51 protein-coding genes, 1 tRNA gene and 1 other RNA gene (1 of these 53 running past the window's edge) are annotated in these 57,671 nt (G+C 43.9%); 9 read left to right on the top strand and 44 right to left on the bottom strand.

Going from position 1 to position 57,671, the window contains the following annotated elements:
* Positions 1-1,051 carry the 3' portion of a carbamoylphosphate synthase large subunit gene (locus ABE547_RS04900; RefSeq protein WP_347377707.1) on the top strand. It extends 146 nt beyond the left edge of the window, so 1,051 of the gene's 1,197 nt are visible here — the last part of the coding sequence; the start codon falls outside the window, past its left edge; it ends in the stop codon at positions 1,049-1,051.
* Between the two features lie 543 nt (positions 1,052-1,594).
* Here the strand turns inward: ABE547_RS04900 and ABE547_RS04895 are convergent.
* The 8 genes from ABE547_RS04895 to ABE547_RS04860 form a co-directional block, all read right to left on the bottom strand.
* A complete protein-coding gene (locus ABE547_RS04895; protein ID WP_235249172.1) occupies positions 1,595-2,605 on the bottom strand; it encodes a GGGtGRT protein in 1,011 nt (336 codons plus the stop codon).
* A 94-nt stretch (positions 2,606-2,699) separates the two neighbouring features.
* On the bottom strand, positions 2,700-3,392 hold the full coding sequence (locus tag ABE547_RS04890) for a hypothetical protein (protein ID WP_235249171.1): 693 nt from the start codon (positions 3,390-3,392) through the stop codon (positions 2,700-2,702).
* Positions 3,393-3,554: 162 nt separating this feature from the next.
* A complete protein-coding gene (locus ABE547_RS04885; protein WP_347377706.1) occupies positions 3,555-4,793 on the bottom strand; it encodes a competence/damage-inducible protein A in 1,239 nt (412 codons plus the stop codon).
* A 3-nt stretch (positions 4,794-4,796) separates the two neighbouring features.
* Positions 4,797-5,339, bottom strand: coding sequence for a CDP-diacylglycerol--glycerol-3-phosphate 3-phosphatidyltransferase (gene pgsA / locus ABE547_RS04880; RefSeq protein WP_347377705.1), 543 nt, complete (start codon positions 5,337-5,339; stop codon positions 4,797-4,799).
* Complete coding sequence (gene rimO, locus ABE547_RS04875; RefSeq protein ID WP_347377704.1) at positions 5,339-6,661, bottom strand: 30S ribosomal protein S12 methylthiotransferase RimO; 1,323 nt, start codon at positions 6,659-6,661, stop codon at positions 5,339-5,341. Before rimO ends, pgsA begins: the two co-directional genes overlap by 1 nt.
* Positions 6,662-6,742: 81 nt before the next feature.
* Positions 6,743-6,982, bottom strand: coding sequence for a DNA-directed RNA polymerase subunit omega (gene rpoZ, locus ABE547_RS04870; RefSeq protein ID WP_347377703.1), 240 nt, complete (start codon positions 6,980-6,982; stop codon positions 6,743-6,745).
* Between the two features lie 3 nt (positions 6,983-6,985).
* Complete coding sequence (gmk, locus tag ABE547_RS04865; protein WP_347377702.1) at positions 6,986-7,606, bottom strand: guanylate kinase; 621 nt, start codon at positions 7,604-7,606, stop codon at positions 6,986-6,988.
* A 37-nt stretch (positions 7,607-7,643) separates the two neighbouring features.
* The gene (locus ABE547_RS04860) at positions 7,644-8,525 is read right to left on the bottom strand and encodes a YicC/YloC family endoribonuclease (RefSeq protein ID WP_347377701.1); all 882 of its coding nucleotides are present in this window, start codon (positions 8,523-8,525) and stop codon (positions 7,644-7,646) included.
* A 187-nt stretch (positions 8,526-8,712) separates the two neighbouring features.
* On the opposite strand from ABE547_RS04860, the gene ABE547_RS04855 reads away from it, so the two are divergent.
* Positions 8,713-10,452 (top strand): NFACT RNA binding domain-containing protein, encoded by a 1,740-nt coding sequence (locus tag ABE547_RS04855; protein ID WP_347377700.1) that lies wholly within the window; start codon positions 8,713-8,715, stop codon positions 10,450-10,452.
* Positions 10,453-10,517: 65 nt separating this feature from the next.
* On the opposite strand, the gene ABE547_RS04850 is transcribed toward ABE547_RS04855, so the two are convergent.
* From ABE547_RS04850 to pheA, 3 genes are read right to left on the bottom strand one after another with little or no spacing between them, the layout of a single operon-like run.
* The gene (locus ABE547_RS04850; RefSeq protein ID WP_347377699.1) at positions 10,518-11,849 is read right to left on the bottom strand and encodes an MATE family efflux transporter; all 1,332 of its coding nucleotides are present in this window, start codon (positions 11,847-11,849) and stop codon (positions 10,518-10,520) included.
* Between the two features lie 17 nt (positions 11,850-11,866).
* Positions 11,867-13,165, bottom strand: a complete 1,299-nt coding sequence (locus ABE547_RS04845) for an ATP-binding protein (RefSeq protein WP_347377698.1) — start codon at positions 13,163-13,165, stop codon at positions 11,867-11,869.
* A gap of 18 nt (positions 13,166-13,183) precedes the next feature.
* Complete coding sequence (gene pheA, locus ABE547_RS04840; protein ID WP_347377697.1) at positions 13,184-14,314, bottom strand: prephenate dehydratase; 1,131 nt, start codon at positions 14,312-14,314, stop codon at positions 13,184-13,186.
* Positions 14,315-14,526: 212 nt separating this feature from the next.
* Here pheA and ABE547_RS04835 point away from each other — a divergent pair, with 212 nt between their 5' ends.
* From ABE547_RS04835 to ABE547_RS04825, 3 genes are read left to right on the top strand one after another with little or no spacing between them, the layout of a single operon-like run.
* Positions 14,527-15,063: a nitroreductase family protein gene (locus tag ABE547_RS04835; protein WP_347377696.1), complete on the top strand. Its 537-nt coding sequence runs from the start codon at positions 14,527-14,529 to the stop codon at positions 15,061-15,063.
* Between the two features lie 14 nt (positions 15,064-15,077).
* A complete protein-coding gene (gene pyrB, locus ABE547_RS04830) occupies positions 15,078-15,995 on the top strand; it encodes an aspartate carbamoyltransferase (RefSeq protein ID WP_347377695.1) in 918 nt (305 codons plus the stop codon).
* Positions 15,996-16,008: 13 nt separating this feature from the next.
* A complete protein-coding gene (locus tag ABE547_RS04825) occupies positions 16,009-16,455 on the top strand; it encodes an aspartate carbamoyltransferase regulatory subunit (RefSeq protein ID WP_347377694.1) in 447 nt (148 codons plus the stop codon).
* A gap of 175 nt (positions 16,456-16,630) precedes the next feature.
* Here ABE547_RS04825 and rnpB read toward each other — a convergent pair.
* The 8 genes from rnpB to spoIVA all read right to left on the bottom strand — a co-directional run bounded on the left by rnpB (position 16,631) and on the right by spoIVA (position 22,761).
* An RNA gene (gene rnpB, locus ABE547_RS04820) (RNase P RNA component class A) lies at positions 16,631-16,982 on the bottom strand.
* A 61-nt stretch (positions 16,983-17,043) separates the two neighbouring features.
* The gene (rnhA, locus tag ABE547_RS04815) at positions 17,044-17,523 is read right to left on the bottom strand and encodes a ribonuclease HI (RefSeq protein WP_347377847.1); all 480 of its coding nucleotides are present in this window, start codon (positions 17,521-17,523) and stop codon (positions 17,044-17,046) included.
* Positions 17,523-18,218, bottom strand: a complete 696-nt coding sequence (locus ABE547_RS04810) for an MBL fold metallo-hydrolase (protein WP_347377693.1) — start codon at positions 18,216-18,218, stop codon at positions 17,523-17,525. Before ABE547_RS04810 ends, rnhA begins: the two co-directional genes overlap by 1 nt.
* 3 nt (positions 18,219-18,221) lie before the next feature.
* Entirely contained in the window at positions 18,222-18,692 is a 471-nt protein-coding gene (locus ABE547_RS04805) for a MogA/MoaB family molybdenum cofactor biosynthesis protein (protein ID WP_347377692.1), read from the bottom strand.
* 55 nt (positions 18,693-18,747) lie between these two features.
* Positions 18,748-19,425, bottom strand: a complete 678-nt coding sequence (locus ABE547_RS04800) for an LrgB family protein (protein ID WP_347377691.1) — start codon at positions 19,423-19,425, stop codon at positions 18,748-18,750.
* Entirely contained in the window at positions 19,418-19,804 is a 387-nt protein-coding gene (locus tag ABE547_RS04795) for a CidA/LrgA family protein (RefSeq protein WP_347377690.1), read from the bottom strand. Before ABE547_RS04795 ends, ABE547_RS04800 begins: the two co-directional genes overlap by 8 nt.
* 181 nt (positions 19,805-19,985) lie before the next feature.
* Entirely contained in the window at positions 19,986-21,134 is a 1,149-nt protein-coding gene (locus ABE547_RS04790) for an iron-containing alcohol dehydrogenase (RefSeq protein ID WP_347377689.1), read from the bottom strand.
* 154 nt (positions 21,135-21,288) lie between these two features.
* The gene (spoIVA, locus tag ABE547_RS04785; RefSeq protein WP_347377688.1) at positions 21,289-22,761 is read right to left on the bottom strand and encodes a stage IV sporulation protein A; all 1,473 of its coding nucleotides are present in this window, start codon (positions 22,759-22,761) and stop codon (positions 21,289-21,291) included.
* A gap of 168 nt (positions 22,762-22,929) precedes the next feature.
* Here spoIVA and ABE547_RS04780 point away from each other — a divergent pair, with 168 nt between their 5' ends.
* Positions 22,930-23,817 (top strand): LysR family transcriptional regulator, encoded by an 888-nt coding sequence (locus ABE547_RS04780; protein ID WP_347377687.1) that lies wholly within the window; start codon positions 22,930-22,932, stop codon positions 23,815-23,817.
* 47 nt (positions 23,818-23,864) lie between these two features.
* Here ABE547_RS04780 and ABE547_RS04775 read toward each other — a convergent pair whose 3' ends face one another.
* From ABE547_RS04775 to der, 3 genes are read right to left on the bottom strand one after another with little or no spacing between them, the layout of a single operon-like run.
* Positions 23,865-24,878: an NAD(P)H-dependent glycerol-3-phosphate dehydrogenase gene (locus ABE547_RS04775; protein ID WP_347377686.1), complete on the bottom strand. Its 1,014-nt coding sequence runs from the start codon at positions 24,876-24,878 to the stop codon at positions 23,865-23,867.
* 18 nt (positions 24,879-24,896) lie between these two features.
* Positions 24,897-25,544, bottom strand: a complete 648-nt coding sequence (gene plsY, locus ABE547_RS04770; RefSeq protein WP_347377685.1) for a glycerol-3-phosphate 1-O-acyltransferase PlsY — start codon at positions 25,542-25,544, stop codon at positions 24,897-24,899.
* A gap of 2 nt (positions 25,545-25,546) precedes the next feature.
* Complete coding sequence (gene der / locus ABE547_RS04765) at positions 25,547-26,875, bottom strand: ribosome biogenesis GTPase Der (RefSeq protein WP_347377684.1); 1,329 nt, start codon at positions 26,873-26,875, stop codon at positions 25,547-25,549.
* Between the two features lie 158 nt (positions 26,876-27,033).
* Here der and ABE547_RS04760 point away from each other — a divergent pair, with 158 nt between their 5' ends.
* Positions 27,034-28,203 carry a ribose-phosphate pyrophosphokinase gene (locus ABE547_RS04760; protein WP_347377683.1) on the top strand — a complete coding sequence of 390 codons (1,170 nt, stop codon included), beginning with the start codon at positions 27,034-27,036 and terminating at the stop codon, positions 28,201-28,203.
* Positions 28,204-28,350: 147 nt separating this feature from the next.
* On the opposite strand, the gene ABE547_RS04755 is transcribed toward ABE547_RS04760, so the two are convergent.
* The 6 genes from ABE547_RS04755 to leuB all read right to left on the bottom strand — a co-directional run bounded on the left by ABE547_RS04755 (position 28,351) and on the right by leuB (position 36,713).
* Entirely contained in the window at positions 28,351-29,805 is a 1,455-nt protein-coding gene (locus ABE547_RS04755) for a polysaccharide deacetylase family protein (RefSeq protein WP_347377682.1), read from the bottom strand.
* A gap of 116 nt (positions 29,806-29,921) precedes the next feature.
* Complete coding sequence (locus ABE547_RS04750; RefSeq protein ID WP_347377681.1) at positions 29,922-31,085, bottom strand: phosphoglycerate dehydrogenase; 1,164 nt, start codon at positions 31,083-31,085, stop codon at positions 29,922-29,924.
* A gap of 2 nt (positions 31,086-31,087) precedes the next feature.
* Entirely contained in the window at positions 31,088-32,170 is a 1,083-nt protein-coding gene (gene serC, locus ABE547_RS04745) for a 3-phosphoserine/phosphohydroxythreonine transaminase (RefSeq protein ID WP_347377680.1), read from the bottom strand.
* A 29-nt stretch (positions 32,171-32,199) separates the two neighbouring features.
* Positions 32,200-33,879, bottom strand: a complete 1,680-nt coding sequence (gene ilvB, locus ABE547_RS04740; RefSeq protein WP_347377679.1) for a biosynthetic-type acetolactate synthase large subunit — start codon at positions 33,877-33,879, stop codon at positions 32,200-32,202.
* 30 nt (positions 33,880-33,909) lie between these two features.
* A complete protein-coding gene (ilvD, locus tag ABE547_RS04735; RefSeq protein ID WP_347377678.1) occupies positions 33,910-35,583 on the bottom strand; it encodes a dihydroxy-acid dehydratase in 1,674 nt (557 codons plus the stop codon).
* A 47-nt stretch (positions 35,584-35,630) separates the two neighbouring features.
* Positions 35,631-36,713, bottom strand: coding sequence for a 3-isopropylmalate dehydrogenase (gene leuB, locus ABE547_RS04730; RefSeq protein WP_347377677.1), 1,083 nt, complete (start codon positions 36,711-36,713; stop codon positions 35,631-35,633).
* Positions 36,714-36,898: 185 nt separating this feature from the next.
* Here leuB and ABE547_RS04725 point away from each other — a divergent pair, with 185 nt between their 5' ends.
* A complete protein-coding gene (locus ABE547_RS04725) occupies positions 36,899-37,096 on the top strand; it encodes a hypothetical protein (RefSeq protein ID WP_347377676.1) in 198 nt (65 codons plus the stop codon).
* A 67-nt stretch (positions 37,097-37,163) separates the two neighbouring features.
* Here ABE547_RS04725 and pflA read toward each other — a convergent pair whose 3' ends face one another.
* The 5 genes from pflA to ABE547_RS04700 form a co-directional block, all read right to left on the bottom strand.
* Entirely contained in the window at positions 37,164-37,913 is a 750-nt protein-coding gene (gene pflA / locus ABE547_RS04720) for a pyruvate formate-lyase-activating protein (RefSeq protein ID WP_347377675.1), read from the bottom strand.
* Between the two features lie 45 nt (positions 37,914-37,958).
* Positions 37,959-40,211: a formate C-acetyltransferase gene (gene pflB, locus ABE547_RS04715; protein WP_347377674.1), complete on the bottom strand. Its 2,253-nt coding sequence runs from the start codon at positions 40,209-40,211 to the stop codon at positions 37,959-37,961.
* A 203-nt stretch (positions 40,212-40,414) separates the two neighbouring features.
* Positions 40,415-40,720 (bottom strand): preprotein translocase subunit YajC, encoded by a 306-nt coding sequence (gene yajC / locus ABE547_RS04710; RefSeq protein WP_347377673.1) that lies wholly within the window; start codon positions 40,718-40,720, stop codon positions 40,415-40,417.
* Positions 40,721-40,826: 106 nt separating this feature from the next.
* On the bottom strand, positions 40,827-41,960 hold the full coding sequence (tgt, locus tag ABE547_RS04705) for a tRNA guanosine(34) transglycosylase Tgt (RefSeq protein ID WP_347377672.1): 1,134 nt from the start codon (positions 41,958-41,960) through the stop codon (positions 40,827-40,829).
* Between the two features lie 26 nt (positions 41,961-41,986).
* Entirely contained in the window at positions 41,987-43,654 is a 1,668-nt protein-coding gene (locus tag ABE547_RS04700; protein ID WP_347377671.1) for a L,D-transpeptidase family protein, read from the bottom strand.
* A 193-nt stretch (positions 43,655-43,847) separates the two neighbouring features.
* On the opposite strand from ABE547_RS04700, the gene aroC reads away from it, so the two are divergent.
* A complete protein-coding gene (aroC, locus tag ABE547_RS04695; protein ID WP_347377670.1) occupies positions 43,848-44,945 on the top strand; it encodes a chorismate synthase in 1,098 nt (365 codons plus the stop codon).
* 57 nt (positions 44,946-45,002) lie between these two features.
* Here the strand turns inward: aroC and ABE547_RS04690 are convergent, their stop codons facing one another.
* From ABE547_RS04690 to ABE547_RS04640, 11 genes are all read right to left on the bottom strand, one after another.
* Positions 45,003-46,670, bottom strand: coding sequence for a nucleoside kinase (locus ABE547_RS04690; protein WP_347377669.1), 1,668 nt, complete (start codon positions 46,668-46,670; stop codon positions 45,003-45,005).
* Between the two features lie 25 nt (positions 46,671-46,695).
* Entirely contained in the window at positions 46,696-47,490 is a 795-nt protein-coding gene (locus tag ABE547_RS04685; RefSeq protein WP_347377668.1) for a Nif3-like dinuclear metal center hexameric protein, read from the bottom strand.
* Between the two features lie 26 nt (positions 47,491-47,516).
* Positions 47,517-48,212 (bottom strand): class I SAM-dependent methyltransferase, encoded by a 696-nt coding sequence (locus ABE547_RS04680; protein ID WP_347377667.1) that lies wholly within the window; start codon positions 48,210-48,212, stop codon positions 47,517-47,519.
* 13 nt (positions 48,213-48,225) lie between these two features.
* Entirely contained in the window at positions 48,226-49,338 is a 1,113-nt protein-coding gene (gene rpoD / locus ABE547_RS04675; protein ID WP_347377666.1) for an RNA polymerase sigma factor RpoD, read from the bottom strand.
* A 39-nt stretch (positions 49,339-49,377) separates the two neighbouring features.
* A complete protein-coding gene (dnaG, locus tag ABE547_RS04670) occupies positions 49,378-51,153 on the bottom strand; it encodes a DNA primase (protein ID WP_347377665.1) in 1,776 nt (591 codons plus the stop codon).
* 47 nt (positions 51,154-51,200) lie between these two features.
* Positions 51,201-52,208, bottom strand: coding sequence for a deoxyguanosinetriphosphate triphosphohydrolase (locus ABE547_RS04665; RefSeq protein ID WP_347377664.1), 1,008 nt, complete (start codon positions 52,206-52,208; stop codon positions 51,201-51,203).
* A complete protein-coding gene (locus ABE547_RS04660; RefSeq protein WP_347377846.1) occupies positions 52,205-53,761 on the bottom strand; it encodes a phosphate--AMP phosphotransferase in 1,557 nt (518 codons plus the stop codon). Before ABE547_RS04660 ends, ABE547_RS04665 begins: the two co-directional genes overlap by 4 nt.
* 142 nt (positions 53,762-53,903) lie before the next feature.
* A tRNA-Leu gene (locus ABE547_RS04655) sits at positions 53,904-53,988 on the bottom strand.
* Between the two features lie 69 nt (positions 53,989-54,057).
* On the bottom strand, positions 54,058-54,606 hold the full coding sequence (locus ABE547_RS04650; RefSeq protein WP_347377663.1) for a DUF5662 family protein: 549 nt from the start codon (positions 54,604-54,606) through the stop codon (positions 54,058-54,060).
* A 27-nt stretch (positions 54,607-54,633) separates the two neighbouring features.
* Positions 54,634-56,325 carry an alpha-amylase family glycosyl hydrolase gene (locus ABE547_RS04645; protein ID WP_347377662.1) on the bottom strand — a complete coding sequence of 564 codons (1,692 nt, stop codon included), beginning with the start codon at positions 56,323-56,325 and terminating at the stop codon, positions 54,634-54,636.
* A gap of 67 nt (positions 56,326-56,392) precedes the next feature.
* Positions 56,393-57,400 (bottom strand): sugar ABC transporter substrate-binding protein, encoded by a 1,008-nt coding sequence (locus ABE547_RS04640; protein ID WP_347377661.1) that lies wholly within the window; start codon positions 57,398-57,400, stop codon positions 56,393-56,395.
* Between the last annotated feature and the right edge of the window lie 271 nt (positions 57,401-57,671).

Here is a 57,671-nt window from a genome sequence, read left to right as displayed (position 1 = left end):
GAACGAATACTACAAAGTAGGCAGCCTTGAAAACTATGATGAGGTATATCGCGCTGTTGCATTTTTCACTTACAAATACGGCCGTATTGACTGGCTCGAATCCAACAATGAATACTGGCTGGAGCGCGACGCCATGCTGCGTACAGACTTCAATATTAACACCGGCTTCCATACCGAAGATATGACCCGTATCAAATACAAGTCCAAAATGAAAGAATATTATACCAAAGCCGGCATCCCGGTAGCCCGCTATCATCTGGTGGATGATGTCGAAAACTGTAAGAAATTCATTAAAACTGTCGGATACCCTGTGATCGTAAAACCGGATAATGGCGTTGGTGCATCTCACACCTTCAAGTTATCCAAAGATGAAGATCTGATTCAGTTCTTTGGAGAAAAAGATGGCGATACTCTGTATATTATGGAAGAATTTATCAATGCAGAAGTGAACTCATATGACGCCATTATCGATTCTCACGGAGAGCCGATGTTCGAGACCGGTAATGTAACTCCGGACTCTATTATGGATATCGTAAACAACTCTGATAATTCCATCTACCACATTGTAAAAAATCTCTCCAAGGATGTACAGGCTGCCGGACGTGCAACAGTAAAGAGCTTCGGTGTAAAGAGCCGCTTTGTTCACTTTGAATTCTTCCGCCTGCTGAGCGACCACGAAGGAATGGGCAAAAAAGGAGATGTTGTGGCTCTTGAAGTAAATATGCGTCCTTGCGGCGGCTTTTCACCTGATATGATGAATTACGCCAACAGCACCAATGTATATAAAATCTGGGCTGATATGATCGCATTTGACCGTTCTACACTTCCGGAAGGAAAGCATGGCTACTGTGCATACGCCGGACGCCGCGACGGCAAGGATTTTGTTCTCAGCCATGAAGAAATACTCGAAAAATATCAGGACAACCTGAAAATGGTAGACCGTATCCCGGATGTACTCTCCGGAGCAATGGGCAACCAGATGTACGTTGCATTGTTTGATACAAAGAAGGAAATGGACAGCTTCTATAAGAATGTTCTGAAATGCAACTAGTTCGAAACTAATCATTGTTTGAATAATGGAATCTTGAATAAACTTAAGCCTGCCATGCAATTCACTCATGGCGGGCTTTTTTATTGTTTGCCTTTTTTATTATCTTCCTTTCCGGCAAATCCTGATGACAAAATATAACATTTCATGTAGATACTCAAACAACTAAATTATGATGGTAATAATTTGAAGATTTTTCATGCATATTTTAAAATTTCTAATTTTGATGGTATTTGCACGCGCATTTTTACATGTATAATTCTTGATTTGAAATTTATGATGGATTTTACCTCAGATTTTTGCATGTAATATTTTTGAAAAAGCATTAATGATGGAATCGTAAAATTTCTTTACGACAAATACACCAACCAATTGTATCAGGCAATAAAAGATATTAATGAATTCCAATATGTCAATAAAAGATATTAATGAATTCCAATGTAGCAATAAAAGAAGTGGGGTTGAGATTACTCTTCCCCACTTTTGTTGTACTAACAAATTTACACTATAAATAGCCAACAAAGAAAACTTCTTCTAAGCCATTTCTTAGAACTTGCCAGCCTTAGCAGCTTCCTCTACGCTTACTGCAACTGCAACAGTCATACCAACCATCGGGTTATTACCTGCTCCGATTAAGCCCATCATCTCAACGTGAGCCGGTACAGAAGAAGATCCTGCAAACTGTGCATCAGAATGCATACGTCCCAATGTATCTGTCATACCGTAAGAAGCCGGTCCTGCAGCCATGTTATCCGGATGAAGTGTACGTCCTGTACCACCGCCTGATGCTACTGAGAAGTACTTCTTACCCTGTTCGATACATTCTTTCTTATAAGTACCTGCAACCGGGTGCTGGAAACGTGTCGGGTTTGTAGAGTTACCTGTGATGGATACGTCTACGCCCTCTTTGTGCATGATAGCAACACCTTCACGTACGTCATTTGCTCCATAGCAGTTTACTTTGGAACGAAGTCCGTCAGAGTATGCGATTCTCTGAACTTCTTTTAATTCGCCTGTATAATAGTCATATTCTGTCTGAACATATGTAAATCCGTTAATTCTGGAAATGATCTTTGCAGCGTCTTTTCCAAGACCATTCAAGATAACACGAAGAGGTTTCTTACGAACCTTGTTTGCCTTCTCTGCGATGCCGATTGCACCTTCAGCTGCTGCGAATGATTCGTGACCAGCCAGGAATGCGAAGCAGTCTGTATCTTCTTCCAGAAGCATCTTTCCTAAGTTACCATGTCCAAGACCTACTTTACGCTGATCAGCTACAGATCCCGGAATACAGAAAGCCTGAAGACCTTCTCCGATTGCTGCTGCTGCGTCAGCTGCTGTCTTACATCCCTTCTTGATTGCAATTGCTGCACCTACTGTATAAGCCCAACATGCATTTTCAAAACAGATCGGCTGAATGCCCTTGATCTGATTGTATACATCAAGTCCGGCATCCTTTGTGATCTTCTCAGCTTCCTCGATAGAAGCGATGCCATAGCTTGCTAACACTTCATTGATTTTATCAATTCTTCTTTCATATGATTCAAATAAAGCCATTTACTTATCCTCCTGATTTCCTTACCTTTATGTATCCTATCTGCGCGTACACACCCTGCACATTCTTCCATGCGGTGCGCTGCGCCAAACGCGACTACTCTTTACGTGGATCAATAATCTTCACTGCGTCTGCAACACGTCCATACTGTCCTTTTGCTTTCTCCCAAGCATCGTTTGGTGTGTCACCTGCTTTGATGAAATCAGTGAATTTTCCAAGGCTTACGAACTGGTATCCGATGATCTCATCGTTTGCATCCAATGCAATACCTGTTACATAACCTTCTGCCATCTCAAGGTAACGAGGTCCTTTTGCAAGTGTTCCGTACATAGTACCTACCTGAGAACGAAGTCCCTTTCCAAGATCTTCCAGTCCTGCACCAACTGCAAGTCCGTCTTCTGAGAATGCACTCTGAGTTCTTCCGTATACGATCTGTAAGAACAACTCTCTCATAGCTGTATTAATTGCATCACATACAAGGTCTGTATTCAATGCCTCTAAAATAGTTTTTCCTGGAAGAATCTCAGAAGCCATAGCTGCAGAATGTGTCATTCCTGAACATCCGATTGTCTCAACCAGTGCTTCCTGAATAATACCATCCTTTACGTTCAAAGTCAGCTTGCAGGCACCCTGCTGAGGAGCACACCAGCCAATACCATGTGTAAAGCCGGAAATATCCTTTACTTCTTTAGCCTGCACCCATTTTGCTTCTTCCGGAATCGGAGCCGGTCCGTGATTTGCACCCTGAGCTACCGGACACATCATTTCTACTTCCTTTGAATAAATCATTTTAAAACTCCTTTCAACTATATGCGTATTTACTACTGTAAGGCTTGTTATAACTTTAACACCATACTCGGCTATTATTTTCTCATATATTCCACCATTCGTCAATATTTTTTGTTATCTAAAATCTGCCGAATATTACAGTCTTTTTCCCTGTAAATAATATTATTTTAACAGTTCCTCTCTTAAAAGTGTCAGTGCTCTTGCAACTGCAGATTCCCTGTTTTTACTTCGGTTCCCGGTAAAATGACATTCTTCCACTCTCACATGTCCTTTTACATAGCATCCGATATAGACAAGACCCACCGGTTTTTCCGGTGTTCCTCCCCCGGGACCGGCAATTCCCGTCACACCAAGAGCTGCATCCGCCCCTGCCGCGCGTGCCGCTCCTTTTGCCATCTCAGCCGCCGTCTGTTCACTGACAGCTCCGTAAGTTTCAAGCGTCTCATGTCTTACATCAAGAAGATGTTCCTTTGATTCATTTGCATACGTCACATATCCTTCTTTATATACATCAGATGCACCGGATACATTGAGAAGTCTGCCTGCAAGCAGACCTCCGGTACAGGATTCGGCCGTTGTCACTGTCATCTTCTGATCAGCCAACATATGAACCACGACATCTTCCAGAGAAACATCCTCACACATTGTATAGATCTTATCTCCAAACCTTCGGGACAATTCTTCCAGCATTGGTTGCATCAGCTTCTCGGCCGCCTTTTCATCTGCCGCTCTGGCTGTCACGCGAAAATGTACTTCTCCCGTCTTGGCATATGGTGCGAGCGTCGGATTCGTCTGCGCGTCCATCAGATCTGATACCATCGTCTCTGCACTGCTTTCTCCGATGGAACAGATCTTGACCATCCTTGAGTAGATTCCCTCCGGCTGCATACGGGTCAGATAAGGTACAATATCCCTCTCAAACATCGGCTTTATCTCATTCGGAGGACCCGGCAGAAGAATTACTATTTTCCCATGGTCTTCAAGAATCAGACCGGGTGCAGTACCATTGTGATTGTCAATCACGACTGCACCTTCCGGAACCAGTGCCTGCTTCCAGTTATTCTCCGTAATCTGTCTGCGATGATTTCTCAGAAAATATTCCTGAATCCGTTCTTTCGTATGGGCATCCTCATAAAGCGGTTTTCGAAAAACTCTTGCTGCAACTTCTTTCGTAATATCATCTTTCGTAGGTCCGAGACCTCCGCTGAGGATTACGATATCTGATCGGGACAGTGCGGTCTTCAATGTATCCTGCAGGCGCTCCTCATTGTCTCCTACCACACTCTGGTGATAGCAGGACAATCCCAGCATCGCACATTTTTCAGAAAGATATGCCGCATTGGTATTTACAATATTCCCAAGTAAGATCTCCGTACCGACTGAAATCAGTTCTACTGTCATGGATTACATGCCTCCCTGAGTCAACACCTGAACATTCTTGGCTACATAATCGATCAGGGACACAACCGTCAGAACCAGAGATACCCAGATCAGTATCGTTCCGATCAGGTCAAAAGCGCCTCCGAGATCTGCAATCAGTACAATGATCATAGCCATCTGAGAAACTGTTTTAAACTTCCCCCAGTAGCTTGCCGCAATCACGATTCCATTATCGGATGCCACCAGACGGAACCCGCTGATGATAAATTCTCTGGCAATAATAACGATCACAAACCATGCTTCCAGCTTTCCCATCGGAATCATACAGATCATTGCAGAACATACCAGAAGCTTGTCTGCCAGGGGATCCATAAATTTTCCGAAATTCGTTACCAGATTTCTTGCTCTGGCAATCTTGCCATCCAGCATATCCGTAAGACTTGCCACACAGAAGATTATCAGCGCAATCCATTTATTGGCAGCTCCTCCCACATCAGTCAGCATGAAAAACACAAAAAACGGTACCATAATTACTCTTAAAACGGTTAATTTGTTTGGTAAATTCATTACATCAACTCTCCTATCAAATCATATTCCAATGCTCCGGTTACCTTTACTTTTGCAAAATCTCCGGTCATCAGTTCCTCATCTGTGTTTATGAAAATAAGACCGTCTACATTCGGAGCATCCTTGTATGTACGCCCCACATATGCATTTTCATCGGCCACTTTTCCTTCAATCATAACCAATACTTCCCGTCCGATCATATCTTCCGCCTGATCAAATACGATATCCTGCTGCAGTTCCATGATCTCTGCCTGGCGATCCACTTTTACTTCCTCCGGTATCTGATCCGGCATGGATGCTGCCGGTGTATCTTCCTCCGGAGAATAGGTGAATACTCCGAGACGGTCAAACTCCATCTCATCCACAAATTCCATGACTTCCTCGTGCTGTTCTTTCGTCTCTCCCGGAAATCCCGTAATCAGCGTGGTACGAAGTGTAATATCCGGGATTTCCTGACGCAGCTTTTCGATAATATCGATCAATTGCTTTTTGGATGTTCTTCTTCCCATTCTTTTCAGGATCTCATCATTGGCATGCTGTATCGGTAGATCCAGATAATGGCAGATCTTCGGTTCTTCTTTCATAACCCGGATCAGATTTTCATCAATCTCTTCCGGGTAGCAATAAAGGATCCGGATCCAGCGGATTCCTTTCACCTCACAGAGTCTTCTGAGAAGTACATGCAAGCTTTTTTCTCCGTACAGATCCCTTCCGTACAGAGTTGTCTCCTGCGCAACCAGAATCAGTTCTTTCACCCCTTGCTCTGCGAGTTCTTCCGCTTCTTTCACCAGACGATCCATCGGAACACTCCGGTAATTACCTCGGATTTTTGGAATAATACAGTATGTGCAATGCTTGTCACATCCTTCTGCAATCTTCAGGTACGCATAATGCCCGCCTGTCGTCACCATTCTGTGACTGTCCGGAAGCGGAAGTGCATTGACATCTGCAAGCTCCATATGCCCGTTTCCGACAAGCGCACCTTCCACCGCATCGACAATCTTATCGTAAGATGTGGTACCGAGAACTGCATCTACTTCCGGTATCTCTTTTTGAATCTCTTCCTGATATCTCTGTGCAAGACATCCGGTGACGATCAGTGCTTTCAGTCGTCCTTCCGTCTTGTACCGGGCCATATCCAGAATTGTCTGAATGCTTTCTTCTTTTGCATCATGGATAAAACAGCAGGTATTGACCACGATCACATCTGCCATCGTCTCATCGTCTACGATCTGATAGCCCTTTGCATCCAGAAGCCCCAACATGACTTCCGAATCCACCAGATTTTTATCACATCCAAGTGATATAAATAATATATTCATCATTTCCTCCTTTTCGTCGGTCACATTGTGAAGAAAGGCAGATACCTTACGGCACCTGCCTGTTACCTGTCACTTTTCGGATTATTCCTCTTCTTCACCGATCACTTTAATCTTCCCCTGATTCAGTTCATCGATTGCAACGGACAACGGTTTTTCTCCTCCTCTGGTATCTACAAGAGGCATGGATCCGTCAATGATCTCTCTTGCTCTTTTTGCAGTAGCCATAACGATAGAATAACGGCTGTTTACGACTTTTGTCTCACCTTCTTCTACGTCCTTGTTTACTACGCACATTAAATCTGTGTAAGATGGGTGTAACATACACTATTCTCCTTTCAATTCTTGTTTCATCTGCTCTATAAATGCGTAATTACGAAAACTTCTTCTGTGCTCTCCCTGAATGATCCGATGCACTTCTTCTACACATTCCTGAAGGTCATCGTTGATAATCAGATAATCATACTGATCCATTCCAAGAGCCTCTTCTTTTGCACGGTTCATACGGAATTCAATCACATCCATAGTCTCCGTACCACGGTTCACCAGACGCTTCTTCAGCTCCTGTGCACTCGGCGGCGTTACAAACAAAAGCAGTGCATCCGGGAACTTCTCCCTGACCTTGAGCGCACCCTGTATTTCAATCTCCAGGATCACATCTTTGCCTGCTTTCATCTGCTCTTCCACGTATTCACGCGGCGTTCCGTAGTAATTATCCACGTACTTAGCATACTCTATCAATTCATCTTTCGCAATCATTTTTTCAAATTCTTCTACCGATTTGAAAAAGTATTCCCGTCCGTTTTCTTCTCCGACACGGGGATTTCTCGTTGTTGCAGAAATCGACAATGCATAATTCTCATACTTTTTCAACAGTTCTTTCATGATCGTTCCTTTTCCGGAACCGGAAAAACCAGATACTACGATCAGTATACCTTTTTCTTCCATGAACTTACCCTCTCATTCTGTTATCATTCTTCTGTATCTATTCAATGTTCTGAATCTGCTCTCTGACTTTTTCAATCTCGGTCTTAAGTTCAATTCCGATATTGGAGACTTCAAGATCATTCGCCTTGGAAAGAATCGTATTCGCCTCACGGTTCATCTCCTGTGCGATAAAGTCCAGCTTACGTCCGATTCCACTCTCATCTGACAGAAGTGTTTCTTTCATGTGATTCACATGGCTTCTGAGTCTCACTACTTCTTCATCTGTACAGATCTTATCCGCAAATATAACAACTTCGGCTGCGATCCGTCCTTCATCCATCTGTGTATCTTCCAGAAGTTCTTTTACCTTCTCTTCAAGCTTCGCACGATACTCTGCCAGGATCTTCGGAGAACGCTCTTCAATCTCACCTACAAGATTCAGCATACCGTCCAGTTTACTGATCAGATCTTCCTTCAGGTGTTCTCCTTCCAGTGTACGAGTCTCCACAAACTGGCTGATAGCACCATCCAGCGCTTTCTTCAGTCCATTCCACAGTTCATCCTCATCTACCGGCTGTTCCTCCATTGTAAGAACTTCCGGATAACGGGATAATGTAGAAACCCGAATATCATTTTCCAGAGAGAATGTTTCTCCCATCTTTTTCAGATAAGACAAATACTCTGCGGCAAGTGTCTCATTATATTTTAACGACACCTGACTTTCTGACATGTCCTCATATGTAATAAATATATCTACTTTTCCACGGTGAACACTCTGCTTCAACAGATTACGAATCGCATTTTCGAAAAAATTCAGTTTCTTCGGCATACGGATGTTGGCATCCAGATAACGATGATTTACACTTTTCATCTCTACCGAAAACTTACGGTTTCCTTCTGTTATTTCACAGTGTCCAAAACCTGTCATACTTTTAATCATGTTAGAACCTCTTCTTAAAAATAATAATGTATAAAATTGTACGGCAAAAACCAGTATTATTATAAGGCATTTGGAATATCTCGTCAACTATGATATACTAATTAGAAAGTTACAGTTGGCACAGGTGTGAACTGTAATATCACAGGTTTTAACCACACAATATCATATTACGAAAGGAATATCTATTATGGCATTTGACGGAATTACAGTTGCCGCTCTCGTTCAGGAACTTCGTTCCTGTCTTACTGGCGGCAGAATTGCCAAGATCGCACAGCCTGAGACGGATGAGCTTCTCCTCTCTGTCAAGACACCGGAAGGATTACGAAGGCTCTACATCTCTGCAAGTGCATCTCTTCCTCTTATATATCTGACCGAGGACAACAAACCAAGTCCCATGACAGCACCTAATTTCTGTATGCTGCTCAGAAAACACATCGGAAATGGACGGATCGTTGCTGTCTCGCAGCCGAAACTGGAACGAATCATCCAGCTGGACATCGAGCATCTGGATGAACTGGGAGATCTCTGCCGAAAAAAACTGATCGTTGAGATCATGGGAAAGCACAGTAACATTATATTCTGTGATGATCAGGATCGAATCATCGACAGCATCAAGCATGTCTCCGCCCAGATGAGTTCTGTACGTGAAGTTCTTCCCGGACGGGAGTATTTTATTCCGGATACGCAGGAAAAGCTGGATCCTCTGACTTCAGACGCTGATATCTTTACCAGAACACTTTCTGAGAGACCAATGCCCCTTGCCAAAGCAATCTACACAAGTTTTACAGGTATCAGCCCGGTTGTCGCAGAAGAGATCTGCAGTCTTGCCGGAATTGATTCCTCTGTTACGGCAAAAGATCTCTCTGAAGATATCATGATTCATCTGTATCGTCAGTTTCAGTATTATATGGAAGCAATCCGCACTGGCCAGTTCCATCCGGTCATCTACTTTGACCACAACGCTCCAAAAGAATTCAGTGCGCTGCCTCTGTCACACTTTCAGAATCTGACCGGTCAGACGTATGATTCCATCTCTGAGGTGCTTTACATCTACTATTCTACCCGAAACACACTGACGAGAATTCATCAAAAAAGTGCTGATCTCAGACATGTGGTCTCGACAGCACTGGAACGTAATCGAAAAAAGTATGACCTTCAGACACGCCAGCTAAGAGATACCGAAGGGCGTGAAAAATATCGCGTATATGGAGAGCTGATCAATGCTTACGGCTACAATCTTGAGCCCGGTTCAAAAGAACTGAAAGCATTCAATTATTATACCAATCAGGACATTGTCATTCCACTTGACCCGACGCTGACCCCACAGGAGAATTCACAGAAATACTTTGCCAGATATAACAAACAAAAACGTACGTATGAGGCATTGAGTGAACTGATCCGTGAAACTGCTGACGACATACAATATCTGGAATCCATCAGCAATTCCCTCGATATCGCCATGAGCGAGGCAGATCTTACCCAGATTAAGGAAGAATTGATGCAGAGCGGCTATATCCGAAGAAAAAATACCCGCAAAAAAGTTAAGATTACCAGCAAGCCACTGCACTTTATCTCCGGTGACGGATATCACATGTATGTTGGAAAAAACAACCTGCAGAACGATGAGCTGACATTTAACTTTGCCAACGGAGGAGACTGGTGGTTTCATGCCAAAGGTGCTCCCGGTTCCCATGTCATTGTAAAAACCAACGGCAATGAACTTCCGGACCGCACATTCGAAGAAGCGGGACGACTTGCTGCATATTACTCAAAAAATCGGGGTAGTGATAAAGTCGAGATTGATTATGTAGAAAAAAAACATGTCAAAAAACCGAACGGTGCAAAACCTGGATTTGTTGTATACTATACCAATTATTCACTTATGATTGATTCTGACATTACCGGTATTCAAATGATAGACGATTAGAAAACGGATCTGTACGATTCCAAATCAACAAAAAGAGAGGAAAGATTATATCATCTCCTCTCTTTTTATTCTCTCTGGATCCACCTGAGATACAGATATCCGGTCACATCTGCAAGGAACCATCCGATCGGAATCGCCCACCAGATTCCATATACACCGATAGCCCTGATTGGGGCCAGGGTATATGCAAGCAAAACTCTGGTTCCAAGTGATATCACCGTAAGCACCACCGACATCTCCGGTTTACCGATTGCACGATAATATCCATACCACAACATAAGAATTCCTATTCCAAGATAAAATGATCCTTCAATCCTGAGATATTCAACACCAATGCGAATAATCTCTACTTCAGAGGGCTGAATAAATATCAGCATCAGATACCTGGCCAGTAACACAACCGTAACCGATACACCAACGCAAAAAAGTACGGAAGTAAGGATTGCCGAACGTACCCCCTTGTCCACACGCTGCTGCTTTCCTGCACCGCGGTTCTGTGAGATAAAGATGGAAAATGCATTGGCAAATTCCTGCGCCGGCATATAAGCAAATGAGTCAATCTTGACTGCTGCAGCAAATGCAGCCATTACCGCTGTTCCAAAACTGTTCACCAGCCCCTGGATCATAAGAATTCCAAAGTTCATAACCGATTGCTGAACACTTGCGGCAATTGAAAAATGTATAATCTCTCCAAGCGAATCTCTGCTCTTTCTGATCGCCTGTAGTCTCATTGAAAATCGAAGCGACGGTTCTTGGACCCATGTATACATCGCAATCCCAACACCGGATACGATCTGTGACACTACCGTCGCCCATGCAGCTCCCGCAATTCCCCACTGAAACACAAGCACAAACAGAATATCCAGAACAATATTGAGAACGGAAGAGATTCCAAGAAACAGCAGTGGAATCACAGAATTTCCTACCGCTCTTAACAAAAAAGCAAAAAAATTGTACAAAAAAATAAAAAAGATTCCCCAGAAGATTACCCACACATATTCCCTGGTCATCTGCTGAATATCCGCAGGAATCTTCAAAAGGTACAATATGATATCGATCAATACAAATACAAGGACATTCATCACCAACGTGATCACTCCGATAAAAAGAAAAGAAGAGGTGATTCCCTCTCTTAGCTTTCGATGGTTCTCTTGTCCGAAATAAAACGAAAAAACGGTTCCGCTGCCCATACACATGCCGATCAGAACAGAGGTCAGGAAGGTCATCAGCGTATATGCAGCTCCTACCGCTGCCAGCGCTCCTGCCCCCAGAAACTTACCCACAATCAGCATATCTACAATATTATAACATTGCTGGAGCAGGTTCCCAACAATCATTGGCCCTGCAAACACCAGCATTGTCTTTGTTATATTTCCCTGTGTCAGATCTTTTTTCATGTTAACTACCAATTTTCTCAACGGTTTTCTTTTGTTCCCGCCAGATAATCAATGAACTGCTGTGCCGTTCTTCCGGATAATCCTCCATGGCTGAGTTCCCACTTATTCGCTTCCAGCAAGAGCTGGTCTTCCGGCATATCGATCGAGCTTCTCTTTGCAAGCTGACGTACAATCTCCTGAAATTCCTTCTTATCCGGCTTTCCAAAATAGATCGTCACGCCAAAACGTGCAACCAGAGACAGCTTTTCCTGTACCGTATCATTGGTATGAAGTTCCTCGTCCCGATCTTCTTTATCCTTAAATGTTTCCCGGATCAGATGTCTTCTGTTTGAAGTTGCATAGATTAATACGTTATCCGGTTTTCTTTCCAGTCCGCCTTCAATCACGGCCTTCAGATACTTATACTCAATCTCAAACTCTTCAAAAGACAGATCATCCATATAGATAATGAACTTGTAATTTCTGTTTTTAATCTGTGCAATCACATCATTCAGATCCTGGAACTGATGCTTGTACACTTCTATCATACGGAGTCCCTGATCATAATACTGGTTCAGAATCGCTTTGATGGAAGATGATTTTCCCGTCCCCGCATCGCCAAACAGCAGACAGTTATTGGCCTTTCTTCCTTCTACGAATGCCTCGGTATTTTCAATCAGTTTCTTCTTTGCAATCTCATATCCGACCAAATCATCCAGATGCACATGTGCGATCTTGGTAATCGGTATGATCTCTGCGCCATCCTCAACATGCTCTACACGAAATGCTTTGTGAAGCCCGAACTTACCCACACCGAATTCTTTATAAAACTGTGTCATAATATTCTTGAATTCTTCCGGCGTCTCCGCTTTCGCAAGACTTCTGCTCAATCCGCAGATTTTGTCGCGTACCCTCTGGTTGAATACCTTCCCATGTCCGCTCGTTCCCTGATAGTCATGAATCATTGACAGACAATCTACTCCCATGACTTCTTCCAGATCATGAAAATCATAGTCAAAGAGTTCTTTAAAGATTGCAAAATCATGAAGTGCAACCTGATTAATGCTTCCCTCTACCGCTCCTACAATCTCACAGGAAGTGCTGTACGCATTTTCATGGCTTGCCATCAGATATGTCAGATAATTATGCCACAGATCTCCTTCGAATCCATGACTGACCGCCAGTTCAAGTATCTCATTCACCGACTCGAACAGAAGTCCCTTCATATCCTCCATATTATAATAGTCATTTTGGTAATTTTCCATCAGAAAAGTCATATCCTGAAGGATCTGACCATTTTCCATGTGCTTGTATAACATTAACTCATTAGTTCTCATCTTCTACCACTCTTCCCTTTAATAATTTCCAAGAATTCTCAGATTCCGGCTTTCTTCCCGAAGTCCCCGGATTGCATTCTTCACTCCCGGCTCTGTCAGATTACCATCAAAATCAATAAAGAAACGATATTCCCAGCTTTTTCCCTCCATAGGTCTTGATTCAATCTTCGTCATATTCAAATCGTTATACACAAAATGAGACAAGAGATGATACAACGAACATTTTTCGTGAGGAATTTCAAAACAGATACTAATCTTCTTTGCATCTTTTAAAAACACCTTCTGATTGGTGATCACAATAAATCTTGTAGAATTATTCTTTTCATCATTGATATCCTCAGCCAGTACAGATAACCCATAGACAGATGCCGCATATGCACTGCAGACTGCTGCATGCCTTTTATCCTGATCTTCCAGAATCTTCTTTGCTGCGAGGGCCGTATTAGCCACACTGATCTGCTGCCAGTCCGCATGCTGATCCAGAAATCTGGACGCCTGCATCAGAGCCTCTGCCTTGGAGTAGACTCTTTCAATCTCAGATATGTCGGTCCCCGGAAGCCCGGATAACGTATTTTTAATCGGGATAATGGTCTCTCCCACAATATAGTTCTCGAATTCTACCAGCAGATCATAGATCTCGTTAACCGCTCCTGCCGTGGAATTCTCGATCGGAAGTACCGCATAGTCAGCAGCTCCCTCTTCAATTGCTTCCATCGCCTCACGAAACGTATGTACATGATAATTGTTACATCCTTTTCCAAAATAATGCTCCATGGCAGCCTGACTGTAAGCACCTTCTGTTCCCTGAAATACAATTCTTGCGTTCTCCTTATCCAGAGAATCAATCTCAATAAACGGAAGCCGTCCCAGTGCACCTGCATCCACAAGCTGCTGATACTGAAGCTTTCTGCTGATTGCCAGAAACTGTTTATAGACTTCACCGATTCCTTTTTTGTTAAACTCAGAGGTGACCTTATTCGTTACTTCTGTAATCTTATTGCGCTCTCGCTGCCGGTCAAAGATCTTGTATCCGTTTCTGATCTTATTCATTCCGATCTCTTCACAGATATTCATTCTTTCTTCATAGAGTTTCACGATCTGATCATCTACGTCACTTAATTTTACTCTCAGTTCCTCTAATTCTGTCATCTGTTATTCTCCTTCATACCCTTACACATACGTTCTTATACGCAGTCTATCTTGTATTATAATACAATTTTTTTATAAAATCTACCCTCTTACTTTTCTGTATTCCAAAAATAAAAAAGTCCGATTTGTAAAATTTTCGTTCAACAGGCGTTGAAAAAGTTTAACATTTATTATATGATGTATGAAAGATTTTCAATACGGAGGATAATGATATGAACACACTAGAATGTATCAAAACCAGAAGAAGTATCCGAAAGTTTAAACCGGATTCTATTGATCATTCATTATTAGATTCCCTGATATCGGCTGCATCCTATTCTCCTTCCTGGAAGAATAGTCAGATTACTCGTTATATCGCCATTGAAGATTCTTCAATTCTTAGTTCTATTATTAATGATTATACCCAAGAACACAATTCCAACATTATCAGACAGGCCCCTATGCTGATTGCAGTTACCTTTGTAAAAGGCCGCAGTGGATTTGAACGCGACGGTTCTTACTCAACGAAAAAGGGAGACCGCTGGCAGATGTTTGATATCGGTGCAGCATGCCAGACCTTTTGTCTTGCTGCCCACGAAGCAGGTCTTGGCACGGTGATTATGGGGATCTGGGATGAAGATGGAATCACCAGCCTTCTGAATATCCCGGACGATCAGGAGTTGGGAGCACTGATTGCAATTGGCTGGCCGGATATTGATCCCGAAGCACCAAAGCGGAAATCTGTATCTGAATTACTTACATATTTATAATTGAGGAGGTTTTTATGAGACACTTAATGAGTCCACTTGATTTCACTGTGGAAGAATTAGACAAACTTATGGATCTTGCCAATGACATCGAGGCAAATCCTGAAAAATATGCACATGCCTGTGCCGGAAAAAAGCTTGCTACTCTGTTCTATGAACCAAGTACAAGAACCAGACTGAGCCACGAGGCTGCCATGCTGAATCTTGGCGGAAGCGTTCTCGGCTTCTCTTCTCAGGATTCCAGTTCCGCTGCTAAGGGAGAAAGTGTATCCGACACGATTCGAACCGTATCCTGCTATGCAGATATCTGTGCAATGCGTCATCCAAAAGAAGGTGCCCCAATGGTAGCATCCAGACATTCTACCATCCCTGTGATTAATGCAGGTGACGGTGGACATCAGCACCCGACACAGACTCTGACAGATCTTCTTACGATCCGCTCTTTAAAGGGACATCTGGATCACATGACGATCGGCTTATGCGGAGATCTGAAGTTCGGACGTACTGTTCACTCTCTGATTCATGCACTGGTGCGTTATCCTGGAATCCGGTTTATTCTGATTTCTCCGGAAGAACTGAGACTCCCAAGCTATATCCGTTCCGATGTTCTGGATCGTGAGAATATTCCTTATGAAGAAGTCGTACGTCTCGAAGATGCCCTGCCAAAACTGGATCTTCTCTACATGACACGTGTTCAGAAAGAACGTTTCTTCAACGAAGAAGATTATGTACGTATGAAAGACTTCTATATCCTGGATGCAAAGAAGATGAAAATGGCTCCGGAGAATATGTATGTACTCCATCCGCTTCCGAGAGTCAATGAGATCTCTGTTGAAGTAGACGACGACCCGAGAGCAGCATACTTTAAACAGGTACAGTACGGTGTATACATCCGTATGGCGCTGATACTGACACTGCTGGAAATTGAAGTGTAAGGAGGAACGCATTATGATAAATAATACATTGAACGTTGGCCGTATAGAAGAAGGATTTGTACTGGATCATATTCAGGCCGGTCGCAGCATGGATATCTATAAATATCTTCATCTTGACAAGCTGGACTGCTGTGTTGCAATTATAAAAAATGCCAAGAGCAGTAAGATGGGTAAAAAAGACATCATGAAGATTGAGTGTCCGATCGATTTTATGGATCTTGATATTCTCGGCTTTATCGATCACAACATCACCATCAATATTATCAAGGATTCTGAGATCGTTGAAAAGAAGGCATTACATCTTCCCCGCGAGATCAAAAATGTGATCCGCTGTAAAAATCCAAGATGTATCACATCCATTGAACAGGAATTGGATCATATCTTCGTTCTTACCGATCCTGAAAAAGAGATATATCGCTGTAAATATTGTGAAGAGAAATATGAAGGCAATCTGAAATAATATAAAATGCATAATAATAAAGGGACTGTCCCAATATAGAGATACTTCATGTAAAATATATCATTCCATAAAAACGCTTCGACGCTCACTCGCTTACCTCAGCTTTTCTTATGGAATGATATATTTCAGAATGATATCTCTATATTCGAGACAGTCCCTTCATTTTATTCATAATAGAACAAGCAAAACGATAAGCCGGGTTATGTCGTTGAGTAATCATCTATCTAGATCCATCGTTGCCGATGGATTCAAGCGACCTACCTAAGACGTGACGGGCCGCCACATTGTCTTTATCCGGTCTTGCTTCGAATGGGGTTTACATATGCCCCTGCTGTTACCAGCAGGGCGGTAGTCTCTTACACTGCCCTTCCACCCTTACCTGAATAGAATTCAGGCGGTACATTTCTGTTGCACTTTCCTTGGAGTCACCTCCACCGGACGTTATCCGGCATCCTGCCCTGTGAAGCCCGGACTTTCCTCGTCTGCAGCTTTTCAGCTTTCGCAGCCGCGATTACCTGTCTTACTTGCATATGTGCATTACGCACGTGTTTCATTATAACACTGGTATCTCAAAATCACAAATACTTTTTATTCTGTGATCCCGATATCGTCTATCAATTCATCACCATCAGCTGCAGATGTAGCCAGCTGATCACATCTTTCATTCTGCGGATGACCATCATGCCCCTTCACCCAGTGAAACACGACCTGATGCTGTTCCTTCGCTTTTAAAAGTCTTTTCCAGAGATCCACATTCTTGACCGGTTCATTCTTTCCCCGTTTCCATCCCTTTTTCAGCCAGCTGTCAATCCAGTGCTGATTGAATGCATCCACTACATATTTGGAATCAGAATACAGATCCACCTCACAGGAACGATTCAATGCTTCCAGTCCTGCAATTACCGCCATGAGCTCCATACGATTGTTGGTCGTGCGCCTGTATCCCTGGGAGAGCTCTTTCATATGCAGAATCCCCCTGGTATCCACATATTCCAATACAGTGCCATAGCCTCCCGGGCCATCCGGATTCCCTCTCGCCGCACCGTCCGTATAGATACTCACATGCATCATATTTCATCCTCCCATTCAAATATCTGCTGCGGACCTGTAATATGCATCACCCTGTCCTTATATGATTCTGCCTGCGGGTCATTCATTAATCTGTCATATACTTCATATCCGTCCCACATATGCATCGGAAATACACGTTCCGTATTCGTATGCTTCATAAAATAATCAAGCCCCCAGAGCTCCTGTTTTTCCTGTCTTGGATCCAGTGGAACAAAAGCAATATCGATACCGTCATATCCGATCTTACTTATTTCATGCTGATACTTTCTCCGCATCATTTCATTATAGACATCACTTTCTTCTTCCCAGTGCCACCAGTTCAGATCTCCGGCATGATACAGTACTTTTCCCTTGCCTTCTATCAGAAAAGCAACTCCTTCATCTGTAGATCGGAAGGTCTGAATCCCAAGATCATCCACTGTGATCTTTTCCCGTGGTCCAATATAACAAGTACATCCTTCCGGTCCCTTTTCTTCGATATCATCAGAAAGAATATACTTGATATCAGGATATCTTTCCTTCCATTCAAAGATCGTTTTCTGAAAATGATCATGATGTCTGTGGCTCACAAACACATAGATCTTTTTATCCGCTGAAAAATCCGGCAGTGTGCCTTTGTAATAATCAAAGATCAGAACAAGCTCTGCATATTCCACTACAAAACCGCTATGTCTCAGATATGTAACCTTCATCTGTTAATCCTCTTTCTGGATCACTTCCACTGCATGCGCAAGCTCCGGAAGAAGGTATCTCAGACTTTCTTTTACTGCCTGTGTTTTTCCCGGAAGATTTACAATCAGAACACCATTGCGGATTCCTGCAGTACTGCGATTCAGCATGGAACGCTTTGTCAGCTTCATCGTATGAGCACGCATTGCCTCTGCAATTCCAAGTACCGGTCTTTCTACGATATCTGTTGTTGCCTCCGGTGTACAATCCTGGGGAGCACATCCTGCTCCTCCCGTCGTAAGGATCAGATCAGCAAGACGACCATCGGCAATCCGCTGCATTACTGCAGATAATACTTCCCGGTCAAGCGGAAGCGCTCTCAGAAACACCGTTTCAAATCCGGCTTCTTCAATCATTTTACGAATTGCCTCCCCGCTGGAATTCTCCTCTCTTCCCTTGTATATATCTGTATTTGCCGTAATAATTGCTACTTTCATATCGTACCTCCATTACCTTTCATCAATAGTCATGTATTTTATAATATTATACCTTTTACAGAAATAATGCAATGATTACCGTACAGATTCCTGCTACTCCCATCGCTACTCCGCTGACTGCACCCTCCACTTCGCCGATTTCAAGTGCTTTTGATGTACCGATTGCATGGCTTGCCGTTCCAAACGCAACTCCGGTTGCTACCGGATCTTTCAATCTCAGCAGACGAATCACCATAGGATGGATGATGGCACCTCCCGTACCGCATATGATTACCGCCATCATCGTAATGGATCGAAGACCGCCCAGCTGTTCTGATACGTCAAGTGCAATTGCCGTCGTCACAGACTTTGGAATCAGGGAATACAACATCTCACTGTGAAGTGACAGCATCTTGCAGAGAACGACCGTACTCGCCATCGATAAAAGACTGCCGGTCAGACATCCTATTACGATCGGAAGAAACTGTTCTTTAAGAACTTTCCTCTGCCGATAGATTGACAATCCGAGAATTGCAGTTGCCGGAACAAGGAACAGCGAGATGAACTGTGCTCCTTCCATATAATCTTCATATGATATATGAAGGATCTTCATTACAAGAATACAGATGATCATTGCAATCAAAAGTGGATTTGCAATCGGTGATCTTACCTTTTTTGCCACTATACTTCCGATATAAAACGCAATCACTGTCAGCATAATTCCAAACAGTGGATCTGACCATAGATTACTCATTTGATTTTCCTCCCTTCTTCAAAGCCCATTTCATACACTTCTGGACGATTCTCACAGAAGCATATGTTCCAAGAAACGTAAGCACCAGTGAAATGCACACAACCACAAGAAATCCGGCAATCTGTCCCTTTAAAAGTTCCAGATCTTCAATCATTCCTACTGATATCGGAACAAATACAAGTGCCATATTATCCAGCATAAAATCAGCGGTTTCCTTTATCTGCTCCTCTTTTAAAACTTTGCATGTCAAAAGCAGTGCAAGAATCAGGATTGCAATCACACTGCTCGGAATCGTAACCGGCAATAAGGAAGCAATCACTTCCGCGACAAGACAGAGTGCCAGTATGATTCCCAGCTGCTTCAATATCTTTTTACTCATTCCTATCTCTCCTTTACTCTCGAATATATAAACCCTATTATAAATTCGCCGCTTTGTCAATCTATTTCCCCAATCTTCCTGCTCATACAGGAAATAAAAAGCAAAAAAAGATCATTATAAAATACCTGTAAGTGTACTCTATAATGATCCTTTACACATATCTGTCCGGTCTCTCTGACGATTATAACGCTTTACGATACAGCATTTCTACGTCCTTAAGCGTAGTCATTCTTGGATTGGCTGCAATATTCCCACTCTTCATGGCATCGACAGCCATCTGTGGAATCTTATCTTCTGTGACTCCGACCTCTGAAAGAGTTCTTGGAATTCCGATCGAAGCATTCAGCTTTCGGATCTCTTCTACCAGCATCTCCGGTCTGAAATCTTTCACCGGCTCCCGATCCTCACTGATGTAATTATAGATCTTTTCATATCTTCCCTGATCTGCCAGTGCATTGTATTCTACGATTACAGGCAGCAGAATAGAATTGGCAATACCGTGCTGTACTCCGAAGAATGCACTGACCGGATGAGACATTGCATGCACATTACCAAGCCTTGCCCATGCAAATGCAATTCCCGCAAACATGCTTCCCGACATCATGGCACATGCTGCTTCCTCATCTTTTCTGTTCGCAACAAATCTGCGGATATTTCCTCCGATCAGTTCCATCGCTTTTTCAGCCATCGCATCTGAGAATGGAGAAGCACCAAGAGAAGTATAAGCTTCCCATGCATGGATCAGAGCATCGATTCCACAGGATGCTGCAACCATAGGCGGAACGGACATGATCATCTCCGGATCAAGAAGTGCATATTTTGGTAACAGCTCATAACTGAATACTGTCAGTTTATAATTTCTGGACATGTCTGTGATAACAGAGAATGCAGTAACCTCACTTCCTGTACCTGCCGTCGTTGGAATTGCAATGATTGGTTCGATCGGCCCCGGAACCAGATGCGCTCCTTCATATTCTGTAATGGATCCTCCATACCTGGCAAGTACTCCTACTGCTTTTGCAACGTCCATAGGGCTTCCTCCACCCAACGCTACAATACTGGTTGCACCGGATTCCTTATATACCTTTGTTGCTTCATCTACCATATCAACCGTAGGATTCGGAAGAATATCAAGGAAACTGCAAGTCTCAATTCCTTCTGCTTCAACAATATCTGTTACTTTTTGAACCACTCCCAGTTTTTCCAGTCCCCGGTCGGACACAATCATCATCTTTTTTGAACCACTTTTTTCAAGTAATTCCGGCAGTCTTTTTAAAGAACCCATTCCAAATACAATGTCCTGTGGCACTTTAAATGTGTAGTCTTTCATCTTATAGTCACCCTTTCATTTGATATCACTGACATTTTCTCAAAAAGAAAAGAGGCCACATTCTATCATGCGACCTCATTGTCATGTGCCTATTATAAACACAAAGCATCTGGAAATTCAATACTTATTTCAAAATTTGTTTATTTTTTCACATTTATATAATAATGCATACCAGACCGCCGTTGCTGTCATTGACAATCTTCTGCATAGTATCCTGCAATTTCACCTGGCTCTCTTCATTGATCATCGCCATCTTACTCTGCATGCCATCCATGACCAGTTCTTCAATGGACTTTCCAAAGATACTGGTTCCCCATATGCCGCCGTCCCTGTCTTTTGCATCTTTAATATACTGTATCAGATCATTTGCCTGCTGTTCATTTCCTACGATGGGTGCAATCTCTGTCTCAATATTGGCCCGAATCAGATGTATGGATGGCGCCTCTGAATGAATTTTAACACCGAATTTATTTCCCTGTCGGATCACTACCGGCTCCTCCAGCGTGATCTCCTCTTTTCGTGGGCTTACTACTCCGTATCCTTTCATTCGAACTGCTGTAAAAGCGTCCCGGACTCCTTCGTATTCCATCTTCAGCTTTGACAGATCTTTCATTACCGTGATCAGTTCATACTGTCCCCCGATCGGTGTTCCTGTCATCTCGCTCAACATCTCGTAATAATACCTTTCAGCAACATTGATCCGGATCTTCACACATCCGGTATCCATCTCAACCTTCTCCACCTTCATGTCCTCGATATAAGGACTTTCCGGAACTTCTATTCCTTTCACCGCATCTTTGATTTCCCGGAAACGATCCATCAGTTCCCGGATATGTACCAGCAGATCCTGTTTGATCCTGTGAGAACGTGAAAGCATCTCCGCCCATTTGGGAATATAGAACTGCACTTCAGACACCGGGAATTCATACAGTACCGCTTCTATGATCCGGTAGATGTCTTCTTCTTTCAGCTGTTCACAGTTTACAGGCATTGCCTTCACACCATATTGCTGCTCCAGCTCCTGAGATACCTTTCTTGCCTCTTCTCCATATGGCTTTTGGGAATTCACCAATACAACAAATGGCTTTCCGATGCTCTGGAGCTCCCGGATTGTTTTTCCCTCTCCTTCCTTATAGTTTTCTCTTGGAATATCGGTAATACTTCCATCCGTTGTAATGACGATTCCGATCGTTGAATGGTCATGAATCACCTTGCGGGTTCCGATTCCGGCCGCTTTCGTAAACGGAATTTCATATTCGAACCAGGGCGTCTTTACCATTCGTTCTTCTCCGTCTTCTTCGTGCCCGGAAGCGCCTTCGACCATGTATCCCACACAATCGATCAGCCGGATCTTCACTGTCACATCCTCCGACAGCGTAATCTGTGCAGCTTCCTTGGGAATAAACTTCGGTTCTGTCGTCATGATCGTTCTTCCGGAGGCAGACTGTGGAAGCTCATCTCTTGTGCGTTCTTTTGCATGTTCATCCTGCATATGCGGTACTACAAGTACATCCATAAATCTTTTGATGAATGTAGATTTTCCTGTTCTGACAGGACCAACTACTCCGATATAGATCTCCCCGTTTGTTCTTGCCTTTATGTCTTTGTATAAATCAAAATTGTCCATATTTCTTCCCCTTCCGCATGTACTGTTAGAATATATGCAGTAATTTCCAGCCCTTAGAACTGATTTTCGGATATAATAATCTATAGATTTTATTCATAGGAAATTATTTGATGTTCATGTTAATATAATGTATATAATTACAACAATTGAAGAAAGGGGGCCGGATATATGAATCTGTATCATTTGAGATATTTTGTGACATTGGCCCATCTCGAGCACTATACAAAGGCTGCAGAGATTCTTGCAATCACGCAGCCGAGTTTGAGCCATGCGATTGCTTCTCTCGAAAAGGAACTTGGGGTTAAGCTTTTCGAAAAAGATGGACGGAATGTTGCACTTACCAAATGTGGACAGGCATTTCTCAAAGACGTTGAACAGGCGTTAAGCATGCTGGATTCAAGCGTCAGTAAACTTCAAATGACCGGAAACGGAGAAGGCCGTATAGATATTGTTGAACTTCGTACACTTAGCAGTGCCGTTGTTCCGAACTACATCAAAGGATTTCTTGACTCCAGGCCGGAGAAAAAAATTGATTTCTATTTTCATAGCTCCACAGGTGTTACAACCGACATGATACAGGGATTAAAAGACCGCAAATATGACATTGCATTTTGTTCCTTGATGGAGAACGAACCATTGATTGACTTTGTTCCTATCGTTCGACAGAAATTGGTTCTGATCGTACCGAACGGACATCCTCTTGAAAGATATCAAACCATCGAATTAAAGGATACACTTGAATATCCACAGATCGTATTTTCGAAAGGCTGCGAGCTTCGTCAGATCATTGATCAGCTGTTTATGAAGTGCGGAGGATATCCTCCAATTGCGTATTCCATGGAAGAAGACCAGGGAATTGCCGGACTCGTCAGCGCCGGATTCGGAATTGCAATTATCCCGGATATGCCGTTACTGGAATATATGCCTGTAAAAAAGATTGGAATCACTACCCCCTCCTGGGAACGTCTTTTCTACATGGCAACTTTAAAAGATATTTACCAGCCTCCGGTTATATTAGATTTCATTAAATATGTTAAAGAACATGCAGATCTGTAAATTCAGACTTAAAAAGGGACTGTTAATAATAACAGTCCCTTTGAGATCTATTCTTTCCACGGAAGAGCTGTATGCTCCGCTTTACTGTCACGAAGCATCAGTTCATTCACTGCTTCCTTAGGATCCTTTCCTTCAAAGAGGATTTCATTTACTTTGTCAATGATCGGCATTGCCACACCATATTTCTTTCCAAGTTTTGCGGCAGCCTTCGCAGAATATACGCCTTCTACCACCATCTGAACTTCATCCATCGCCTCCTGCATGGATTTCCCCTGCCCCATCAGGTAGCCGGCTTTTCGGTTTCGACTGTGAACGCTGGCACATGTAACGATCAGGTCTCCGATTCCGGTAAGACCGCTGAATGTTTCAATCGCTCCGCCCATCTTCACACCGAGTCTTGCAATCTCTGCGATTCCTCTGGTGATCAGAGCCGCTTTTGTATTGTCTCCATACCCCATTCCGTCTGCAATACCTGCTGCAAGTGCGATAACATTTTTCAGGCTTCCGCCAAGCTCCATACCCAGCATGTCCGGGCTGATATACACACGGAACACTTCATTCATAAACATCTCCTGCAGATATTTTGCAGTCTTTTCTGTGGTTGCTCCGATACATACTGTCGTCGGAAGACCCCGGCCTACTTCTTCTGCATGGCTTGGTCCTGACAGCACAGCCACATCTGCATGCGGAATCTCTTCTTTGATCTGCTGTGACAGAGTCATTAATGTATCTTCTTCAATTCCTTTTGCCACATCAACAATAATCTGTCCGTCTGCAACATACGGCTTCATATTGCGGGCAGTGCTCCTTGTATATGGTGACGGTACTGCCAGCACAATAAAGTCCTTTCCCTGAATTGCTGCTTCCATGTCTGAGGTAAATTCCATGTCCTCCGGAAGCTTTACTCCCGGAAGCTTGCTGGTATGTTCCCTCTTTTCTGAAAGCATACGGACTTCATCCTCACTGATAGACCATACGGTTACCTGATGATTGTTCTTGTGAAGCAATAGCGCCAGTGCAGTTCCCCAGCTGCCTGCTCCCATAATGCCTACATTTGCCATAATCATTCTTTCCTTTCTTTATTTACCTTTCCCAACACTGATCTTATTCTCTGTGCCGGATAAAAGTCTTTTTATATTCTCTTTATGCTTATAGAATGCAGATACCATCAGAAATGCAGCGATTGCATACATTTCATACAGATATCCTGCATTCGTAATGCCAAATCCCCCCATCCGGCCATATACAATCACACTCACCAGATAGATGATCACAACCGCAAGAGAACCAAGAGACACATATCTGGTCACTCCTACGATTCCGACAAACACTGCCAGACAGATCAGTACAATCCATATGTTCGTCGTACTGACGATCAGACCGGCCGTCGCAGCAATTCCCTTACCACCTTTAAACTTCAGGTAAAATGGATAATTATGCCCAAGCACTGCTCCCATTCCCGCATACATGGAAAGCATAGGAATCATATCCGGATGGCTCTTCCCATAGATCAGGTGTACAAGTACTACAGCAAATACGCACTTAAAACAGTCACCGAGAAATGTGACCAGTCCGGCCTTCCACCCCATCGTTCGAAGCGCATTCGTAGTTCCCGCATTTCCGCTTCCTGTTTTTCGAATATCGACTCCCTGTCTTTTTCCATAGATATAACCGGTCTGTATCAGTCCAAATGCATATCCAATTATCACACATATCAGACGTTCCATATCTAGCTATCCTTTTCCTTTCTCTCCCGTATAAAGAACTTCAGCGCTGTTCCTCTGAACCCAAATGCCTCACGGATCTTATTTTCCAGATATCTGGTGTATGAAAAATGCATCAGTTCTTTATCATTTACAAATATTACAAATGAAGGCGGCTTAACCGCTACCTGCGTAATGTAGAACAGTTTCAGTCTCTTTCCCTTGTCTGAAGGCGGCTGCTGCATAGCCACAGCCTCTGTCATGATCTCATTCAGTACACCGGTCGCCACCCTCATTGTCTGGTTCTCAATCACCATATCTATCATATCATATAATCTGTTCAGACGCTGTCCTGTTTCGGCAGAAACATACATAATCTCCGCATACGGCATAAACGAAAGTACACGACGAACCTCATTCTCATATTCACGCATCGTCTTATCGTTCTTCTCAATGGCATCCCATTTATTCACCACAACAATGATGCCCTTTCCACGTTCATGGGCAATTCCGGCAATCTTTGCATCCTGTTCGGTCACACCCTGCGTCGCATCAATCACCACAAGAACCACGTCTGCACGTTCCACAGCCGTCACCGTACGTATGATACTGTAACGCTCCAGTTCTTCCTTGATCTTGTTCTTTCTTCTGAGTCCTGCCGTATCGATAAATACATATTCTTTTCCATCGTGTACGATATCTGTATCGATCGCATCTCTGGTCGTTCCTGCAATATCTGACACGATGACTCTCTGCTCACCCAGAAGCTTATTGATAATAGAAGATTTTCCTACATTCGGCTTTCCTACGATTGCAACACGCGGACGCTCATCTTCTTCGCCTTCACCTGTGTGCTCCGGAAAATACTCGATCACGCGGTCGAGCATATCACCGATTCCAAGTCTTGAAGAAGCTGAGATCGGTGAAGGATCACCAATTCCCAGATTATAGAATTCATATACATCCGGCATAAATTTATCAAAATTATCTACTTTATTCACGGTAAGAACAACCGGTTTTCCGGAACGTCTGAGCATGTCCGCTACCTTGGAATCTGCATCCACCATTCCCTGTCTCACATCTGTAATAAAGATAATGACATCCGCAGTATCGATCGCGATCTGTGCCTGCTCCCTCATCTGTGACAGGATGATATCATTACTCTCCGGTTCAATACCTCCTGTGTCAATCAGGGTAAATTCTTTATCCAGCCAGGAAACATCTGCATAGATACGATCCCGGGTCACGCCCGGAGTATCTTTCACTATGGATATCATCTCACCGGCCAGTACATTAAAAAGGGTAGACTTTCCTACATTTGGTCTGCCCACAATAGCAACTACTGGTTTACTCATTTTAACTCTCCTCTATTTCTACTGTTTCTTTTTCCTTCAACTCTCTTATTATACATTACCTTTCCCAAATAGTTCAATCAGTAGTTGACCTTTTTATAGAAAAAGTGATATAAATAATTATGGATGTTATAAATACGAACGAAACAGGAGATTGTATCATGCCAAATATCAAATTAATGGAATCAGCGCTTCCGGTAGCTCCGCTTAAGATTGCGGCACTGGAATCCTGCCGGGAGCTTGGGGAAAAAGTAAATGATTATATTGTCCGGTTCAGACAAGATACATTGAAAGAATCCCTGGATTCCCCGCTTTACTACAACTATCAGCGAGACAACTATCTGATCGAATGTCCCTGTCCACGTTTTGGCTCCGGGGAAGCCAAAGGACTACTGAAGGAATCGATCCGGGGAACCGACCTCTTTGTTATGGTTGATGTATGCAACTACAGCCTGACTTACACTGTCAACGGCCACTTGAATCACATGTCTCCGGATGACCACTTCCAGGATCTGAAACGTATCATATCAGCGGCAAACGGAAAACCGCACCGTCTGAATGTAATTATGCCATTCCTGTATGAGAGCCGCCAGCACAAACGTACAAAGAGAGAGTCCCTTGACTCAGCACTGGCACTTCAGGAACTCGTAGAAATGGGTGTCAGCAATATTATTACTTTCGATGCTCATGATCCACGTGTTCAGAATTCCATTCCATTGCATGGATTCGACAATTTTAATCCGCCTTATCAGTTCATGAAAGCTCTGTTGCGGGCTGAGCCGGATCTTAAAGTTGACAAAGATCATCTGATGATCGTAAGTCCTGATGAAGGCGCTATGCATCGTGCCGTATACTTTTCAAATGTGCTTGGGGTTAATATGGGTATGTTCTACAAACGCAGAGATTACTCAACCGTAGTAAATGGCAAGAATCCGATCGTAGCACACGAATTTCTGGGAGATCGTATTGACGGAAAAGATGTCATCATCGTAGATGACATGATCTCTTCCGGTGAAAGTATGCTGGATGTCGCAAAACAGATCAAAGAACGTGGTGCAAACCGTGTATTTGTCTGCACCTGCTTCGGATTATTTACAGAAGGATTCGAAAAATTTGATGACTTTTATAATAAGGGTTACATCGATCGTGTCATTACGACGAATCTTACCTATCTGCCGCCGGTAACAAAGGAAAAACCATATTTTGTTGTTGCAGATATGAGTAAATTTATCGCTCTGATCATCGATTCATTTAACCATGATATTACCATTGGACAGGTTCTTGACCCGACCAAGAAGATCCATCAATTACTGGAGTCACACAAAGCATAACTTACAGCTTGTGACAGAATGGGCTGCCGAAATACAATCACATATAATCCGTAATTTTATAATTGCCACAAGAAAAGCTGAGATAAGCGAGTAAGCATCGAAGCATTCTTGTGGCAATTGCATATAGCAGGATAATCATATTCTGTTTTAAAAATCTGTATATACCTTTCCATTTTCCAGTATCTGCCCTTTTGCCTGTGCAAGCTCAGATACAGTTACCAGCTGATATCCTTCCTGTTCAAGCTTCGGGATCAGTTCCAGTGCCGCATCAATCGTCTCTTTATAGATATCATGCATCAGGATGATATCACCATCTTTCACATCATTCATCACGTTATCTACCGTCTGCTGCACATTTCTGGTCTTCCAGTCAAGTGTGTCAATATTCCACAGGATCATTGGTTTTTCCGCATTTTCACGCAGGGCATCGCTGACTGCACCATACGGCGGACGCATCACAGGCGCCTTGATTCCCGTTACATTTTTTATGTTCTGATCTGCCTGTGCAAGATCTTTTCGGATATCATCTCCACTCATTTTAGAAAGATTCGCATGTTCATAGGAATGGTTGCCAGTCTCACATCCATATTCTTTCATTCTCCTTACAGTATCCGGATAAGACGCTACATTTTTTCCCAGCATAAAAAATGTTGCATGCGCATTATACTGTTTTAATGCCTCCAGAAGATCCCCCGTTCTGGATCCCGGTCCGTCATCAAAAGTCAGTGCAACCATAGGTCTTGACGGATCCACCCGTTTTTCTCCTCTGGACAGCAGTTTTCCATTTTCATCAAATACACATTCAGCAAGGCCAATCTGCACCTTACCTGTCGACATTCTTCCGTCTTGATGGAAGAAATACTCCGAGTCATCCATTGTCATCCATCCTGTGACTGCAGCTCCGGACTCACTCAGATAGTAACTGTAATTATCATCCTGTACCCATTTTGACGTCTGAAGCACTCCATTCTCATCAAACAGATATTTCTTCTCACCAATCATCTGCCATCCGGTAGCTTTGATTCCTTCTTCATTCAGATAATACTGTTTTCCTTTGGAATTTACAAAACCATTTTTCATGTAAGTACCATCATATTTGCGAAATTTATTACCTTCCCAGTTACCCACTGGATTCTTCACGGTAAGGTTGCCGCTTTTCACATAAAAACGTACTTTTCTTTTCCATTCATCGTCCAGCTTTTCTGTAATCTTTTTATCCAGCTCTACTTTGATCGGATATATTCCCTCCTGTGTGGCATCTGCATTACATATGATCGTACATCCCTCTCCACTCTCAAGATCCTCTATCAGATTCTGTACTGAATACGTCTTTTCCTTATCCAGAAAGATCTGATCCGGCTTCTTTCTTCTTGATTCCGCATGGATCTTTATCTGCATCTGCGGAACATCTTCTCCCTGAATGATTTCCTGATCCTGAACCACGATCGTAAGTTGAACAGCACGATCCATCAGAATACGTATTTCTTTTTTCATAATCAAAACTGCACATAAAATAAGCAAAAGAGCAAGAACTCTTTTCACGGTTCTTACTCTTTTCCGGCTTTTTTTATGTCTTGCAATCCCCTCTTGCTTATTAGTCATATGTATATCACCCCTGCACTCGTATCACCATGATGTAATTCTTCTATGTAGGATAGCATACACTCTTTCAACTAATTAGGCAATTAAGGTATTCTTACAAATATATTAATTTTGAATTAAGAAATGACACGGACTCTTAATACATTGTTCACTTGCCGCAATTCCTCTGCAACACCCTCCGGTACTTCTGAGTCAACATCAATCATAGTATAAGCATATTTTCCTTTGCTCTTATTCGTAAGGTCTGCAATATTCATATTATCTCTTGCAAGGATCTTTGTAAACTGACCGATCATGTTTGGAACGTTATGATGCAAAAGAAGGATTCTCGTATTGTTGCCGCGAAGTCCCATATCACAATCCGGATAATTAACCGAATTCTTAATATTGCCGTTCTCCAGATAGTTCATCAGCTCTTTTACTGCCATCTTCGCACAGTTATCCTCTGACTCTTCTGTTGATGCTCCAAGATGCGGAATTACGATTGCCCCTTTTACACCGGCAATCTCCGGTGTCGGGAAATCCGTTACATAATGTTTTACATGTCCGGATACCAGTGCATCAACCATAGCTTCCTCATCCACAAGTACATTTCTGGCAAAGTTCAGGACAACCACACCTTTCTTCATGAGACCGATGGCATCCCGGCTGATCATACCTTTTGTACTGTCAAGTGCAGGAACATGTACAGTAATATAATCACACTGCTCATATAATTCATCCACATTCGTTGCATGGTGAACATTTCTGGAAAGTCTCCATGCAGAATCTACAGATACGTACGGATCATAGCCATAGACATCCATTCCCAGATGATCTGCAGCATTGGCAACCAGTACACCGATTGCACCAAGACCAATAACTCCCAGCTTCTTTCCCTGTAATTCACATCCTGCAAACGCTTTTTTAGCTTTTTCTGCATCCTTGGCAATATTGCCGTCTTCTTCATTCTCCTGAACCCAGCTGATACCGCCAATGATATCTCTGGACGCAAGAAGCATACCGGCAATTACCAGTTCTTTTACACCATTGGCATTGGCGCCTGGTGTATTAAATACAACAATCCCCTGCTCTGCACATTTTTCCAGTGGAATATTATTCACACCGGCTCCGGCTCTTGCAACAGCCTTCAGTTCCGGCGCAAACTCCATGTCATGCATGGCTGCACTTCTGACAAGAATTGCATCGGCAGTGTCCGGTGTACTTACCGGAGCGTAATTTTCTGTAAATTCTTCCAATCCTACGCCGGAGATTGGATTCAGGCAATGATACTTATACATGATTATAAATTCTCCTCTTCAAACTTCTTCATAAATTCAACCAGCTTTTCCACACCTTCGATCGGCATAGCGTTATAAATACTTGCACGCATACCGCCTACAGAGCGATGTCCCTTAAGGTTTTCCAGTCCGGCTGCTTTTGCTTCTTTTACAAATTTTGCATCCAGATCTGCATCTCCGGTTACAAACGGAACATTCATCAGTGAACGATCCTTTGGAACCACAGTTCCTTTAAACAGCCTGCTCTGATCAAGGAAATCATAAAGAATCTTGGCCTTCTGTTCATTTTTTACTTTCATAACAGCAAGACCACCCTGCTTTTTCAGCCATTTGAACACTTTGCCACAGATATAGATTCCATATGCCGGCGGTGTATTATATAAAGATCCGGCATCCGCATGCGTCTTATATTTTAACATGGTCGGTGTACACGGAAGAACATCGTCCGTAATCAGATCCTCTCGGATGATCACGATAACCGTTCCTGCAGGACCTACATTTTTCTGTACTCCTCCGTATACAACACCATATTTGCTGACATCGATCGGTTCAGACAGGAAGCAGGAAGATACGTCTGCCACCAGTGTCTTTCCCTTAGTATTAGGAAGTTCTTTGTACTTCGTACCATAAATTGTATTATTTTCACAGATGTAAACATAATCTGCATCTTCAGATACCGGAAGATCAGAACAATCCGGAATATAAGAAAATGTCTTATCTGCAGAAGACGCCAGAATGTTTACTTTTCCATACTTTTCTGCTTCGGCTGCAGCCTTTTTTGCCCATTGTCCTGTAACAATATAGTCTGCCACGCCATTCTTCATAAGGTTCATCGGAATCATAGCAAATTGCTGAGATGCTCCACCCTGTAAGAATAATACTTTATAATTATCCGGAATATTCATCAGATCACGGATATCGGCTTCTGCTGTCTCAATAATCTCCTTGAACGCCTGCGAGCGGTGACTCATTTCCATTACCGACATGCCAGTTCCGTTGTAATCTAACATCTCCTCTGCCGCTTCTCTTAATACTTCCTCCGGCAATACCGCCGGTCCTGCTGAAAAATTGTACACTCTGCTCATAGTTGTTCCTCCAATTCCCTTCGTCGTATTTACTTTCTGTCTTCCAGGTCTTTTTCATCAAATGCTTCATTGATTGGTGCGCCTGGTGCAACCATCGGCCATACCTTGTCATCACAGTCGATCTGACAGTCAATGACAACAGGCCTTCCCAGTGTAAGTGCTCTGGAAAATGCATCCCTGAACTCTTCCTGTGTTGTAACACGGATACCCTCTGCTCCCATAGCCTCTGCAAGTTTTACAAAGTCCACCGCGTCATTGAGTACCGTTGCCGAGTAACGCTGTCCGTAGAAAAGATTCTGCCACTGGCGAACCATTCCAAGTACATGATTATTGATTACTACCTGAATGACTGGAATATTATGGCGTACTGCGGTAGCAATCTCATTCATATTCATACGGAAACATCCGTCACCTGCTATATTTACAACCGTCTTATCCGGCTTTCCGACTTTTGCCCCAAGGGATGCGCCAAGTCCGTATCCCATGGTTCCAAGTCCGCCTGATGTCAGGAATGTTCTTGGTTTTGTATATTTATAATACTGTGCGGCCCACATCTGATGCTGTCCAACCTCAGTTACGATAATCGCCTCACCTTCTGTCTGACGATAGATCTCCTCTACAATATATGGTCCTGTCAGAACATCCGGATGGTAAGACAGCGGATATCTTTCTTTGTATTCCATGATCTTTTCGATCCACTCAGAATGATTCAGCTGCTCCAGTTCCTGATTCAGAATGCCCAGTACTACTTTGATGTCACCGACAACACCGTCTGTAATGATCACATTTTTATTCATCTCTGCCGGATCCACATCAATCTGAAGGATCTTGGCGTTCTTGGCAAATTTCTTCGCATTGCCGGTCACGCGGTCACTGAATCTCGCACCGACTACGATCAGCAGGTCGCATTCACTGACTCCGTAGTTGGAAGTCTTGGTTCCGTGCATGCCAAGCATACCTGTATACAGCGGATCATCTCCCGGAAATGCTCCTTTTCCCATCAGGGAATCGGTCACCGGTGCATCCACCTTCTTCACAAATGTATAGAGTTCTTCACTTGCACCGGAAAGTACAGCTCCTCCGCCCACAAATATGTATGGTTTTTTTGCTTTGCGAATCATCCGAAGTGCCGTCTGGATATCCTCCTGACATACATCTTTCCGTGGACATACCGGCTGTATCTCTGCTTTCCGATACTCTGCCTTATTAGCAGTTACATCCTTTGGAATATCGATCAGAACCGGACCCGGTCTTCCCTTTTTTGCAATCACAAAAGCCTTACGGATCGTGTCCGCCAGCTGTTTTACATCTTTTACAATAAAGTTATGCTTCGTGATCGGCATCGTAATTCCGGCAATATCAATCTCCTGAAAACTGTCCTTGCCAAGAAGAGAGACACCTACATTACACGTGATAGCAACAATCGGAATGGAATCCATATATGCGGTCGCAATTCCGGTAACCAGATTTGTTGCTCCCGGACCACTGGTCGCGAAACATACACCTACCTTACCGGTTGCCCTTGCATAACCGTCTGCTGCATGAGATGCACCCTGCTCGTGTGAGGTCAGGATATGTGTGATCTCATCGCTGTGTTTATATAACTCATCATATACATTTAAAATCGCGCCGCCCGGATACCCAAATACAGTATCTACGCCTTGTTCTTTCAGGCATTCGATCACGATTTCTGCTCCTGTTAACTGCATTTTCTCTTGTTCCCCTGTTCTATTATACTATTATTTAACTTTTGGTATTTCCAGAATTGCTCCTCTGTTGCCTGAAGTCACCATGGATGCGTATCTTGCAAGATATCCGGTTGTAACCTTTGGCTCTCTTGGCTGCCATGCTTCTTTTCTTCTTGCAAGTTCTTCCTCTGATACATCCAATTCAAGTTTCATGTTTGGAATATCAATCTTAATGATATCTCCCTCTTCAACCAGAGCGATCGGTCCGCCTACTGCCGCCTCCGGTGATACATGTCCGATGGATGCTCCTCTGGACGCTCCACTAAAACGTCCGTCTGTGATCAGTGCAACGCTGGAACCAAGTCCCATACCTGCTATCGCAGAGGTCGGATTCAGCATTTCACGCATACCCGGTCCACCCTTAGGTCCTTCATAACGGATTACAACGACATCTCCGGCAACGATCTTGCCGCCCTTGATTGCATCAATTGCATCCTCTTCACATTCAAACACTCTTGCCGGTCCTTCATGTACCAGCATCTCCGGAACAACCGCGGAACGTTTTACTACACTTCCATCCGGCGCAAGATTGCCCTTCAGTACGGCAAGACCGCCTGTCTGGCTGTATGGATTGTCGATCGGACGAATAACTTCCGGATTCTTGTTCACTGCATCCCTGATATTTTCACCAACCGTCTTTCCTGTTACTGTCATGCAGTCTGTGTGAAGAAGACCCTTTTTATTCAGCTCATTCATCACAGCATATACACCGCCTGCCTCATTCAGATCTTCCATATAAGTCGGGCCGGCCGGTGCCAGATGACAGAGATTCGGTGTCTTTTCACTGATACCATTTGCAAAATCAATCTCAAAATCCATACCGATCTCATGTGCGATTGCCGGGAGATGAAGCATACTGTTTGTAGAACATCCCAGTGCCATATCCACGGTCAATGCGTTCAGAATCGCATCTTCTGTCATGATATCTCTCGGACGGATATTCTTCTCCAGAAGTTCCATGACCTTCATACCTGCCTTCTTGGCAAGACGTATTCTCTCAGAATATACAGCCGGGATCGTACCATTTCCGCGAAGTCCCATACCAAGTACTTCTGTCAGACAGTTCATGCTGTTTGCTGTATACATACCGGAGCAGGATCCGCAGGTCGGACATACCTTATTCTCAAATTCACATAATCCTTCATCAGACAATGTCCCTGCCGCATTGGCTCCTACCGCTTCAAACATGCTGGAAAGACTTCTCTTCTGTCCCATGACATGACCTGCAAGCATCGGACCGCCGCTTACAAATATAGTCGGAACGTTTATTCTTGCTGCCGCCATCAAAAGTCCCGGTACATTCTTATCACAGTTCGGAACCATAACGAGGGCATCAAACTGATGTGCCATTGCCATCGCCTCTGTAGAATCTGCGATCAGATCTCTGGTTACCAGAGAATATTTCATTCCGATATGTCCCATTGCAATTCCATCGCATACCGCAATTGCAGGAAACATGATCGGTGTTCCGCCTGCCATGGCAACCCCCTGCTTTACCGCATTTACAATTTTATCCAGGTTCATATGTCCCGGAACGATCTCATTATAAGAACTGACGATACCGACCAGCGGACGGTTCATCTCTTCTTCTGTAAGCCCCAGTGCATTAAACAATGACCGGTGCGGTGCCTGCTGTTTTCCTTTTGTAACTGTATCACTTCTCATCTTTTTATATCCTTTCCTCTTCTATATCAATATATATAAACACATCTTCAGATATTCTCAGCAATCAGATCACCCATGCAGGCAGTTCCGACCTGTGTCTTTCCGTCCGACATAATATCAATCGTTCTGTATCCATCCTTCAATACTTTCTCTACTGCTTTTTCAATTGCATCTGCTTCCTGATCCAGATCAAAGCTGAAACGAAGCATCATTGCAGCAGACAGAATCGTTGCGATCGGATTGGCAATTCCTTGTCCTGCGATGTCCGGTGCTGAACCACCGCTTGGTTCATATAACCCGAATTTTGTCTCATTCAGACTTGCGCTGGCAAGCATACCGATAGATCCCGTCACCATACTGGCTTCATCTGAAAGGATATCTCCAAACATATTCTCAGTAAGCACTACATCAAACTGCTTCGGATCCTTTACAAGCTGCATCGCACAGTTATCAACCAGCATATGCTCAAGAGTCACTTCCGGATAATCTTTCGCGACTTCTTCAACCACTTTTCTCCAGAGTCTGGAGGAATCCAGCACATTTGCCTTATCAACACTGGTCACTTTTTTCCTGCGCTTCATCGCGATATCAAATCCCCGCTTTGCAATTCTGCGGATCTCATTTTCATTGTAAGTAAGAGAATCATACGCGGTCAGTACCCCATCTTCTTCCACCGTCTTTCTCTCCCCAAAATACAGACCACCTGTCAGTTCACGCATGATCATCAGATCAAATCCGCCTTCCGTGATCTCTTCTTTCAGCGGACATGCTCCCTTCAGTTCATCATACAAAATCGCCGGTCTCAGGTTTGCGAACAGATTCAACGACTTTCTGATCTTTAACAATCCGGCTTCCGGTCTTTTTGACGGTTCCAGCTGATACCACGGAGAAGTCTTCGCATCTCCTCCGATGGATCCCATCAATACTGCATCACATGCCTTTGCCTCTGCGATGGTCTCATCTGTAAGCGGAACGCCGTGAACATCTATCGAAGCACCGCCAAGCAAAAGCTGTGTATATTCACAGGTATGCCCATACACCTCTGCAACTTTATCCAGGACCTTCATTGCTTCCGTAACGATCTCCGGACCAATTCCATCTCCTTTAATCACACCAATTTTCAGATTCATGGTTCTCATCCTTCCTTAGAAAAAAATCTATAGCATTTATATTATCCTATTTTCATACATGTTTCAAGACTTTAATTGAGTAAATTGTCATATTCTGACAGTTATTATATTTTTACTTGTATATCACTTATAATTCTCTTCAAATTGCACATACTATGTACATATTGATATTGAGGTGATCTTTTATGATTTTTCATGATGAAGAATTTCCAATCGGTTTTACAATGTCTCTGGCTCAACACCCGGATGTTCTGCGGCAATTTGCTTCCCTGTCAGCCGGTGAACAACAGCAGATTGTTGATGGTTCCCGAAAGATGAAAAGCCGCGAAGCGATGCAGAATTACGTAGAGAATCTGTTTCATTCATCGTCTGATATAAATTAACAGATGGCAAAACAGGACGATTACAGAGCACCATACCGGCTCCGTAATCGTCCTGTTGCTTTTTCTATTATTTGAACTGATTATCATACTTTTCAGTTTCCAGTATCTGATTTGCATTCTCAATCCGCTCTTTTGTCGGTGGCTCAATTCCTTCCAGCGAATACGTAAGTCCCAGTTCCTTCCATTTATATATTCCTAATGTATGATATGGAAGGATCTCAACTTTCTCAACATTATGAAGTGTCCGAATATAGTCACGAAGGCGGTTCAGATACACATCTTCATCACTTCTCTGCGGCACCAGCACATGCCGGATCCATACTGGTTTTCCGATGTCTGACAGATAATCGGCAAGCTCCAGTATATTGCGGTTGGTGTGTCCGGTCAGCATTCGGTGCTGTTCCTCATCCATATGCTTAAGATCAAGCATTACAAGATCTGTTACTTCCATCAGTTTCTGAAACTTTTGAAAATATGGTTCTTCTTTTGTAAATGGCTGCCCGCTTGTATCGAGCGTCGTATGAATTCCCTCTTCTTTTGCTTTTTGAAAGAGTTCTGTCAGAAAATCAATCTGAAGAAGCGGTTCTCCTCCGCTGACGGTGATACCACCCTTACTTCCCCAGTAGGTTCGGTATTTTACAGCCTTTGCAATCAGCTCATCCGCTGTATAAGGTGTTCCCGACTGCATATTCCAGGTGTCCGGGTTGTGGCAGAACTGGCAGCGCATTGCACAGCCGGAAGTAAATATCACATACCGGACTCCGGGACCGTCAACAGAGCCAAAGCTTTCCAGGGAATGTATATATCCCTTTGTCATCTCTTTGCTCCTTTATATTCTTGACTTCATATTATTCCTGGCATTCTACATATGATCGTGGCAGGTTCTCGCAATTACATCCAGCTGCTGTTCACGAGTCAGGTCAATGAACTTTACTGCATATCCGGATACGCGGATCGTGAAGTTTGCATATTCTGGCTTTTCCGGATGTTCCATTGCATCGATCAGTTTTTCTGTACCAAATACATTGACATTCAGATGGTGTGCCCCCTGATCGAAGTAACCATCCATCACATTTACCAGATTATCTCTTCTCTCCTCATCATTGTGTCCAAGTGCCCCCGGGCTGATGGTCTGTGTATTGGAGATTCCATCCAGTGCCAGCTCATATGGAAGCTTGGCTACAGAGTTCAGTGATGCCAGAAGACCATTCTTTTCTGCTCCATAAGATGGATTTGCACCAGGTGACAGTGGTTCTCCTGCTTTTCTTCCGTCCGGAAGTGATCCGGTAGCCTTACCGTATACAACGTTGGATGTAATCGTAAGGATGGATGTCGTTGGCTCGGAATTTCTGTAAGTATGGCATTTGTTCAGTTTATGCATGAATGTCTTCAGAAGCCAGATTGCCATATCATCTGCACGGTCATCATCGTTACCGTATCTTGGGAAGTCGCCTTCAATCTCAAAATCTACTGCGATACCATCCTCGTCACGGATTGGTTTCACCTTTGCATACTTGATCGCACACAGAGAATCGATTACATGTGAAAATCCGGCAATACCCGTTGCAAATGTACGTCTTACATTGGTATCGATCAGAGCCATCTCTGCTGCTTCATAGTTGTACTTGTCATGCATATAATGAATCATATTCAATGTATCTACATACAACTTGCTCAGCCATTCCATCATCTCATCATAACGCTCCATCACTTCATCATAATCCAGATATTCTGAAGTAATCGGCTTATATGCCGGTGCTACCTGCTGTTTGCTCTTTTCATCCACACCACCGTTGATAGCATATAACAGACACTTAGCCAGGTTGGCACGTGCACCGAAGAACTGCATTTCTTTTCCGGTCTGCGTTGCAGATACGCAGCAGCAGATTGAATAGTCATCCCCCCATACCGGACGCATCACATCATCATTTTCATACTGTACAGAACTTGTCTTCACAGAAATATATGCGGCGTATTTCTTGAAATTATCCGGCAGTTTGGAAGAATACAGAACAGTAAGGTTCGGTTCCGGTGCTGGTCCCATATTCTCCAGTGTATGCAGGAAACGATAATCGTTCTTTGTAACCATAGAACGTCCATCCTGTCCAAGTCCGCCCATTTCCAGAGTCGCCCATACCGGATCACCGGAGAACAACTCATTGTAAGAAGGAATTCTTGCGAACTTCACCATACGGAACTTCATAACCATGTGATCGATCAGTTCCTGAGCCTCGGCTTCTGTAATCTTGCCTGCTTTTAAATCTCTTTCAATATATATATCGAGGAAGGTCGAGATACGGCCAACACTCATAGCCGCGCCATTCTGGGTCTTAATAGCTGCAAGATATCCGAAATACAGCCACTGTACTGCCTCACGGGCATCCTTTGCAGGCTGTGAGATGTCATATCCATAAGCAGCCGCCATGACTTTCATATCCTGCAGTGCATGAATCTGATCCGCAACCTCTTCACGAAGACGGAAGTCTGTTCCCTTCATACCATGTCTTGCATAACGTTCGAAGTCATACTGCTTCTTCTCAATCAGGAAATCAATACCGTACAGCGCTACCCGGCGATAGTCACCAACAATACGTCCTCTTCCATAGGTATCCGGAAGACCAGTGATGATTTTATTGTGTCTGGCTTTTTTCATCTCCGGTGTGTATACATCAAATACCCCCTGATTGTGTGTCTTGTGATACTTTGTAAAGATCTCATGTATCTTTTCACTCGGTTGATATCCGTAAGTAATACAAGCCTGCTCGGCCATCTTGATTCCTCCATATGGCATAAATGCTCTTTTCAGAGGTTTATCTGTCTGAAGACCTACCACTTTTTCCAGATCTTTTAACTCTTCATTGATGTAACCTGCACCATATGCAGTCAGTCCGGATACAACTTCTGTCTCCATATCCAGAACGCCGCCCTTTGCGCGCTCCTCCTTTTGCAGTTTCTGCAGTTCATCCCATAAGGTGTTCGTTGCCTCTGTCGGACCCTCTAAAAAAGATTCGTCCCCGTCATAAGGTGTATAGTTGTCCTGAATAAAGCTGCGGACATCTACAGAATTTGTCCAGTTTCTTCCTTTGAAACCAGCCCACTGTTCAAACTGTGCCATTTTTGCTTCTCCTTCCTCTTACTCTTTTTCTTTTGCGACGACAGTATAGCATCCTGTGAAATAAATATCAAGCGGATTAGCGAGAATATCTCTCATAAGCGTCTATGTATCTGATTTTGTGCAATTTCATCAAAAAAAGAGAACCATTATAGGTTCTCTTCCCTTTTTTCTGCTCTTTTGTTCGTCAAAATATACAATCTCTCTTATTCTGCAGATGCTTTCTCAACCTGAGCGATCGCTGCCTTCTGCATTGGGATACGACAGTTTCTGTTACTTCCGAATTCCACAATCACATCTTCTTCACTGATGTCGATGATCACTCCATAGAAACCGCTGGTTGTCAGAACAGTATCGCCTACTTCCATCTCAGCGATCATTGCCTGAACTCTCTTCTGCTCTTTTTTCTGTGGTCTGATAAAAATAAACCAGAAACCTCCAAAGATTAACGCATATACTGCAATCAGTAATACCATACTGCCGCCTGAACTCTGTGATGCTAATGAAAACATAACTAATAATTCCTCCTACATTTCTTTAAACACTATTGCTATCATACACAAAAATAGACATTTCATCAAGCTATTTTTCTAATTCCGACGATTATTCATAAAAATTTTATTGATTTTTCTCCGTAACCCCGGCAATTTTCTTTTCTTTATACTCTCTGTAGCAGCCCTGCTCAATTGCATCCCGTATCTCCTCCATCATCGTGTTATAAAAATACAGATTATGAAGTACACAAAGACGCATTCCCAACATTTCCTTTGCTTTCAGCAAATGACGGATATACGCTCTGGAATAATGACGGCATGCCGGGCACTGACATCCCTCTTCAATCGGTCTGTCGTCCAGTTCATATTTCGCATTAAAAAGATTCAGCTTCCCATGGTTGGTATACACGTGTCCATGTCTTCCGTTACGACTCGGATATACACAGTCAAAAAAGTCAACTCCCCGGTCCACCGCTTCCAGAATATTGGCAGGTGTACCGACACCCATCAGATAGGTCGGCTTGTTTTCCGGAAGATGCGGTACAACGGCATCGAGGATACGATACATCTCATCATGAGTCTCCCCGACTGCCAGTCCACCGATTGCATATCCATCCAGATCCAGTCCGGCGATCTCATCCGCATGGCGAACCCGGATATCCTCATAGATTCCACCCTGATTGATTCCGAAAAGCATCTGTTGCCTGTTAATCGTATCCGGTAGAGCGTTCAGTCTCTCCATCTCATTTTTACATCGTACAAGCCATCTCGTTGTCCGATCAACCGATTTCTCAATATACTCTTTATCGGCCACACTGGAAGGGCACTCATCAAATGCCATCGCAATCGTCGATGCAAGATTCGACTGAATCTGCATGCTTTCTTCCGGTCCCATAAAGATCTTCCGTCCATCCACGTGAGAATTAAAATATACGCCCTCTTCCTTAATCCTTCGAAGTCCTGCGAGCGAAAACACCTGGAATCCACCGGAATCCGTCAGAATCGGCTTGTCCCAGTTCATAAACTTATGAAGACCTCCAAGCTTCTTCACCACTTCATCTCCCGGCCGGACATGAAGATGGTATGTATTGGAAAGTTCCACCTGCGTCTTGATCTCCTGCAGATCTGTCGTCGCTACTGCACCTTTTATAGCTGCAGCAGTTCCGACATTCATAAATACAGGGGTCTCAATGACCCCATGTACCGTATGCAATCTGCCTCTTTTCGCAAGACCATCTTTCTTTAACAATTCATACATGATCTTATCCTCAACTTTAATTTCAATTAAAAATGTACCACTACCGGTGTTCCGGCTGATATCAGATTATACAACTGTGCCGCCGCATCCGTTGGCATATTCACACATCCGTGAGAGCCGTTGGTCTGATATCTGGAACCTCCAAAGGAAGCCTGCCACGGTGCATCGTGGAATCCGATTCCTCCATTAAATGGCATCCAGTATTTTACCGGAGTCTCATATTCATAAGTCCCATCCGGCCTCTTCGTTCCCCTCAGAGTCTGATTCAGCGCTTTATAAGCCAGAGAATATACACCCTGTGGAGTCGCATTTCCCCTGTTCGGATTACCGGTAACTACACCTGTCTGCAATACAACCTGACCATTCTGCACAAAATACATCACCTGATTCGTCAGATCCACTTCTGCATAGGTGCCTCCAACATCATTACCTTCATGGCTGGCTGCACGGCTGGAATAATTCGGTTCCCTGGTAACCGTCTCTGCATTCTGTATATTCGCGATCAAAGCATTGTACTCCGCCTCCTGATCGATCTGCCATCCATATCCTCCTCCGGAAACGGTAACCGTATTGCCCGTAGCTGTTACAAACGTTCTCTCCTTGCCTTTCGTATTATACTTCTCTGCCAGCGACTGAATATAAGCTCTTACAGATGCTTCATCAAACGTTACCTGCATCTCGCCATCTACTTTCACCCACTGTGAGATTACAGACGAATCCACAACTTCCGTATATGGATTAAAGTCATATGTAACACAGGCGCCAAGATAACTGTTCATGGCCTCTGTCGCCTCAATCACTTCTTTGGAATCCGAAACATACTTCGGTGCATAATAACACCCGGTTTCCGTCAGATCAAGCTCTGACCGGAATCCATTAATCGCCTCTTTAACTGCATTATCAAAAATTTCCCGGTCAATCTGTGTTCCGATCACTTCCGGAACTACTACGAACTGATCCGTCTGAAATTCCGGATGTGCATCCACAGATGCCGTCTGATTCTCTTCTTTAAGGCACTCCAGATTCTCAATCAGCCGGTCCAGTGCACTTTCATCATATTCTACCCCTACTTCAGCCTCAATATTCTCTTCATTCCACAAAGACTGAATCCAGAAAAGATTATTCTGCTGCTTTGCCAGCTTCTTAAGCTGATCTCCGGGTACATATTTCAGTGAGATGTCCGTGCCGTCAATCTGTTCCTGATCTCCATCAGATTCTTTCAACGTCAATTCATAATCCGCAACCTGCTTTTCCATGTAGGCTTCTACCTGTTCCACACTTTTCATTGATACATCGGTTCCGTTAATCTTTGTTGAAAACATGAAATGATGATTAAAATATATTGCAAATCCGGCATAGACAAGAATCAGTACTCCGATTATGACTGCTGCAATGACAGCCGCTTTTTTCTTTCCGCTTTTCTTTACCGGAACCTTTTCAGAAGGCATCTCCTCCTCATCCGGCGTCACCTCGTCTTCCTCATATTCTTCGTCCTGCATTGCTTCATCTTCCTCATATTCTTCTTCATAGTCATCCTCGGAGACACCTTCGAATTCCTCATCATCAAAATTTCCAACGTCAATATCCGTATCTGCATCAAGCTCCAGATCATCGTTCAGACTCTGAACATCCCGATAGATCTCTTTCATCGTCTCTTCGATGATCTCATCAGCATTTTTCTCTTTATCTCCCATTATAATACTCCTCTTGATAAGCTTACACATATCTATAGATTTTTATACTTTTTCATTATAATATGCATATATTCAAAAGTACAGGAAAAAAACCGAAAAAATTCATTAAGATTTCCGTCACATTTGATTATTGCAGGTTTTTATTCTATTATATATAATAAAATCATCTTTACAAGAAGGAGATTTACATACTATGGCAGGATCAACTTATGGAACTCTATTCACAATTACTACCTGGGGAGAATCCCACGGTCCGGCGCTCGGTGTTGTCATCGACGGATGTCCGGCCGGTATTTCTCTTACAGCCTCCGATATACAGATATACCTCAACCGGCGCAGACCCGGACAAAGCAGCTTTACAACCGCACGTAAGGAGGCCGATGAAATCGAGATACTTTCCGGCGTCTTTGAAGGACGTACAACAGGTACTCCGATTTCACTGATCGTTCGTAATACCGATCAGCGTTCTCATGATTACAGCAAGATCATGAACTGCTACCGTCCCGGACATGCCGATTATACCTTCGATGCCAAATACGGTTTTCGCGATTACCGCGGAGGCGGCCGCACTTCCGGAAGAGAAACCATCGGGCGTGTTGCCGCAGGCGCTGTTGCTTCCCGGATTCTGGATCAGCTTGGCATACACCTTACCGCATACACCAGGTCCATCGGCGATATTAGCATTCCTGAATCAGAGTACAACTATCAGGATATCGCCAATAATCATCTGTATATGCCAAACTGCGATTATGCCAAAAAGGCATCTGCATATTTGAAACAATGCATGGAACAAAAAGATTCCGCCGGAGGAATCATTGAGTGCGTGATAGACGGAGTTCCGGCCGGAATCGGAGAACCTGTATTTCAGAAGCTCGATGCCTCTCTTGCAAAAGCAATTATGTCCATCGGCGCCGTAAAAGGAGTCGAGATCGGTGACGGATTCCGGGCTTCCCTTGCAAATGGAAGTACCAATAACGATGAATTCCAGGCGGATCACGGTCAAATCAGCAAAGTGACGAATCATTCAGGCGGAGTACTCGGCGGTCTGAGCGACGGAAGCCGGATCATTCTGCGTGCAGCGATCAAGCCAACGCCATCTATTGCCCGCAGTCAGAGTACCGTGGACTCTTCCGGTAATAACATCAGCATCGAGATTACCGGAAGGCACGATCCAGTCATCGTTCCCCGTGCAGTAGTCGTTGTCGAATCTATGGCCGCTGTCACTCTGGTGGATCTGCTGATGCAGAACATGACTTCCCGAATTGATTATCTGAAAGACTTTTATTCTTAATCACAGCTCAAAGTCATAAAGGGATTGTTGCAACAATCCCTTTATATATTCCATTTATTATATGCGGAAGCATCCTCCTCCGATAAACTCTCTAAGCAGAGAATTCACCGGCACGGTCTCGCTGCCAATCCCCACAAAATAATCCAGAAATTTCAAGAGTCTTTTCGCTTCCAGATATTCCGGACAGTCACGCTCAATTCCAAATAGTTGTGCCTCTACATATGGTTTCAGAACTGCAAGCTCATAGATCAGAGCCGAATTGAACATCACATCCGCTTCTTCCTGATATGGGAAGATATTTTTTTCTTCTCCGTTTCTGACAGACTCCCACATCCGGATCGTTTTCTTCGCAGATGCGCCTCTGGTTCTGGCATCCCGGACAATTCGGCGGATCAGACGTCCATCAGTCGTCGGAATCCGGTTATGTTCATCTATATTTAGTTGTGTGAGCGCACTGATATAGATTTTAAATTTATTGGCATCTGCAAGGCTTCTGGTCAATTTGGGATTCAGACAATGAATTCCTTCGATGACCAGAACATCATTTTCTCCCAGCTTCATCTTCTGATTTCCATATTCCTTATGCCCTGTCACGAAATTAAAGGTTGGGATCACCACTTCTTTTCCATCCAGTAATTCCTGCAGCTGTCGGTTGAACAGCTCCACATCCACCGCCTCCAGACATTCAAAGTCCGGATTACCGTTCTCATCTTTCGGATTATCTTCTCTCTCTACAAAATAATTATCTACCGCAATGGGATGCGGAATCATTCCATTGGCACGAAGCTGTATAGAGAGCCGGTGGGAAAATGTCGTCTTTCCGGAAGAAGACGGACCTGCAATCAAGATAAATTTTACATCCTTGCGGGCTGTAATCTGTCCTGCAATCTCTGCAATCTTCTTTTCCTGCAATGCCTCCTGTACCAGTACCACTTCATGCACATCACTTCTGGTAATCTTGTCATTCAGATCTCCGACCGTTTCAATTCCCTGCATGTCACCCCATTTTACCGATTCCTTCAATACCTGGAACAGCTTATTCTGAGGTTCAAACGGAGGAACAGTCTCCGGTTCGTTTTGTGTCGGCATCTGAAGTACGAATCCCTCATCATACAGATATAGTTTAAAATACTTCAGATAACCTGCACTTGGCACCATATATCCGTAATAGTAATCTTCAAATTCATTCATGCTGTAGATATTGACTTTCGACACTCTCCGGTAACGGAACAGACGCTCCTTATCGTACATTCCATATTGTCCAAATCTGGCGATCGCATCATCAGTATGGATGGATGTCTTCTGAATCGGCAGGTCCTGTTCCACCATATCACGCATTCTCGCCTCCACACGATCCAGAAATTCCTGATTCAGAACAATATTTCCTTCAATGGTACAGTAATATCCTTTGCTTACGGAATAATGAATCCTGACTTTATCAATATTCCGGTGTTCTGCTACATCGTATACCGCTTTTACCAGCATCAGATTCATACTTCGCTTATAAGTCTTATGACCAATAGAATCTCCGGTTGTCTCGAAGCAGATCGTACAGTCAGAATTTACTGTTTTGAATAGTTCCTGAAGCCTGTCATTGACAAAAACCAGCACAATATCGTGTGCGTAGTTTTTCTGATACTCCTCTGCAATCTGACGGTACGTTGTCCCCTCCTCATACTGTCGGATCTCATTTCCAATCTGAACATGATACATATTTCCTGCCATAATATTCCCCCTTTATATCTGACAATTACAAGATTACATATGGATGCTGAACCGGTGCTCCGATGATCTGAACATTTTCCAGATGGGCTTCCAGATATCGTTTCATATCCTCTATAAATATATGCTCAATTCCGTAATGTCCTGCATCGATGATGGCAAGTCCCTGCGCTTTTGCATCAATTCCTTCATGATGTCCGATATCTCCGGTAACCAGAACATCCGCCCCCTTTTCAATCGCTGCAGAGATCACACTCTTCCCGGATCCCGGACAGATAGCCGCACGACGGATCAGGGCATCCATATCCCCGAAAGCAATCACACCCGGAAGCTGAAACACCTCCTTCACCTTGTCGCAGTATTCCTTCAATGTGACCGGTTCTTTAAGGTCTGCAACCCTTCCGATGCCTTCCGTCACAGATCCGTCACCGGTTTCCTCTGTACAGGTAACCTCCAGCACCTGTGCGTTTTCATATCCCATCATCTTCCCCGACAATTCCGCCATTCCCTTCACATCATAATTGGTGTGCATGGCATAACAGGAAATATCATTCTGTATCAGTCGGAGAATTCTTTTTCCGATAAAATCACGGTTATTGATCTGCTTCAATGCACCGAAGATCATCGGATGATGTGTGACCAGCATATCCGCATGGCAGCTGACGGCTGCATCAATCACTTCATCCGTTGCATCCACTGCCAGATAGATCTTCTGTACCTCCTTATCATCCCTTCCCACAAGAAGTCCCACATTGTCCCAGCTCATTGCATACGCGCGGGAATACGTCTGTTCTATGACCTCCATGATCTCTTTACAAAGCATTACATCTACTCCTTTTCGTCTGTCTGTTATGGATAGTAATTCAGAGCTTCCTTTACCATTTCCATCTCTGTTTTCAATTCTTCCATTCGGCTGAAAGCACTTTCGCTGCTCTTATGCTTCATAAGCTGACAGAATACACTTTCCTTGATCTGAAGCTCACGCTTCAGATATTTTTCAAGAACCGGATGCTGATTCCTCAGAAGGCATCGTCCATACAGATATTCACAGGCAGTGTAGACTTCCGCCTCTCCATGAACAACACGCATCATTGGATAGTATTTTCCATCCTCTTCCACCATATCTTCCTGTATGATCCGGTATCCGTGTTCATTCAGATATCTTCGGACCCTTTGAATCTCTGACTGTGGCTGCAGTACAAATGAAGTAATCGTATCCGCCACTTCTTTTCCCTCCGTCAGGATCCGGATGACCAGACCTCCGCCCATACCGGCAGCGATCATCGTATCCACTTCTCCCGGAGCGACCGCAGCAAGTCCATCGGATAATCTCGTTTCAATCTGCTCCTTCAGTCCGTGTCCGATGATGTGCATCTTCGCTCTCTCCAGCGGTCCTTTGTTAATGTCCATCGCGATCACATGAGAAGCTATCCCCTGCTGTACCAGATAGATCGGTATGTATCCATGATCGGTTCCGATATCGGCAACAGAGGCGCCCTCTGTCACCAGACCCGCAACCGCATAAAGTCTTTTTGATAGTTCCATAGGCGCCTCTTTCTTAATCCAGATAATCTCTTAATTTTCTGCTGCGGCTCGGATGACGCAGCTTACGAAGCGCTTTCGCCTCAATCTGACGAATACGCTCACGGGTAACGTCGAATTCTCTTCCAACCTCTTCCAGTGTACGGGCACGGCCGTCATTCATACCAAAGCGAAGTCTGAGTACTTTCTGCTCTCTCTCTGTCAGTGTGTCCAGAACCTCATCCAACTGCTCTTTCAGAAGTGTCTGTGCGGCCGCCTCTGCCGGAACCGGCACATTATCATCCTGTATGAAGTCACCCAGATGACTGTCCTCTTCCTCTCCGATCGGAGTCTCAAGAGATACCGGTTCCTGAGAAATCTTGAGGATCTCACGCACTCTTTCTACCGGCATGTCCAGCTCTGCCGCAATCTCTTCCGGCGTAGGTTCCCGTCCGAGTTCCTGTAAAAGCTGTCTGGAAACACGGATCAGCTTGTTGATCGTCTCTACCATATGCACCGGGATACGGATGGTTCTTGCCTGATCTGCGATCGCTCTTGTGATCGCCTGGCGGATCCACCAGGTTGCATAAGTACTGAACTTAAATCCTTTATGATAATCAAACTTTTCCACAGCCTTGATCAGACCCAGATTTCCTTCCTGAATCAGATCCAGGAAAAGCATTCCGCGTCCGACATAACGTTTTGCTATACTGACTACCAGACGAAGATTCGCTTCTGCAAGACGCTTCTTGGCATCCTCATCTCCGTCTGCCATTCTTTTTGCAAGTTCTACTTCTTCTTCTGCCGTCAGAAGAGGAACCTTACCAATCTCTTTCAGATACATACGTACCGGATCTTCTATACTGATTCCGTCCGGAACAGACAGATCAATCTTCTCTACGTCAATATCATCTTCCTCAGATATCACAATGTCATCCGGTATATCATCATCGTCATCATTACTGATACGCAGTACATCAATATTATTTGCCTCAAGATAGTCGAATACCTTTTCCATTTTTTCGGAATCTAATTCCATATCCGCAAAAACATCATTAATCTCCTGAATTTCCAGAATACTCTTTTTCTTCTTTCCAAGTGTAACTAACTCTCTTAATTTTTCCTGGAATTTCATTACATTTTCATCCATGTATTGTCCATCCTCTCATTGCTTGTTTATATTTTATCCTTAATTAATAGAAATATGCAGTGCCTTAAGATCTTGCAATTCTCTTTTGGCGTTCATCAGCCTCTGCAGTCCTTTCATATCCGTCGGATCCAGATGCTTCGTTGCTTCTTCAATGCTGTGATTCTTTACCCGAAGAATCGTCTCCTGCAGAGCTTTCTCCTGTTCACGCACAGTCGTAAGTTCCTTGATCCTGGTGTGAAAAAGCCCCGCAACCTCCCGGTGTTCTTCTTCATCCGTAAAATGATTCATAATCTGTGCCGGATTGACCTCATGTCTTTCATACTGTTCGTATAAGAGTCCTGCAACCGTCCGATACAGCCCCTCTGTAAAATCCTCCGGTGTAATATACTTCTCAATCTGCCGGAAGATATCTTCACTCTCGATCAGCCAGGTGAGAAGGATCTTCTGGGATACCAAAATTCCATCTTCCTTCTTCTTTTCCTTACCAACCGTCTGCCTGGGTCTGGATGCCGGCGTTGCAAGCCCTGTCTGAACTGCCATTCTGCCAACCAGCTTTCTGAGGTCTTCATATCCTACATGATACGCTTTCGCCACGGCTTCTATGTAATTATTGCGCTCAATCTCCTCATCGAACTGTGTAAGCCGCCTTGCCACTTCCTTCATGAAGTCTGTCTTGCCTTCCGGTGAAGTCATATCATAGTCACGCTCCAAGACTTCCAGACTAAACATAAAACCATTTCTCGCCTGATGGATCCTTTCTTCAAATGCTTCCGCTCCCAGATTTTTGATAAACTCATCCGGATCTTTATACGGTTCCATTCGAATGATCCTTGCAGTAATCCCCGCCTCCTTCAGAATCGGAAGTGCTCTGAGGGCTGCTTTCGTTCCGGCCCCATCACTGTCATAGGTAAGATATACCTCCTGCACATATCGCTTGATCAGTGAAGCATGTCCGGAAGTAAGCGCCGTTCCCAGCGATGCCACGGCATTGGTGAATCCCGACTGATGAAGCGATATCACATCCATATATCCTTCACACAGAAGAAAATACGGCTTCTTTGTGCTTCTTGCCCGATTGAGACCATACAGATTCCTGCTTTTGTCAAATATCATCGTCTCCGGTGAATTCAGATACTTTGGTTTTGCGTCTCCCATAACACGTCCACCAAATCCGATGACTCTGCTGTTGGCGTCCATGATCGGGAACATCACCCGGTTCCAGAACTTGTCATATACCCCCTGCTTTTCATCAATCGTGATCAGCCCCGCTTTTGCGATCATATCATCCTTATATCCCTTCGACTTGAGATACCGGTACAGATCGTCACTGTATTTGTTCGAATATCCCAGACCGAATGCTTTGATCGTATCATCTGTGAGCTCTCGTTTTTTGAGGTATGCAAGCCCCTGTGCCCCCTGTGCTCCCTTTAGCTGTGCATAATAATACTGTGCGGCAGCCTTATTGATCTCCAGAAGGATCGCCCTGGTATCTGCACGTTCTTTTGCTTCTTTGGAATATTCCTCTTCCGGAAGTTCCACTCCCGCACGATCTGCCAGATATTTCAGAGCCTCAACAAATGTATAGTTCTCGTATTCCATCAGAAATGTAAATACATTTCCTCCGGCTCCGCAGCCAAAACAATAGTACATCTGCTTCTGCCTGCTGACAGAAAAGGACGGGGACTTCTCATTGTGAAACGGACACAGTCCAAAATAAGAATTTCCCTTTTTCTGAAGCTTTACGTAGCTTGATATCACATCCACAATATCATTTCTGGATCTTACTTCTTCAATTATTTCATCAGAATAATACATATAAAATCTCCTCATATATAATATTCGACAAAACCATCTGATTTCCTTTAATATTTCCAGGATTCCGGAACAAAATATTCTTCAAACTTTTTCACAGCATATGTATCCGTCATTCCCGCGATATAATCACACACCGTCTGTTCCAGGCTTGCCCTTCCGGCTTCCATATTACTCCGGAACTGCTCCGGCAGCAATTCTTCATGCCGGATATAATATTCATACAGATTCGTGATCATATTGATTGCTTTTGATTCTTCGCCCTTAGCCACCGGATTCTCATAGACGTGTTCGAACAGGAATCGGCGAAGCCCCATCACTGCCTCACGTATCCCGGGTGACATTCTGATCTCCGGCTGATCCATGCTGCTGATAATCACATCGTGTATCATCGTATCCAGTCTGACTCTGGTCGTCGGCCCAAGAATACTCCGGTACTCCCAGGGAATATCCTCCTCTTTCAGGATTCCTCCCCTGATCGCATCATCAATGTCATGATTGATATAGGCAATCTTGTCTGAAAGCTGCACGATCTGTCCCTCCAGTGTATGTGGTGTGCCGCTGGTCTTATGATTGCGGATCCCGTCTCTGACCTCCCATGTCAGATTCAGGCCCTCTCCCTGCTTTTCCAGGCATTCCACAACTCTGACACTCTGCTCATTGTGCCTGAATCCGGTCGGACACACAGCATTCAGGGCCCGCTCTCCCGCATGTCCGAAAGGTGTGTGCCCCAGATCATGTCCCAGCGCGATTGCTTCTGCCAGGTCTTCATTCAGACGCAATGCCTTTGCAACAGTCCTCGCATTCTGAGACACTTCAAGCGTATGGGTGAGTCTCGTTCTGTAGTGATCTCCCTTCGGAAGCAGAAATACCTGTGTCTTCTGTTTCAGGCGCCGGAAGGACTTGCAGTGAAGAATACGGTCCCGGTCTCTCTGATATACCGGACGTATATCACATTCTTCCTCCTTCCGCTCCCTTCCCATCGACTTGCTGCTCAGAGAAGCATAAGGACTCAGATATTCCAGTTCTCTTGCCTCCAGCTGTTCTCTTATCGTCATGCGCGGTCGCTCCTTTCCTGTTCCAGACGTGCTTCAATCGCCTCTACTACCGTTTCAAGCACTTTAATTCTTGCATAATATTTACAGTTTCCCTCTACAACGATCCATGGAGCTTTCGGTGTAGATGTCCGGATCAGCATCTCATTTACCGCTTCTTCATACTGATCCCACTTCTCCCGGTTTCTCCAGTCCTCATCCGTAATTTTCCATTGTTTTTCCGGATTCTGCTGTCTCGCCTTGAATCTTCGCTCCTGCTCATCCCTGTCAATCTGCATCCAGAACTTCAGAACAATTGCTCCTGCATCCGTAAGATCTCTCTCCATATCATTGATCTCTTTATAAGCCCTCTGCCATTCCTGCTTTGTACAGAAACCTTCAATTCGCTCAACCATCACCCGTCCGTACCAGGTACGGTCAAATATCGTAACGTGTCCTGCTTTTGGCATATCGGTCCAGAAACGCCACAGATAATGGTGCGCCTTTTCTCTCTCCGTCGGAGAAGCCGTCGGATGAACCACATATCCTCTGGGATCCATCTTTCTCGTCAGACGCTTGATCGCTCCGCCTTTTCCTCCTGCATCCCATCCTTCAAAACCGATCACAACCGGAATCCTTTTCCGGTACAGCTCTCCATGGAGCAATTCCATCCGCTTCTGCAGCTCCATCAGCCGCTTCTTATATTCCTCTTTTGAGTAGGACAGACTCAGATCAGCTTTTGCAAGAATGGATTCCCTCTGATCCCGTTCCTGTTCCGGCCCTTCCTGACCGGACGCCTCTCGTTCTACTTCCGGATTCTCTGTCCCCCGATCTTGCTGTACCTTTTCCTGTTCCATTCTCTCTTTTACCAGCTTCACCTGTTCTTCCAACCGGTCAGCCACGACAGCATAGATTCTGGCGGTCGCATATCTTCGGTCTGTTGCCTCCACAATATGCCACGGTGCATACTGTGTATCCGTCCGGTTCAGCATCTCTTCATTCATTGCCTGATACTTTTCAAACTTCTGATTCCGTTTCCAGTCCCCCTTGCTGACTCTCCACGCGGTTTCCGGAGATTCCGAAAGTCTTTCAAACCTTCGCTTCTGCTCTTCCTGATCAATCGCCAGGAATATCTTGATGATCACCATTCCGTCTGCTGTCAGCTGCTCTTCAAAAGCACAGATCGACTGAAACGCCCTGTCAAGATCTTTCTTTTTCGTCTTCTTATCAAACCGATCCACCAGAACCTTCCGGTACCAGCTGCTGTCATAGATTGCAATCCTGCCCTTTTCCGGAAGCTTTGTCCAGAATCTCCACATAAAAGGATGCATCTGCTCCTCTTTCGTCTCATTCTTCACAGCATATACTTCAAATCCTCTCGGATCCAGCGCCTGAATCAGTTCTCCGATCTGCAGTCCCTTCCCGGAGGCACCATATCCTTCAAAAGCGATCATAACCGGAATCCCAAGACTTCTGCACTCCCTCTGAAGTCTTCCGATCCTGGCCTCAAGTTCCACCATCTTCTCCTTATATTCCGACTTTCCCATCGACTTCGTAAGATCCAGCTTCTCTAACATCATCCATTCCTCCTCGCTATGAAACACTTCCTTTAATTTCCGTCTTAATCCGTTTTAGTAACCCTTTCCTTTATTATACACTATATAATACTTCATTCATACAAAATCACACAAAAAAACCCAAGCTATTGCTTGGGTTTACTGCGGAAGATGGGACTTGAACCCACACGATCGCATTGATCACAAGATCCTTAGTCTTGCTCGTCTGCCAGTTCCGACACTTCCGCATTTGTCTGTCGCTCTCGCGCTGACGAAATATATAATACATCACTCATTCAAAAATGTCAACAAGTATTTTACATTTTTTTATTATTTTTCAAAATCTTTTTTCGGATGTAGGAAAATGTTTTTTCTTCTCCCTCTTCTGCCAGCATTTTAAGCAGCTTATGTAACAGAGCCGCAGTCTCCGGATGGATCATATTGCCCAGCTTTGCCGCACCCTGCTCATAATATTCCAGGGGATGAGAATCTCTGTACTGATCTCCCTGATAAGTCTTGGAAGCCGCGATCCGGTCCATAAACATCTCAATGACATATCTGGTTGGCATCTTCTGCCCCACGATTCCCTCCTCCGGATTCACACTGTAATCAATCCAATACTCATAATGATGCTTATTTCTTCCTTTATGATGAAGCCACGCCTTCGAATATCCGGTAGCCTCCCGTTCTGCATTATTCGGACTTCTGTTGCCCTGATAGTATCTGCATCCCACCCAGAACTCTGTCGGTGAATATTTGGACAGATCATGGAGCAGTCCCTGTCTGTATAACCCCACCTTAAAACAATGTTTCATTACCAGATATTTATGATGATTAATTGTACGCAAATGCTGCCATGCTTTCATAATTGCCTCATTCCACTTTCCAATTCTCTACCGGGCGATCATAACCATAATCGTCCTCTCTTTAATATCAATGATACGCTGACCCTCCAGCAATACAGGTTCATCAAGAACACCCTCATCTGTAGATGCCATCAGATACCATTTTTTCCCCTTTGGCAATGCCGGGATCGCAAAGGAATGCTCCAGCCAATGCATATTATAAGCAACAAACCAGTCTTCACTGTCCATATATGCGCCACTGTAATATACACCAAGCTGTCTGCTTGATACCTCTGACTGCACCTGCCATGCATTTTCCCCATGATAAGACACATCCGGCACTCCACAGGATGAACGGTCGATTCCCAACAGTTCTTTTTCCGGTGCAAAGATCGGATACTTCTTGCGGATGTGGATCAGGTCGCGGACAAACTCATACAGCTCTTTTTCTTTCTCCAGTTTTTTCCAGTCCAGCCAGCCAATTGGATTATCCTGACAATATGCATTATTATTGCCTTTCTGCGTATTTGCAAACTCGTCTCCTGCAAGAATACACGGCGTACCCTGAGACAGAAGCACCAGAAAATATGCATTGCGAATCTGTTTTTTTCGAAGCTCCAGAACCGCCTTTTTCCTTGTCGGCCCCTCCGCTCCACAGTTCCAGCTGAAATTATAATCCGAACCATCCCGGTTATTTTCTCCATTGGCTTCATTATGCTTTCCGTCGTATGATACCAGGTCATTAAGAGTAAATCCATTCTGACCGGAAATACTGTTGAACGAATCCTGTTTTTCAGCATGATGCTTCAGCCAGTATATCACATCATTGATCATGCCTTCATCGCCCTTTAAAAAACGGCGCATGGCTGTCTGAAATCCCAGCTGATGTACCAGCAGCTTTGTACCTTTGAGGATCGGATCTTCCCGAAGTTCATCTACGGACAGAAGCACCGGGTTTACGATAAATCCGTCAATATGATACTGCATTACATAATATCGCAGACATTCAATCATCATCTGTCTGGAGATATCATCTGAAAACGGCATCTCGAGAACAACCTCGATTCCGCACCTGTGACATGCCTTTACCATATCTTTAAGACCATTCACTCCATCTCCGGTACTGGAATATGCACTCTTCGGTGCAAAATAATACGCACTTCCATATCCCCAGTAATTGCAGTTTGGCGTACATTCTTCAAACTCATAGACCGGCATACAGTGGATCTGATTGATTCCAAGCTCACAGAGATAAGGAAGCTTTTCAATCAGTCCCTGAAATGTTCCCTTATGCTTCACCTGTGAGGAGGAATGTCTGGTAAATCCGCGCACATGAAGGCTGTAGGCAATCGCCTGATGATATGGGAGCCGAAGCGGCCGGTCCTCTTCCCAGTCGTAAGTATCATTTACCAGAACGCCTCTTACTTCATGCTCCTGCACATTTCTTTTATTCTGCCACTCTTCTCTGCCTGCAATGGCTCTGGCATATGGATCGACCATGACCTCTCCGTCCACTTCATAATTGTATTCATATTCCAATGGATCTATCTCCTGCAACGCAAGCGCACGCACTTCTCCCACGGACAACTCCATCTCATATTCATCACATGGCTTTTGCTCCCCTTTCCGGTACAAAAGCAGCCGACACTCCCTGTTTTTCGGAACCGCTACTGCAAAGTTCACCTGATTATCGTTCACTGTAACTCCTATTGGTAATGGTTGTCCCTGTATCTGTTTCATGTCATATCCTCCTGTTCAAGTGCGCATCAGCTCTGCTGCTACCTCCTGAAGTGATGCCTTCCCTGTTCTATTGCCATCCATCTACACCGTACATATCAACATTATTTTCATCAATCATAAATACATCTTCATATGTTTCTTTTTCATAGTCTTTTCCATTCATCATACAGATTGCCACTTTAGCAGCGGTCTTTCCAATATTGATCGGTGATTGCGCTGCAGTCCCTGCAATCTGGCTGCCGGTTTTCTTCAGTTCCTTCTTGATATCCGGCGACCCATCCACACCGTATATCAGAACTTTATCCATCCCGGCAAGGTTGAGTGCTGTCTTAGCCGCCACCGCTGTCTGGTCATTTCCACACATGATCGCAGTCAGATCCGGATTCTCACTTATGATCTTTTTCGCACCTTCCAGCCCCTTTTCAAAACTTCCGTCGGTATTCTCTCTTGCTACCACTTCAAAGCCATTCTCTGCTTTGGCAATAGCCTCTTCAAATCCCGTGATACGGTCATTGACTGAATTCTGAGCAGTCGCCTCCAGAATAGCGATCTTTCCGCCATCCGGACACTTTTCAATCAGGTCTTCTCCGCAGATTCTTCCGGCTTTCTGATTATCCGAGCCTATGTACGCATCTACATAATCCATTTCTTTTACCTGCGTGTCTACATTGATAATCTTCACACCCGCTTCCTTCAGAGCCTCCAGGGACGGAGTGATTGCTTCCCAATCAACCGGACACAGAAAGATTGCATCAATTCCTTCATCTATCATCTCCTGAATCTGCTGTTCCTGAAGCTCTACATCTGATGCAGGATCCTTTGTGATCAACTGATACTCACTTTCATCCAATACTTCCTTAATTGCCTTCTCTAATGTTATAAAATATGGATTTTCCATATCAATTGCCGAAAATCCAAATACCAGTACGTCTTCTTCCTCTTCTTCTTTTTCTTCCTCTGTATCTTCTGTAATCGCATTATCTACCGGCTTGCCTGCCTGCTTCTTGCATGCAGATAATGCGAAAATGCATACCAGCATAACTGCCAGCACACTTAATATCCTCTTTCTTTGCATTATATGTTCCTCCTTATGTATGCGATTATACATAGCTTCATTCTACAACATTTTTAGCATTTTGGCTACTGTTTTCAGTTTTACAGTCATTCTCCTGAAAACATCCTTGCTTTTTATGCACACCTCTGCTACAGTTAAACTAGTGATATATAGGTAATTGTTAAATGATTTTTTTCTATGATGTGGATAACTCTCCTCATATAAGGAGAGAAAAAACGGTCATTATTCAGAATGGTTTCTGAATTGACATAAATCATCAGATATGGGGCGT

Source organism: Dorea sp. YH-dor226, from assembly GCF_039832105.1.
Taxonomy (GTDB): Bacteria; Bacillota; Clostridia; order Lachnospirales; family Lachnospiraceae; genus Dorea_A.
This window is presented reverse-complemented; position numbering and strand designations above follow the sequence as displayed.

Bases quoted from the DNA above. Each gene is read 5' to 3' on its own strand.
- ABE547_RS04895 (WP_235249172.1), bottom strand. From the start codon at position 2,605: ATGGCTTTATTTGAATCATATGAAAGAAGAATTGATAAAATCAATGAA.
- ABE547_RS04890 (WP_235249171.1), bottom strand. From the start codon at position 3,392: ATGATTTATTCAAAGGAAGTAGAAATGATGTGTCCGGTAGCTCAGGGT.
- ABE547_RS04885 (WP_347377706.1), bottom strand. From the start codon at position 4,793: ATGACAGTAGAACTGATTTCAGTCGGTACGGAGATCTTACTTGGGAAT.
- pgsA (WP_347377705.1), bottom strand. From the start codon at position 5,339: ATGAATTTACCAAACAAATTAACCGTTTTAAGAGTAATTATGGTACCG.
- rimO (WP_347377704.1), bottom strand. From the start codon at position 6,661: ATGAATATATTATTTATATCACTTGGATGTGATAAAAATCTGGTGGAT.
- rpoZ (WP_347377703.1), bottom strand. From the start codon at position 6,982: ATGTTACACCCATCTTACACAGATTTAATGTGCGTAGTAAACAAGGAC.
- gmk (WP_347377702.1), bottom strand. From the start codon at position 7,606: ATGGAAGAAAAAGGTATACTGATCGTAGTATCTGGTTTTTCCGGTTCC.
- ABE547_RS04860 (WP_347377701.1), bottom strand. From the start codon at position 8,525: ATGATTAAAAGTATGACAGGTTTTGGACACTGTGAAATAACAGAAGGA.
- ABE547_RS04855 (WP_347377700.1), top strand. From the start codon at position 8,713: ATGGCATTTGACGGAATTACAGTTGCCGCTCTCGTTCAGGAACTTCGT.
- ABE547_RS04850 (WP_347377699.1), bottom strand. From the start codon at position 11,849: ATGAAAAAAGATCTGACACAGGGAAATATAACAAAGACAATGCTGGTG.
- ABE547_RS04845 (WP_347377698.1), bottom strand. From the start codon at position 13,165: ATGAGAACTAATGAGTTAATGTTATACAAGCACATGGAAAATGGTCAG.
- pheA (WP_347377697.1), bottom strand. From the start codon at position 14,314: ATGACAGAATTAGAGGAACTGAGAGTAAAATTAAGTGACGTAGATGAT.
- ABE547_RS04835 (WP_347377696.1), top strand. From the start codon at position 14,527: ATGAACACACTAGAATGTATCAAAACCAGAAGAAGTATCCGAAAGTTT.
- pyrB (WP_347377695.1), top strand. From the start codon at position 15,078: ATGAGACACTTAATGAGTCCACTTGATTTCACTGTGGAAGAATTAGAC.
- ABE547_RS04825 (WP_347377694.1), top strand. From the start codon at position 16,009: ATGATAAATAATACATTGAACGTTGGCCGTATAGAAGAAGGATTTGTA.
- rnhA (WP_347377847.1), bottom strand. From the start codon at position 17,523: ATGCATGTGAGTATCTATACGGACGGTGCGGCGAGAGGGAATCCGGAT.
- ABE547_RS04810 (WP_347377693.1), bottom strand. From the start codon at position 18,218: ATGAAGGTTACATATCTGAGACATAGCGGTTTTGTAGTGGAATATGCA.
- ABE547_RS04805 (WP_347377692.1), bottom strand. From the start codon at position 18,692: ATGAAAGTAGCAATTATTACGGCAAATACAGATATATACAAGGGAAGA.
- ABE547_RS04800 (WP_347377691.1), bottom strand. From the start codon at position 19,425: ATGAGTAATCTATGGTCAGATCCACTGTTTGGAATTATGCTGACAGTG.
- ABE547_RS04795 (WP_347377690.1), bottom strand. From the start codon at position 19,804: ATGAGTAAAAAGATATTGAAGCAGCTGGGAATCATACTGGCACTCTGT.
- ABE547_RS04790 (WP_347377689.1), bottom strand. From the start codon at position 21,134: ATGAAAGACTACACATTTAAAGTGCCACAGGACATTGTATTTGGAATG.
- spoIVA (WP_347377688.1), bottom strand. From the start codon at position 22,761: ATGGACAATTTTGATTTATACAAAGACATAAAGGCAAGAACAAACGGG.
- ABE547_RS04780 (WP_347377687.1), top strand. From the start codon at position 22,930: ATGAATCTGTATCATTTGAGATATTTTGTGACATTGGCCCATCTCGAG.
- ABE547_RS04775 (WP_347377686.1), bottom strand. From the start codon at position 24,878: ATGGCAAATGTAGGCATTATGGGAGCAGGCAGCTGGGGAACTGCACTG.
- plsY (WP_347377685.1), bottom strand. From the start codon at position 25,544: ATGGAACGTCTGATATGTGTGATAATTGGATATGCATTTGGACTGATA.
- der (WP_347377684.1), bottom strand. From the start codon at position 26,875: ATGAGTAAACCAGTAGTTGCTATTGTGGGCAGACCAAATGTAGGAAAG.
- ABE547_RS04760 (WP_347377683.1), top strand. From the start codon at position 27,034: ATGCCAAATATCAAATTAATGGAATCAGCGCTTCCGGTAGCTCCGCTT.
- ABE547_RS04755 (WP_347377682.1), bottom strand. From the start codon at position 29,805: ATGACTAATAAGCAAGAGGGGATTGCAAGACATAAAAAAAGCCGGAAA.
- ABE547_RS04750 (WP_347377681.1), bottom strand. From the start codon at position 31,085: ATGTATAAGTATCATTGCCTGAATCCAATCTCCGGCGTAGGATTGGAA.
- serC (WP_347377680.1), bottom strand. From the start codon at position 32,170: ATGAGCAGAGTGTACAATTTTTCAGCAGGACCGGCGGTATTGCCGGAG.
- ilvB (WP_347377679.1), bottom strand. From the start codon at position 33,879: ATGCAGTTAACAGGAGCAGAAATCGTGATCGAATGCCTGAAAGAACAA.
- ilvD (WP_347377678.1), bottom strand. From the start codon at position 35,583: ATGAGAAGTGATACAGTTACAAAAGGAAAACAGCAGGCACCGCACCGG.
- leuB (WP_347377677.1), bottom strand. From the start codon at position 36,713: ATGAATCTGAAAATTGGTGTGATTAAAGGAGATGGAATTGGTCCGGAG.
- ABE547_RS04725 (WP_347377676.1), top strand. From the start codon at position 36,899: ATGATTTTTCATGATGAAGAATTTCCAATCGGTTTTACAATGTCTCTG.
- pflA (WP_347377675.1), bottom strand. From the start codon at position 37,913: ATGACAAAGGGATATATACATTCCCTGGAAAGCTTTGGCTCTGTTGAC.
- pflB (WP_347377674.1), bottom strand. From the start codon at position 40,211: ATGGCACAGTTTGAACAGTGGGCTGGTTTCAAAGGAAGAAACTGGACA.
- yajC (WP_347377673.1), bottom strand. From the start codon at position 40,720: ATGTTTTCATTAGCATCACAGAGTTCAGGCGGCAGTATGGTATTACTG.
- tgt (WP_347377672.1), bottom strand. From the start codon at position 41,960: ATGTATGAATTGTTAAAGAAAGATGGTCTTGCGAAAAGAGGCAGATTG.
- ABE547_RS04700 (WP_347377671.1), bottom strand. From the start codon at position 43,654: ATGGGAGATAAAGAGAAAAATGCTGATGAGATCATCGAAGAGACGATG.
- aroC (WP_347377670.1), top strand. From the start codon at position 43,848: ATGGCAGGATCAACTTATGGAACTCTATTCACAATTACTACCTGGGGA.
- ABE547_RS04690 (WP_347377669.1), bottom strand. From the start codon at position 46,670: ATGGCAGGAAATATGTATCATGTTCAGATTGGAAATGAGATCCGACAG.
- ABE547_RS04685 (WP_347377668.1), bottom strand. From the start codon at position 47,490: ATGCTTTGTAAAGAGATCATGGAGGTCATAGAACAGACGTATTCCCGC.
- ABE547_RS04680 (WP_347377667.1), bottom strand. From the start codon at position 48,212: ATGGAACTATCAAAAAGACTTTATGCGGTTGCGGGTCTGGTGACAGAG.
- rpoD (WP_347377666.1), bottom strand. From the start codon at position 49,338: ATGGATGAAAATGTAATGAAATTCCAGGAAAAATTAAGAGAGTTAGTT.
- dnaG (WP_347377665.1), bottom strand. From the start codon at position 51,153: ATGTATTATTCTGATGAAATAATTGAAGAAGTAAGATCCAGAAATGAT.
- ABE547_RS04665 (WP_347377664.1), bottom strand. From the start codon at position 52,208: ATGACGATAAGAGAACAGCTGGAGGCAAGAGAACTGGAATATCTGAGT.
- ABE547_RS04660 (WP_347377846.1), bottom strand. From the start codon at position 53,761: ATGTTAGAGAAGCTGGATCTTACGAAGTCGATGGGAAAGTCGGAATAT.
- ABE547_RS04650 (WP_347377663.1), bottom strand. From the start codon at position 54,606: ATGAAAGCATGGCAGCATTTGCGTACAATTAATCATCATAAATATCTG.
- ABE547_RS04645 (WP_347377662.1), bottom strand. From the start codon at position 56,325: ATGAAACAGATACAGGGACAACCATTACCAATAGGAGTTACAGTGAAC.
- ABE547_RS04640 (WP_347377661.1), bottom strand. From the start codon at position 57,400: ATGCAAAGAAAGAGGATATTAAGTGTGCTGGCAGTTATGCTGGTATGC.